General features: G+C 60.5%; 56 protein-coding genes and 1 other RNA gene (1 of these 57 running past the window's edge). 35 read left to right on the top strand and 22 right to left on the bottom strand.

The window, feature by feature from the left end:
• On the bottom strand, nt 1-413 hold the start of the coding sequence (gene acs, locus GSQ82_RS11445; protein WP_158792421.1) for an acetate--CoA ligase. It extends 1,549 nt beyond the left edge of the window; only the first 413 of its 1,962 coding nucleotides appear in the window; its start codon is at nt 411-413; its stop codon lies off the left edge, out of view.
• Between the two features lie 318 nt (nt 414-731).
• Entirely contained in the window at nt 732-1,940 is a 1,209-nt protein-coding gene (locus tag GSQ82_RS11440; protein ID WP_158792420.1) for an OFA family MFS transporter, read from the bottom strand.
• A gap of 588 nt (nt 1,941-2,528) precedes the next feature.
• On the opposite strand from GSQ82_RS11440, the gene GSQ82_RS11435 reads away from it, so the two are divergent.
• The gene (locus GSQ82_RS11435; RefSeq protein WP_158792419.1) at nt 2,529-2,708 is read left to right on the top strand and encodes a hypothetical protein; all 180 of its coding nucleotides are present in this window, start codon (nt 2,529-2,531) and stop codon (nt 2,706-2,708) included.
• Nucleotides 2,709-3,069: 361 nt separating this feature from the next.
• On the opposite strand, the gene GSQ82_RS11430 is transcribed toward GSQ82_RS11435, so the two are convergent.
• Nucleotides 3,070-3,642 carry a DUF421 domain-containing protein gene (locus tag GSQ82_RS11430; protein ID WP_158792418.1) on the bottom strand — a complete coding sequence of 191 codons (573 nt, stop codon included), beginning with the start codon at nt 3,640-3,642 and terminating at the stop codon, nt 3,070-3,072.
• Nucleotides 3,643-3,711: 69 nt separating this feature from the next.
• Nucleotides 3,712-4,689, bottom strand: coding sequence for a UDP-glucose 4-epimerase GalE (gene galE, locus GSQ82_RS11425; protein ID WP_158792417.1), 978 nt, complete (start codon nt 4,687-4,689; stop codon nt 3,712-3,714).
• A 381-nt stretch (nt 4,690-5,070) separates the two neighbouring features.
• On the opposite strand from galE, the gene GSQ82_RS11420 reads away from it, so the two are divergent.
• The 3 genes from GSQ82_RS11420 (at nt 5,071) to GSQ82_RS11410 (ending at nt 8,795) form a co-directional block, all read left to right on the top strand.
• A complete protein-coding gene (locus tag GSQ82_RS11420) occupies nt 5,071-6,171 on the top strand; it encodes an energy transducer TonB (RefSeq protein WP_158792416.1) in 1,101 nt (366 codons plus the stop codon).
• A 90-nt stretch (nt 6,172-6,261) separates the two neighbouring features.
• Nucleotides 6,262-8,136: a hypothetical protein gene (locus GSQ82_RS11415; RefSeq protein ID WP_158792415.1), complete on the top strand. Its 1,875-nt coding sequence runs from the start codon at nt 6,262-6,264 to the stop codon at nt 8,134-8,136.
• Nucleotides 8,137-8,246: 110 nt separating this feature from the next.
• A complete protein-coding gene (locus GSQ82_RS11410) occupies nt 8,247-8,795 on the top strand; it encodes a hypothetical protein (protein WP_158792414.1) in 549 nt (182 codons plus the stop codon).
• An 85-nt stretch (nt 8,796-8,880) separates the two neighbouring features.
• On the opposite strand, the gene GSQ82_RS11405 is transcribed toward GSQ82_RS11410, so the two are convergent.
• From GSQ82_RS11405 to GSQ82_RS11395, 3 genes are all read right to left on the bottom strand, one after another.
• Nucleotides 8,881-9,486, bottom strand: a complete 606-nt coding sequence (locus GSQ82_RS11405) for an outer membrane beta-barrel protein (RefSeq protein WP_158792413.1) — start codon at nt 9,484-9,486, stop codon at nt 8,881-8,883.
• Nucleotides 9,487-9,697: 211 nt separating this feature from the next.
• Nucleotides 9,698-10,156: a hypothetical protein gene (locus tag GSQ82_RS11400; protein WP_158792412.1), complete on the bottom strand. Its 459-nt coding sequence runs from the start codon at nt 10,154-10,156 to the stop codon at nt 9,698-9,700.
• 117 nt (nt 10,157-10,273) lie between these two features.
• Complete coding sequence (locus GSQ82_RS11395) at nt 10,274-11,197, bottom strand: LysR family transcriptional regulator (RefSeq protein ID WP_158792411.1); 924 nt, start codon at nt 11,195-11,197, stop codon at nt 10,274-10,276.
• Nucleotides 11,198-11,316: 119 nt separating this feature from the next.
• Between GSQ82_RS11395 and GSQ82_RS11390 the strand changes: the two genes are divergently transcribed.
• From GSQ82_RS11390 to GSQ82_RS11320, 15 genes are all read left to right on the top strand, one after another.
• Nucleotides 11,317-12,492, top strand: coding sequence for a 2-isopropylmalate synthase (locus tag GSQ82_RS11390; RefSeq protein ID WP_158792410.1), 1,176 nt, complete (start codon nt 11,317-11,319; stop codon nt 12,490-12,492).
• A gap of 103 nt (nt 12,493-12,595) precedes the next feature.
• A complete protein-coding gene (leuB, locus tag GSQ82_RS11385) occupies nt 12,596-13,705 on the top strand; it encodes a 3-isopropylmalate dehydrogenase (RefSeq protein WP_158793631.1) in 1,110 nt (369 codons plus the stop codon).
• 8 nt (nt 13,706-13,713) lie between these two features.
• Complete coding sequence (locus GSQ82_RS11380) at nt 13,714-13,893, top strand: hypothetical protein (RefSeq protein WP_158792409.1); 180 nt, start codon at nt 13,714-13,716, stop codon at nt 13,891-13,893.
• A 5-nt stretch (nt 13,894-13,898) separates the two neighbouring features.
• Complete coding sequence (locus GSQ82_RS11375; protein WP_216847070.1) at nt 13,899-14,603, top strand: hypothetical protein; 705 nt, start codon at nt 13,899-13,901, stop codon at nt 14,601-14,603.
• A complete protein-coding gene (gene leuC / locus GSQ82_RS11370; protein ID WP_158792408.1) occupies nt 14,600-16,072 on the top strand; it encodes a 3-isopropylmalate dehydratase large subunit in 1,473 nt (490 codons plus the stop codon). Before GSQ82_RS11375 ends, leuC begins: the two co-directional genes overlap by 4 nt.
• Nucleotides 16,072-16,707: a 3-isopropylmalate dehydratase small subunit gene (gene leuD, locus GSQ82_RS11365; RefSeq protein WP_158792407.1), complete on the top strand. Its 636-nt coding sequence runs from the start codon at nt 16,072-16,074 to the stop codon at nt 16,705-16,707. The genes leuC and leuD overlap by 1 nt, the downstream gene beginning before the upstream one ends.
• Nucleotides 16,708-16,756: 49 nt before the next feature.
• The gene (ilvD, locus tag GSQ82_RS11360) at nt 16,757-18,454 is read left to right on the top strand and encodes a dihydroxy-acid dehydratase (RefSeq protein WP_158792406.1); all 1,698 of its coding nucleotides are present in this window, start codon (nt 16,757-16,759) and stop codon (nt 18,452-18,454) included.
• A gap of 79 nt (nt 18,455-18,533) precedes the next feature.
• Entirely contained in the window at nt 18,534-20,294 is a 1,761-nt protein-coding gene (gene ilvB / locus GSQ82_RS11355) for a biosynthetic-type acetolactate synthase large subunit (RefSeq protein ID WP_254061585.1), read from the top strand.
• Nucleotides 20,295-20,541: 247 nt separating this feature from the next.
• A complete protein-coding gene (locus tag GSQ82_RS11350; RefSeq protein WP_158792404.1) occupies nt 20,542-21,066 on the top strand; it encodes a hypothetical protein in 525 nt (174 codons plus the stop codon).
• Nucleotides 21,067-21,120: 54 nt separating this feature from the next.
• Nucleotides 21,121-21,705 carry a GNAT family N-acetyltransferase gene (locus GSQ82_RS11345; RefSeq protein ID WP_158792403.1) on the top strand — a complete coding sequence of 195 codons (585 nt, stop codon included), beginning with the start codon at nt 21,121-21,123 and terminating at the stop codon, nt 21,703-21,705.
• Nucleotides 21,687-22,316: an acetolactate synthase small subunit gene (ilvN, locus tag GSQ82_RS11340; RefSeq protein WP_158792402.1), complete on the top strand. Its 630-nt coding sequence runs from the start codon at nt 21,687-21,689 to the stop codon at nt 22,314-22,316. Before GSQ82_RS11345 ends, ilvN begins: the two co-directional genes overlap by 19 nt.
• A gap of 80 nt (nt 22,317-22,396) precedes the next feature.
• Nucleotides 22,397-23,422, top strand: a complete 1,026-nt coding sequence (ilvC, locus tag GSQ82_RS11335) for a ketol-acid reductoisomerase (protein WP_158792401.1) — start codon at nt 22,397-22,399, stop codon at nt 23,420-23,422.
• Between the two features lie 89 nt (nt 23,423-23,511).
• The gene (locus GSQ82_RS11330; RefSeq protein WP_158792400.1) at nt 23,512-24,009 is read left to right on the top strand and encodes a DinB family protein; all 498 of its coding nucleotides are present in this window, start codon (nt 23,512-23,514) and stop codon (nt 24,007-24,009) included.
• Nucleotides 24,010-24,228: 219 nt separating this feature from the next.
• A complete protein-coding gene (locus tag GSQ82_RS11325) occupies nt 24,229-24,708 on the top strand; it encodes a DUF4174 domain-containing protein (protein WP_158792399.1) in 480 nt (159 codons plus the stop codon).
• On the top strand, nt 24,692-26,200 hold the full coding sequence (locus GSQ82_RS11320) for a sensor histidine kinase (protein WP_158792398.1): 1,509 nt from the start codon (nt 24,692-24,694) through the stop codon (nt 26,198-26,200). Before GSQ82_RS11325 ends, GSQ82_RS11320 begins: the two co-directional genes overlap by 17 nt.
• Before the next feature lie 75 nt (nt 26,201-26,275).
• On the opposite strand, the gene GSQ82_RS11315 is transcribed toward GSQ82_RS11320, so the two are convergent.
• The 6 genes from GSQ82_RS11315 to GSQ82_RS11290 form a co-directional block, all read right to left on the bottom strand.
• A complete protein-coding gene (locus tag GSQ82_RS11315) occupies nt 26,276-26,560 on the bottom strand; it encodes a DUF427 domain-containing protein (RefSeq protein WP_158792397.1) in 285 nt (94 codons plus the stop codon).
• A gap of 150 nt (nt 26,561-26,710) precedes the next feature.
• Entirely contained in the window at nt 26,711-27,136 is a 426-nt protein-coding gene (locus GSQ82_RS11310; protein ID WP_158792396.1) for a hypothetical protein, read from the bottom strand.
• A gap of 22 nt (nt 27,137-27,158) precedes the next feature.
• Nucleotides 27,159-30,047 (bottom strand): type I DNA topoisomerase, encoded by a 2,889-nt coding sequence (topA, locus tag GSQ82_RS11305; RefSeq protein ID WP_158792395.1) that lies wholly within the window; start codon nt 30,045-30,047, stop codon nt 27,159-27,161.
• A 272-nt stretch (nt 30,048-30,319) separates the two neighbouring features.
• The gene (dprA, locus tag GSQ82_RS11300; RefSeq protein ID WP_158792394.1) at nt 30,320-31,480 is read right to left on the bottom strand and encodes a DNA-processing protein DprA; all 1,161 of its coding nucleotides are present in this window, start codon (nt 31,478-31,480) and stop codon (nt 30,320-30,322) included.
• 67 nt (nt 31,481-31,547) lie between these two features.
• A complete protein-coding gene (locus GSQ82_RS11295) occupies nt 31,548-32,318 on the bottom strand; it encodes a hypothetical protein (protein ID WP_158792393.1) in 771 nt (256 codons plus the stop codon).
• A gap of 79 nt (nt 32,319-32,397) precedes the next feature.
• Complete coding sequence (locus tag GSQ82_RS11290) at nt 32,398-32,589, bottom strand: DUF3565 domain-containing protein (protein WP_158792392.1); 192 nt, start codon at nt 32,587-32,589, stop codon at nt 32,398-32,400.
• A 65-nt stretch (nt 32,590-32,654) separates the two neighbouring features.
• On the opposite strand from GSQ82_RS11290, the gene GSQ82_RS11285 reads away from it, so the two are divergent.
• Complete coding sequence (locus GSQ82_RS11285) at nt 32,655-33,524, top strand: menaquinone biosynthesis protein (RefSeq protein ID WP_254061584.1); 870 nt, start codon at nt 32,655-32,657, stop codon at nt 33,522-33,524.
• A gap of 82 nt (nt 33,525-33,606) precedes the next feature.
• A complete protein-coding gene (locus GSQ82_RS11280; RefSeq protein WP_158792391.1) occupies nt 33,607-34,317 on the top strand; it encodes a YqaA family protein in 711 nt (236 codons plus the stop codon).
• Between the two features lie 121 nt (nt 34,318-34,438).
• On the opposite strand, the gene GSQ82_RS11275 is transcribed toward GSQ82_RS11280, so the two are convergent.
• The 3 genes from GSQ82_RS11275 to ffs form a co-directional block, all read right to left on the bottom strand.
• Entirely contained in the window at nt 34,439-35,464 is a 1,026-nt protein-coding gene (locus GSQ82_RS11275; RefSeq protein WP_158792390.1) for an MBL fold metallo-hydrolase, read from the bottom strand.
• 92 nt (nt 35,465-35,556) lie between these two features.
• Complete coding sequence (locus tag GSQ82_RS11270) at nt 35,557-36,573, bottom strand: beta-ketoacyl-ACP synthase III (protein WP_158792389.1); 1,017 nt, start codon at nt 36,571-36,573, stop codon at nt 35,557-35,559.
• 461 nt (nt 36,574-37,034) lie between these two features.
• Nucleotides 37,035-37,132: signal recognition particle sRNA small type (gene ffs / locus GSQ82_RS11265), an RNA gene on the bottom strand.
• Between the two features lie 124 nt (nt 37,133-37,256).
• Between ffs and GSQ82_RS11260 the strand changes: the two genes are divergently transcribed.
• Together GSQ82_RS11260 and GSQ82_RS11255 are read left to right on the top strand one after the other, a co-directional pair.
• Nucleotides 37,257-38,747, top strand: coding sequence for a GH1 family beta-glucosidase (locus GSQ82_RS11260; RefSeq protein ID WP_371417193.1), 1,491 nt, complete (start codon nt 37,257-37,259; stop codon nt 38,745-38,747).
• Between the two features lie 414 nt (nt 38,748-39,161).
• Nucleotides 39,162-40,292: an FUSC family protein gene (locus GSQ82_RS11255; protein WP_158792388.1), complete on the top strand. Its 1,131-nt coding sequence runs from the start codon at nt 39,162-39,164 to the stop codon at nt 40,290-40,292.
• Between the two features lie 55 nt (nt 40,293-40,347).
• On the opposite strand, the gene GSQ82_RS11250 is transcribed toward GSQ82_RS11255, so the two are convergent.
• A complete protein-coding gene (locus GSQ82_RS11250; RefSeq protein WP_158792387.1) occupies nt 40,348-41,190 on the bottom strand; it encodes a hypothetical protein in 843 nt (280 codons plus the stop codon).
• 519 nt (nt 41,191-41,709) lie between these two features.
• On the opposite strand from GSQ82_RS11250, the gene rimO reads away from it, so the two are divergent.
• The 8 genes from rimO (at nt 41,710) to GSQ82_RS11210 (ending at nt 48,640) form a co-directional block, all read left to right on the top strand.
• Nucleotides 41,710-43,497 carry a 30S ribosomal protein S12 methylthiotransferase RimO gene (gene rimO / locus GSQ82_RS11245; RefSeq protein ID WP_371417230.1) on the top strand — a complete coding sequence of 596 codons (1,788 nt, stop codon included), beginning with the start codon at nt 41,710-41,712 and terminating at the stop codon, nt 43,495-43,497.
• Between the two features lie 63 nt (nt 43,498-43,560).
• On the top strand, nt 43,561-43,776 hold the full coding sequence (locus GSQ82_RS11240) for a DNA gyrase inhibitor YacG (protein ID WP_158792386.1): 216 nt from the start codon (nt 43,561-43,563) through the stop codon (nt 43,774-43,776).
• Nucleotides 43,776-44,285 (top strand): phosphatidylglycerophosphatase A, encoded by a 510-nt coding sequence (locus tag GSQ82_RS11235; RefSeq protein ID WP_158792385.1) that lies wholly within the window; start codon nt 43,776-43,778, stop codon nt 44,283-44,285. The genes GSQ82_RS11240 and GSQ82_RS11235 overlap by 1 nt, the downstream gene beginning before the upstream one ends.
• Before the next feature lie 66 nt (nt 44,286-44,351).
• A complete protein-coding gene (locus tag GSQ82_RS11230; RefSeq protein ID WP_158792384.1) occupies nt 44,352-45,425 on the top strand; it encodes a gluconolaconase in 1,074 nt (357 codons plus the stop codon).
• A 12-nt stretch (nt 45,426-45,437) separates the two neighbouring features.
• Entirely contained in the window at nt 45,438-45,959 is a 522-nt protein-coding gene (locus GSQ82_RS11225) for a GNAT family N-acetyltransferase (protein WP_158792383.1), read from the top strand.
• A gap of 77 nt (nt 45,960-46,036) precedes the next feature.
• A complete protein-coding gene (locus GSQ82_RS11220) occupies nt 46,037-46,888 on the top strand; it encodes a TatD family hydrolase (protein ID WP_158792382.1) in 852 nt (283 codons plus the stop codon).
• Between the two features lie 102 nt (nt 46,889-46,990).
• Nucleotides 46,991-47,491: a YajQ family cyclic di-GMP-binding protein gene (locus GSQ82_RS11215; RefSeq protein WP_158792381.1), complete on the top strand. Its 501-nt coding sequence runs from the start codon at nt 46,991-46,993 to the stop codon at nt 47,489-47,491.
• Between the two features lie 159 nt (nt 47,492-47,650).
• The gene (locus GSQ82_RS11210; protein ID WP_158792380.1) at nt 47,651-48,640 is read left to right on the top strand and encodes a polyprenyl synthetase family protein; all 990 of its coding nucleotides are present in this window, start codon (nt 47,651-47,653) and stop codon (nt 48,638-48,640) included.
• 15 nt (nt 48,641-48,655) lie between these two features.
• Here GSQ82_RS11210 and GSQ82_RS11205 read toward each other — a convergent pair whose 3' ends face one another.
• The 3 genes from GSQ82_RS11205 to GSQ82_RS11195 are packed head-to-tail and all read right to left on the bottom strand — an operon-like array spanning nt 48,656 to nt 51,505.
• Nucleotides 48,656-49,234, bottom strand: a complete 579-nt coding sequence (locus GSQ82_RS11205; protein WP_158792379.1) for a serine O-acetyltransferase — start codon at nt 49,232-49,234, stop codon at nt 48,656-48,658.
• A 58-nt stretch (nt 49,235-49,292) separates the two neighbouring features.
• A complete protein-coding gene (gene xseB, locus GSQ82_RS11200) occupies nt 49,293-49,541 on the bottom strand; it encodes an exodeoxyribonuclease VII small subunit (RefSeq protein WP_158792378.1) in 249 nt (82 codons plus the stop codon).
• 38 nt (nt 49,542-49,579) lie between these two features.
• On the bottom strand, nt 49,580-51,505 hold the full coding sequence (locus tag GSQ82_RS11195) for a bifunctional homocysteine S-methyltransferase/methylenetetrahydrofolate reductase (RefSeq protein ID WP_158792377.1): 1,926 nt from the start codon (nt 51,503-51,505) through the stop codon (nt 49,580-49,582).
• 180 nt (nt 51,506-51,685) lie between these two features.
• Between GSQ82_RS11195 and GSQ82_RS11190 the strand changes: the two genes are divergently transcribed.
• From GSQ82_RS11190 to GSQ82_RS11175, 4 genes are all read left to right on the top strand, one after another.
• Nucleotides 51,686-53,272, top strand: coding sequence for a hypothetical protein (locus tag GSQ82_RS11190; protein WP_158792376.1), 1,587 nt, complete (start codon nt 51,686-51,688; stop codon nt 53,270-53,272).
• Nucleotides 53,273-53,372: 100 nt separating this feature from the next.
• Complete coding sequence (gene bshB1 / locus GSQ82_RS11185; protein WP_158792375.1) at nt 53,373-54,110, top strand: bacillithiol biosynthesis deacetylase BshB1; 738 nt, start codon at nt 53,373-53,375, stop codon at nt 54,108-54,110.
• A gap of 94 nt (nt 54,111-54,204) precedes the next feature.
• On the top strand, nt 54,205-55,158 hold the full coding sequence (locus GSQ82_RS11180; protein WP_158792374.1) for a ferritin-like domain-containing protein: 954 nt from the start codon (nt 54,205-54,207) through the stop codon (nt 55,156-55,158).
• Between the two features lie 13 nt (nt 55,159-55,171).
• Nucleotides 55,172-56,194 (top strand): ferritin-like domain-containing protein, encoded by a 1,023-nt coding sequence (locus GSQ82_RS11175; RefSeq protein WP_158792373.1) that lies wholly within the window; start codon nt 55,172-55,174, stop codon nt 56,192-56,194.
• A gap of 65 nt (nt 56,195-56,259) precedes the next feature.
• Here the strand turns inward: GSQ82_RS11175 and GSQ82_RS11170 are convergent, their stop codons facing one another.
• Together GSQ82_RS11170 and GSQ82_RS11165 are read right to left on the bottom strand one after the other, a co-directional pair.
• A complete protein-coding gene (locus GSQ82_RS11170) occupies nt 56,260-56,877 on the bottom strand; it encodes a hypothetical protein (RefSeq protein ID WP_158792372.1) in 618 nt (205 codons plus the stop codon).
• Between the two features lie 231 nt (nt 56,878-57,108).
• Nucleotides 57,109-57,671: UDP-3-O-(3-hydroxymyristoyl)glucosamine N-acyltransferase (locus GSQ82_RS11165; protein WP_158792371.1), on the bottom strand; the 563-nt coding region annotated here is incomplete at its 5' end.

The raw sequence follows: 57,671 nt of genomic DNA, 5'->3' as shown, positions 1-57,671 counted from the left end.
CCCAACCCCTTCAGCACATTCGCAAACCGCTGCACCTGCTCATGCAGCTCGCCATACGTCATCCTCCGAACCTCACCCGGCTCGCCCTCCCACAGCAACGCCACCTTGTCCCTCCGCGCGCCCTTCGCATGACGATCCACGCAGTTGTGCGAAAGATTCAGCTTCCCCCCCACAAACCACTTCGCCTGCGCCGCCTCACCCTCCATCACCTTCGTCCACGGCGCAAACCACTCCAGCTCCCCCGCAGCCTCCGCCCAGAACTCCTCCGGCTGCTCCACGCTCCGCCGATACATCGCCTCATACTCCGCCAGACTCTTCACATTGGCCTTCGCCGCAAACTCCGCCGGCGGTGCAAACACCCTGTTCTCCCTCAAACTCGAATCCAGATTCGTATGCTCCTCAACCCTTGCCACGCCAGCCCCCGATCCATTCTTTTCAGCAAAATATCCAGCAAAATGAAGGTACCCTATACAGGTTCGCGCAGCAACCGCGCTGACCGAAGACTCTGTCCTGCCGGACGGGCCGCCTGCTCGGCGAGAGGTCACTTCGTGACTTATATACCCTTTCGCTGGGTGCTCCCGCTGGTCGCAGTCAAGAATAGAATCTTTCCGCCAACCAACGGGCGGCCCACGGCGAAGCCGGTACACAAGTCACGAAGTGACCTCCCCACGAGCAGTGGGCCCGCGCGGCAGCGCACGCCGTTGCATCACTCCCAATCATTTAGCCCGCGCCTACTTCACCGGCGCCGGCGGCCTCACCAGCAGCGGCAGCACCGCCGAGATCAGCATCACCACCGCAATCACATGCAGCCCGCTCGCATACCCTCCGCTCACCTGGCGCATATGCGCGATCAGCAGCGGCCCAAAGGCGCTGGCAAATCCCCACGCCGTCAGCATCAGCCCATAGATCGAACCCACATTCGTGGACCCGAAGTAGTCTGCCGCAAACGCAGGCATGGTGCCGAAGCCGCCGCCGTAGCAGAGCAGGATGATAAAGGCTACCGTCGTCACGCCGCCCACCGTATGCAGGCTGGGCAGAACCCAGAACAACGCGATCTGCGCGACGAACATCACCGCGAAGGTCATCCGCCGCCCCAGCGCATCCGACGCCCACGCCCAGAACACACGCCCCGCGGCGTTCCCGATGCTCACAATCCCGATCATGCCCGCAGCCACAATCGCCGTGATCTTCGCCAGCTCCTGAAACATCGGAGCCTCCTGCGAGATGATCGAAATACCCGCCGACGTATTCAGGAACAGCAGCAGCCACAACGCCCACCACTGCCACGTCTTCAGCGCCTCGCCCAGCGTAAAGGCCTTTGCATTCGACTGCACCTTCTGCTTCGCGTTCGGCGTCCAGCCCTCCGGCTGCCAACCCTCCGGCGGATTCTGCATAAAGAAGCCCGCAGCCACGCAGACGATCAGGAACGCGACTCCTAGGTAAGCGAACGTCTCCAGCACGCCCACACTCTGAATCAGCCGTGTCGCAATCGGAGCCGTCACCAGCGCACCCGCGCCAAATCCGCCCACCGCAATGCCCGTCATCAGGCCGCGACGGTCAGGAAACCACTTCAGCAGCACTGCAACCGGAACAATATACGAAAATCCCAGCCCGATGCCACCGATCACGCCATACGTCAGGTAAAGCCACCACAACCCGTGACTCGAAAAGCTGGCCAGAAACACGCCGCCGCCGTACAACACCCCGCCCGTCATCGCCACCACACGCGGCCCAACCCGCTTCAGCCACAGACCGCCAAAGAACGATGCAAACCCAAGCACCATGATCGCGATCGTAAAGGTCAGCGTCACCTCGGAGATCGTGCTGTGAAACAACTTCGCCAGCGGAATCCGGAACACGCTCCACGCGTACACAGCTCCCAGGGCCATCTGCAACAAAACTCCAGCAAAAGCAATCCACCAGCGTTCAAACTTGTTCATTCTCTCTCCTGTCGTACACCATCGTTGCTTGCCAAATCCTGACCGGCTCTCACCTATCAGACTCGATATTTCATCCCAAAGACTCAGGAGACTTAGACATCCCTTACCTTCGCCTCTTCACAGGCCACCATCCAAGCGCCTTTGAAACATCTCAATCTAGCAGATTCATCAAAAGGTGTGTCACATCCAACCGCCTCGACCTCGGCCACCCAGCCCCATCCCATCCATCGCGAGCCTTGGTTCCCCGCTCTATTTTGTCTCTTTTGCTTGTCATCCCCACAGGCGATCTGCGTCTGTACTCGCCGTTGCCGTTGTTGTTGCCGTTGTTTGTCCCTTCGTTTGTCATCCCGTAGGGATCTGCGGTTGTTCTTGCTCTTGCCGTTGTTTGTCCCTTTGTTTGTCATCCCGTAGGGATCTGCGGTTGCTGTTGTCGTTGCTTTTGCAACCGCCTTTGCTTTTGAGATAGCCCAAGGCTTTAGCCTTGGGGTCCCCAGCCCACCGGAAAAGGGGCTTCAGCCCCTGAGACATGCCTTCCTACCCGCTGCCAACGAATCTGGGGAACACCCAACCGCGATAGACTCATCCATCATGAGCCCGTACCTTCCCACCGCCATCGGCTTCTTTCTCGGCTTCGCCTTTGGCGTCGGCTGCGCCCTCGCCGTCATGTACTCCATCTACATGGGTGGCTACCGCGCCGCCATCCGCGACTCCCAACTCCCCAACCCACCCGAGCGCTACCTTCAAGCCATGCAGAAGCACTCCTCCTGAACCCAAAACTCTGTCAACCCCCAGACTGCTCAAAACCCGCGCCAATCAAGAAGATTCGCCTGGCGTAGGAGTTACCCTCCAACCGCTATACTGGATATAGAGATGAAAAAGAAAGCCCCGGCGACCAGTCCGGGGCTTTCTCCTTTGGAAACAGATATTTAGCCGTAACCCACTTGTTTACAAATATTTAGCGAGAGTGATTTTTGCTAACTTATTGTAATCATTGAACTTTCACAGGGGTACCCCCCAGGGGGTGGGGGACCCCATCAACATGGACAGGAGACCGGACACAGAGCGCAGCGAATCACCAGCAAGTGCACCACAAATCGCCGCGAAGAAACCACGAAGCGCAAGCAGAGACTTACCGTGCCGCCAGCTCCGTACGCATCTCCCGCACCTCACGGGTCAGCAGTTCGATCGCCTCCAGCATCACCGCCCGCTGCGCGTCGTCGCTCATCGACTTGATACCCTCAAGGTAGAAGTTGCCGTTAGGCTCCAGAACGCACTTCTCCACCTCGCTGAAGTCGCTGAACCCCTGCTTATGCAGCACCGAACGCAGCTCGATCTCGGTCAAAGCCTCCTTCTTAGCCGCGTCCCAGTCCACAACGCCATGCCGGATCAGCACCGTCTCGGTGCCCTCCAGCGCGTTGTTCACCTTCGGCAGCCGGTACAGCACACGCGTCAGCGCCCAGTTGATCGTGAGCAGAGAAAGCGCCCCGATCACGCCGCCCGAGACTGAGTTGTCGTCCCCGATCATCGCGTTCTGCACCGTGTTCGAGAGGCTCAGCAGCACCACAAGATCGAACGGATTCAACTGTGCCAGCTCCCGCTTCCCGAACACGCGCAGAAACCCGATCAGGCACAGGTAAACGATCATCGGACGCAGAATCTTCTCCACGATCGGAAGATGCAGATGGAACATACTCTCAATCAAGGTCGTCTCCTCTTCCCCTCAGCCCTGCCTCAAACGAGGCGATCCAAACGGATCGCCTCCTCCGCCCGCTCAGGCCTGCTCGTAACGCCTCTGGTGCCACTCCCACGCGCTCGCCACGATCTGGTCCAGCTCCGCGTACTGCGGCTTCCATCCCAGCTCGTCCTTGATCCTCTCCGAGCTCGCCACCAGCACCGCCGGATCGCCCGGCCTCCGCGGACACTCCTCCACCGCGATAGCCCGCCCCGTCACCCGGCCCACCGACTCGATCACCTCGCGCACCGTGAACCCCTGCCCGTTGCCGATGTTGTAAATCAATTTGCTCCGAGCCTCACTCAACGCCCCAAGCGCAAGCAGATGAGCCTCCGCCAGATCGCGCACATGGATGTAATCCCGCACGCAAGTCCCATCCTTGGTCGGATAATCCTGCCCGAAGATCTTGATCTTCTCTCTCCGTCCCATCGCCACATCGAGGATCAGCGGAATCAGATGCGACTCCGGCTCATGCGCCTCGCCATAACCCTCAATCGCGCCCGCCACATTGAAGTACCGCAGACTCGCATACTTGAACCCGTGAACCAGATTCATCCAACGCAGCATATGCTCCACCAGCAACTTGCTCTCCCCATAAGGATTCGTCGGCTGCAGCTTCGCATCCTCCAGGATCGGAGTCTTCTCCGGCTCGCCGTAACAGGCCGCCGTCGAGCTGAACACCAGCCGGTCATGTCCCGTCGCCAGCATCGCCTCCAGCAGCGTCAGCGTCGACGCCGTATTGTTCCTGAAGTAGATCTCAGGATGCTTCATGCTCTCGCCCGCCTCGATCAGCGCGGCAAAGTGCATTACCCCGTCGAACCGGCCCTCGCTCAGCGTCCTCTCAATCAGACCCCGATCCGCAATATCTCCCTCTACAAACACAGCCTTCTCGGCAACCGCTAACCGCTTGCTATGGCAAAGGTTGTCATACACCGTGACCGAGTGTCCCGCCGCCAGCAAAAGCCGTGTCACCGTTCCACCAATGTAGCCCGCCCCACCCGTTATCAAAATCTTCATCCAATCGCTCCTTAGGTTTCCTTCTTGGATACCACAAAAGTACCAGTGTCAATCACTTACGCTTACGGCAATATACTTGCATAAGTGACGAGTTAAGCACTGTCACAGGCAGACGAGATTCCTCCCCTGTGTACGGCGTCTGCTCCAACCTTTTTATTCCTGGCCTGCGTCTTCTCTAGGACGCAGCGAAATCTGAACTCCTTAGCGATCATAGATCGCACAGTTGTATCGAACCAGTTCAGTCGGGTCTGATTTCAACTGAACGTTGGCACTCCGGCGAAGCACTCGGAGTCACCCTTCCTCCGTACTGATTCTGACAACCACGTCAGTATCAGTCTCACTCTGACGCCTCTTCCATAAGAGGCCCTTTCAAGGATTTTTATGGCCAAGCCGCTTCGCAGTGATGACCCCAACCCGCAGAATATGCAGTTCGCACACTTCGGCGTTCTCAACGACGGCAACCAGAGCAAGGCCTCGCTCTTTACCTCCATCACGCTCAACATCGTCATCGCTCTCTGCGCCATCATCATCGGAGCCGCGGCCAAGAAGACGATCGACAACCGGCACAAACTAACCGAACTGAGCTCTCCGGTACTTCTCGACAAGAAGCCAGATCCGCCGCCGATCAAGATCAAGCCGCCGAAACTTCCTCCGACGCCGCAGATCGCAAAGATCGAGCCGCCGAAGATCAAGCTGCCGGATATCAAAGTTCCCGAGCCGCCCAAACCACCAGAGATCAAGATGGTTCAGCCGATGCCGGTCGTTGCTCCTGCGCCGCCTAAGCTGGTCCAGCCACCGCCTGCGCCAAGGGTCGTCAATCTCGCACAGGCTCAGCCTGCAGCAGTCGTCAATAACGCGCCACACCCAACCGCCGTCGCGCTCGGCTCGCAGACCAACCCCATCGCTCCCTCCAATCGCCCCACCACGAGCGCCATCAACCTGGGCAACAAGGGAATGTCAGGCATGCCAGCATCCAATACCGGCATGGGAGCAGCCTCGAAGGTTGTCAATCTTGGTTCCGGCTCAGCCAGTAGCCAGAACATGAACGGCAAGAATAATGCCTCCGCATCTGTGGTCGGCATCAAGCTTGGTGTCACCGGCGGTACAGGTCCCATGAACGCTCCAGGCCGCTCGCCAGGTATCGTCAATCTCGGTCAGAACGCGCCACCGCCCATGCCGAAGCCCGCCGGACCAACCTCGGGTCCAACCCAAACCGGTCCCAAGGTGCTCTTTAAACCCAAGCCAGAGTACACCGCAGAGGCAATCAAACTGCATATCGAAGGCGTCGTCTCAGTTCGCCTTCGTGTCTCCTCCTCGGGTGCCGTTCAGGTACTCGGCGTCACCAGCGACCTCGGCCACGGACTTGGAGAGTCTGCAATCCGTGCCGTACAGTCTACTCGCTTCCAGCCTGCCACCGACGCCTCTGGCCGTCCGGTCGACTGGGAAGGCGTCGTCAACATCGCATTCCAGCTTGCCGGGTGAAAAAACTTTTTTCCGGTTGTCACCTCATGAACTAGCATCAAGTCCATCATTAAGTTGACTACTCTACGGTCACTGCAGGAGCCGCAAATCATGATTTTCGCGAAACAGTCTACCGCCGGTCTTTTGCTGGCACTCTTCGTCGCTACCACTCTCCCCTCCCATGCTGGAGCAAGCCTCCTGCATTCCGGAAAGAAGAAGAAGGATGAGGACATCTCGGCTGCGCACAAGCCCACTGCGTCGCAGAACGCCCTCATCGACAAGGCTATCGTCCGCGAAAAGGCTGTCATCAAGACGATCCAGCAGCGCACTCCCCTGGTCGAGACCTACATTCAGAACATGAGGCCCGATCCCATCCTAGGCCAGGTTCCGGACTCCGACCAGCACTTCCTGAGCCGCGTCGACTTTAAAAACGTCATCAACGATCAAACCTACGCCGTCAACAAGGAGACCTCTCAGAGCGCCGAGAACGGCGGCAAGATGGGCTTCTTCAAGCACTCCATGGCTGCAATCGGCGGCCTTGGCGGTAGTCTGCGCCTCAACTTCCACGAATCCGGCTTTGTCCAGATGCTGCTCATGGACTCCAATGGGTTCGATCGCCAGCACTATACCTTCGGCTATGTTCGCAATGACTTTCTCGGCAATACTCCCACCGCCGTCTTCGATGTAACCCCCATCGACGGAAAGAAGGCGTATGGCCGCTTCTTCGGCCGCATCTGGATCGAAACCCGCGAAGGCAACGTCGTCCGCTTCAACGGAGACTTTGCCGGTACAGAAGAAGATCAGAAGGAGTTCTATCACTTCGACAGCTGGCGCACCAACGTCCAGCCCGACCTCTGGCTCCCCACCTCCTTCTACGTGGAGGAGAGTGATCCCAAGAGTGTCTCCCGCACCCTCAAGTTCAAGGCAATCAATCACATCTGGGGTTATGTCCTGAAGGCGCCTCCCGCGGAGTCCGAAAACACCTCTATGGATGTTGTCGGCGCCACCGACGTCAGCAATGATGCGCAGGACGTCAGTCCTCTGGGCGCACAGCGTGCCTGGGTACAGCAGGCAGAGGATAACGTCGTCGAGCGCCTCTTTCAGGCCGGTCTTCTGGACGCTCCAAGCGAGTTCGACAAGACGCTTGAAGCGCTGGCCGGAAACATCCTCGCCTACAACAACATCGTCCTCTCAAGGCCGATCCGCTGCCGCACGCTGCTTACCGAGCCGCTCGAATCCCTGGCTATCGGCAACACCATCGTCATCTCCAAGAGCATGCTCGACACCACCGGCGTCGTTACGCAGGATGGTGCTCAGCAGATGGGCAACCTCAACGCGATTCTCGCCTTCCAAATCGCACATATCATCCTCGCTCACCGTCTCGATACTAAGTACGCCTTCAACGATCGCTTGCTGTTCCCGTCCACCTCGGTCTTCAATCGCATTCCGATGCACCACACCGACGCGGACAACATAGCGGCTGCGAAAAAGGCGATGGAGCTCTTGAGCGCCAAAGAACTGGAAGGCGGTCAGCAGTACTTCAGCCTCTATCTCCAACAGCTGCAACAGCGCGTCAAAAACCTGAAGGCCTTGAACGAACCGATGATCGGCGACGGACTGGTCAAAAGCGATGTCGACTCCTCCTTCTGGATGCAGGCCATCATCGCCAAGGGACCAAAGCTCGACATGAAGGACCTGAAGCAACAAGCTGCCATGCCGTTGGCAAGCTTCCTCCGCTTCGATCCCTGGACCGATCAGGTCTTCGTGATGCACTCTGCCTACGAGCCGCTCCTCACCGCAGCCGACAAGATGCCCTTTGAGGTCGAACCGGTCTACCTGAAGCTGACGTACTACAAGGCTCCGGCACCAGAACCCGCAGCAGCTCCGGCAGCAGCCGCTACTCCTCCTGCGGATAATACAGCCGCACCCGCAGCGCAGACACCGGCTGCTACACCACCACCGAACGCAGCTAACCCGCAACAGTAAGCACCAAACCCCTAAAGCGTGGATTCGTTTCTTGTGTGAGACGGTCCACGCTATTTCTTTGCCCAAAAACAGAGGCTTCGGTCTCACATCCGCTCACGAAGGAGGACACATTGTTGAAACGGTATATCGTTCTCGGCTGTTTCACCTGCGCCCTCGGTCTACCAATCCGATCGCGCGGTCAGGCGCTACCCACGAGCTCCCGCACCGGCACCATGCAGCTTGGTTTCGCTGGAACGCGCGTCAGCCCCGATATCGGTCCGACCCATGCCTCCGGCGGGACCATCTATGGAGACTTCGACTTCGTCCACAACATCGGATTAGAAGGCGACATCCATCTCGCCAGTTGGCGCACCCACGACTTTATCGGCGAAGACTCCTATCTTCTAGGCCCACGCTATTCCTTCCACTATCGGCGCGTCGACGTATACGGGAAGGCACTCTTTGGCATCGGTCGACTCTTGTACCAAACCAACGGCAACCAGGGGGGATATGATGCGACCTATAAAATCTACGCCTTTGGCGGAGGGTTAGACATCCACACCATCCGCCATTTGAATGTTCGGCTGATCGACCTCGAAGAGCAGGAATGGCCCGGCTACAATCCTGGAGGCCTTTCGCCATTTGCAACAACGGCCGGCCTCGCCTACGCCTTCCGCTAGTTCCAGGCTTCACGGTCCCAGCCTACCCAGTACGAGAAAAGCCCCAGCGCTAGCTGGGGCATTCTAGTCTTACAAACGCGATTCTTTAGAAGTGATACGCAATACCGATCGACGGCGTCGAGATGAGCTGGTAGCGATTGGTCTTGAAGACATTTCCTGTCTTGTCAAAGTCCGGTGTTTTGCCCACGAAGCCGCGATACCCCGCTCGAATGTCGAAGCTCGGACTCAACTCGTACGCCACGCCACCGCCAAAGAGACCGCCGATGATCGTCTGTTGTTTCACATCCAGATTCGTAGTTCCGGCATCTTTGAAGGGAGAAAAGATCATTGCGCCGGGACCGGCCTCGAGGAACGGATTGTAGCGCTTGAAGTTCAAGCCGAAGACGTACGCTGCGCTAATCTCCTGCTGCAGAGTGTGGATTCCACCCTGCGCCTGCCCAAAGACCTGGTAGTAGTGGGTGTTCTGCGCATAACTGTAGTTCACTTCGAGGCCGCTCCGCGGCGTCAACAGGTATCGATAGCTGGCCAAAAGGCCAATCGTCATGCTCATGTTCTCCTGCACACTGTTTCCGGTGACCTGGGGAGCAAACGGTACGGTAGCGCTTATGCTCGCGTCCTGCCGGCTCTCCTGTGCATAACCGGCTGCTGCAGACAACATCAGCGCACCCAACAACAACATCGTCTTCTTCATTCTTCGCTAGATCCCTTCGAATTCGTCCATGACCGCCGCTTACGCTGTCCCGCAGGCTGCACGTTTACAAAAGATCACAGAGCGCCGTAGTCACTGTCCTTCATTGTAACCGCACGAGCGTCCGAAGGGCCGCTCATCACGCAAGAAGGCCGGAGGATCTGCACCCTCCGGCCTCTTTTTAAACAATTTCTGCTCTCGTTAAGACACATCTCTACTGAGGCGGCGCAGCCGGAGGTGTACCACCACCCTGACCGCCCTGGCGATTCTGCCTGCGCTCCTGCATCTGCGCCAGCAACGCGTCATACTTGGGCTTTTGCTCGTCTGTCAGCACCGCTCGGATCTTGTCCTGCGATGCCTTGTGGATATCCATCATCTTCGCTCGCTTATCGGGCCCCGCAATGGACGTATCGTTACGCACCGCCATTGCCTGAGTACGGCTATCTTCGTCGATCGCCTTCACCTGGGTCACCTGGTCCGGTGTCAGATTGAGCTTCTTGGTGAGCATTTCCACCTGACGCTCCTGCATCCCGCCGCGCCCTCCCTGCGGTGGTCCTGCCTGATCCTGTGTCGGCGCAGTCGTATCCTGCGCCATCAACGGCATCGCACTCAGCGCCAGCGTACAGAGCGCCAAAAGAGTCACTTTCACTATCGGCTTGCGAAAAATAATCATCGGATTCTCACTCTCATGCATTCATTCGCCGGAAGAGCTCCTCCGGTGGTCCATCTACTGCTACAGACGCAGTTTCTCCGTAAAGGTTCCGACTTCGAAGGAAAATTCACAGCCATCCTACACTCCGCGCTCCGGCTGGAAACAGTAGGGATCGCCATGAGCCGCCGCATAATCCTCCACCACCTTCAGAAACGCCAGCGCCGCGTGCGACAGGCTCGCCTGCCTTCGGTACACCAGCCTCAGCTTTCGTTCTGTCTGCAACTCCGGGACATGCACCCGCACCAACGCGCCGCTCTCCAGCTCCGTGCGCACCGTCAGCCCAGGCACCAGCGCCACCCCATTCCCCATCTCAACGAACCTCTTGATTGCCTCCAGTGACGGCAGTTCCACATTCATGCGCAGCGCGGTCTTATGCCGCTTGAACGCCTGGATCACCTTCTGCCGCTGCGGCGACGGAATATTATGCGCAATAAAATCCTGCTCGCCGAGCTGTCGAATCGACACCTTGCCCGCCCCAGCCAGCATATGTCGCGGATTCACCACAAACGCCAGCTCATCCCGGTACACCACCATCGACTTCACCTGCGCATCGTCGGGCCGAAACGACAGCACTCCAAGCTCCACCGAGTGCATCAACACCTCGTCTGAGATCCGGCTCGCCAGCGTACGCTGTACCGCCAGCTTGATTCGCGGATTCTGCCGCCGAAACTCATCGAGCAGCGGCAGCAGGTACAGGCAGGTGTACTCATTCGCCGCCAGGTTCAGCCTGCCCCGATGCAACTCTCGGAGCTCCGTCAGCGCTACCTCGGCATCGCCGCGTAGATTCAACAGTTTAGCGGCGTACTCCCGCAGCACCTCGCCTGCATCCGTCAGCGTGCCATCCCGCGACGACCGTTCAAACAGTACCTCACCCAACTCCCCTTCGAGTTTGGCGATTGCCTGACTGACCGCTGGCTGAGTACGATGAAGCCGTGCCGCAGCCCGCGAAAAACTTCGCTCCTCCGCTACCGCCAGAAACGTCTCCATCTGAACTAAGTCCACTCGTCACCTCACCGGCGTAAAATATTTACAGCGAATGCTGCGATTAGAAATTCTGATACCCCTGCAGACCATCATAAGCATGCATTATGATAGCGTCCAGATCGAGAGAGTGAACCACGATGTCCTCGCCTAATCAAATCGTCTTCTTCGACACCACCCTCCGCGACGGCGAACAGTCTCCCGGATGCACCATGCACCACGACGAAAAACTGCGTATGGCTCACCAGATTTCATCTCTCGGCGTCGATGTCCTCGAAGCCGGTTTCGCCATCGCATCCGACGGCGACTTCAACGCCGTCCAGACCATCGCCCGTCAGGTAAAAGGCACGCGCATCGCCTCCCTCGCCCGCTGCAAGCGCGAGGACATCGAAGCAGCCGCCCGCGCCGTCGAACCCGCGGCCAGCAACCGCATCCACGTCTTCCTCGCCTCCTCCGACCTTCACCTCGAGGCCAAGCTCAAGATCACCCGAGAACAAGCCCTCGACCAGACGGCTGAATCCGTCCGTCTCGCCCGCACCTTCGTCGACGACGTCGAATTCTCCACCGAAGACGGCACCCGTACCGATCCCGGCTTCCTGCTCAAGATGATCACCGTCGCGGTCCAGGCCGGGGCCACCACCATCAACATTCCCGACACCGTCGGCTACTCCACGCCAGCCGAGTACGAGGCCATCTTCCGCACCGTCAAGGCCAGTGTCCCCGGCATCGAGAACGTAATCCTCTCCACCCACTGCCATGATGACCTCGGCATGGCGGTAGCCAACTCACTCGCCGGTATCCAGGGAGGAGCGCGTCAGGTCGAGTGCGCCATCAACGGCATCGGTGAACGTGCAGGCAACGCCGCGCTCGAAGAGATCGCCGCCGCGCTCATGGTGCGTCGCGACCAGTTTCCCTACACCAACAACATCAAGATGGAACAGCTCTATCCCACCAGCCAGATGCTCGCCGAGTTCATTAGCTTCGGTTGCTCGCCCAACAAGGCAGTAGTCGGCGCGAATGCCTTTGCGCATGAGTCCGGCATCCACCAGCACGGCATGATGGCCAACCCGCTCACCTACGAGATCATGACGCCGGCTTCCGTAGGCGTTGCCAATACCAATCTCGTTCTTGGCAAACACAGCGGCCGCCGCGCTCTCGCCGATCGCCTCGAAAAACTCGGCCACACACTCACCCGCGATCAGCTCGACGACGTCTACCATCGCTTCACCGAGCTCGCCGACCGAAAGAAATCGATCTACGACCAGGACCTGCTTGGCCTGCTGCATTCCGACAAGTCTGCCGTAGCCACCCACTAAACTCGCACTCCGTTCTTGGTCCGTCATTCCGACTGGCAGCCGGCTTCGGCTCGCTGCAGCAACAATCACAGGGACTTGAACCCTGAAGATCCAGAGGCACATGATGAAGCTCAAAATTGCAGTCCTCGCCGGCGACGGCATCGGCCCCGAAGTCACCCAACAGGCTACCCAAATCCTTCGCGCCGTTGCCGAACTCGGCGGTCACGACTTCACCTTCGTCCCCGGTCTCATCGGCGGCACTGCCATCACCGAGACCGGCTCCCCGCTCCCCACAGCGACGCTCGACTCCGCGCTTGAATGCGACGCCGTTCTACTTGGAGCTGTGGGTGACAACAAGTTCAATGCGCTACCTCCCGACAAGCGCCCCGAAGCTGGCCTCCTGCAGATTCGTCAAGCCCTGGGAGGCTTCGCAAACCTGCGTCCCTCCATCGCCTACGCCGCTCTCAGCGAGAGCTCCCCCCTGCGCCCCGAGGTCACCAAAGACGTAGACATCCTCTTCGTGCGCGAGCTCCTCGGCGGCCTTTACTTCGGCGCGCCGCGCTGGTGGAACAAGGAGACCAACGAAGCCATCAACACCATGCGCTATACCCGTGACGAGGTCGTCCGCGTCGCGCGCGTCGCCTTCGAACTCGCCGCCAAGCGCCGCCGGAAGGTCACCTCCGTCGACAAGGCGAATGTACTTGAGGTCTCGCAGCTTTGGCGCGCCACCGTAACCGAGGTCGCCAAAGACTATCCGTCAGTCACACTCGAACACCAGCTGGTCGACTCCATGGCGATGCACATCATGAACATCCCCCGCAACTTCGACGTCGTTCTCACCGAGAATCTCTTCGGCGACATCCTCTCCGACGAGGCAGGCGTCATTACCGGCTCCCTGGGCATGCTTCCCTCCGCCACCATCGGCGGTGCCGTCAATCTCTACGAGCCCGTACACGGCAGCGCGCCCGACATCGCAGGCACAGGCAAGGCAAACCCGCTTGGAGCCATCCTCACCGCCGCCATGATTCTCCGCCACTCCGCAAACCTTGAGCAGGACGCAAAGGCCGTAGAGCAAGCCGTCCACAAGATCCTCGACGCCGGCTACCGCACTGCCGACATTGCCCGCGGCCAGCAGCCCGGTCAAACTCCTGTAAGCACGCAGGAGATGGGCAAGCTCGTCCACCAGGCCCTCGCCGAATCCATCGACCGCCGTCAGGCTATGCACGCCGTATGAGCCAGGCTATGAGTCCGCGCACAAAGTACATGCTGATGAACTGCGCCATAGCGGTCACGCTTGTCTACAAGCTCTGGAAGGGCGCACCCATCGCAGTCATCCTCATCGTGGGTGTCGTCATGTTCACTCTCGTCAATGTAGTGATGTACTTCGCAGCAAAGAAGTCAACATCGAGCCCCAACACATAATCTCCGTGATCATTCGTCTCCAACTCGCTGCCGCACTTTTCGCTCTTGCACCTCTGGCGATGCATGCGCAGATCTCTTCGCCTCAGACCAAGAAGGACAAGAAGCAGCCGAAGGAGAACGTCGAGTGGCTCTGGCAGTACAGTCCCCCACCCGCTGACGGTCGCGAAAATCAGCTCGTACTCGATCAACGCTTCCGCCCGTTCCTCGCTCAATACCTGACCACACCACAGACCTTCTGGGGCAATCCCAAGACCGGCTACAAGCCTCTCGACGAGACAGCTCTCGACTTTCTGTCCGTCCCCGAAAAAGTACTGGCCGACGAAAATCGCTACCTCTCTATCTCGGGCTGCGTCTTCCGCTTCTGTCCCTCGCGCGGCCTCCTCTGGGTCGATCTCGGCCTCGCTCATCCACTCATCGTCTTCAGCGCCATCGACTGGATCAAGGACAGCAAGACCCCTAACGAGCCCGGCGCCGAATACACTCTCTGGGTCTTCCCTAACCATCCCATCGACCCCGACCATATTCCCGCGGCCCTGGTCCACACCGTCGCCCGCTGGACCGCCCAGCCACCGATGGGCAGCACCGTCATCCAGCAGATCCGCAACGCCATCCTTGTCGATCCCGACGGAACACCGCACCCGATCGCAGCCGCCGCCATCGGCGCCAACACATTTACCCGGCCACCAACCGAGCAGAAGGCACACCCATGACAACTACATCGACGACAGCATCTCCTAAGACACCAAAGACCCTATTCGAAAAGGTCTGGCACCAGCACCTCGTAGCTGAGCCCGCAGGCGAACCCAGCATCCTCTACATCGACCTGCACCTCGTGCACGAGGTCACCAGCCCTCAGGCATTCGACGGCCTGCGCATGACCGGCCGCAAGCTGCGCAGGCCCGACCGCACCGTCGCTACCGTAGACCACAACGTCCCTACCAGCAGCATCGAGGACCGCCTCCACATCGTCGATCAGATCGCGTCCAAGCAGATCGAGGCGCTGCGCAAAAACTGTGCCGACTTCGGCGTCGAGCTCTTCGATGTGCAATCGCCAAATCAGGGCATCGTCCACATCATCGGCCCCGAGCTCGGCATCACCAAACCCGGCATGACCATCGTCTGCGGCGACTCCCACACCAGCACCCATGGAGCCTTCGGCGCCTTAGCCTTCGGCATCGGAACCAGCGAAGTCGAACACGTGATGGCGACCCAGACCCTCCCGCAGGACAAACCCAAGACCTTCCGCATCAACGTCGAAGGAACGCTTCCCGTCGGCGTCACCGCCAAGGACATCGTCCTCCACATCATCGGCGAGATCGGCACAGCAGGAGCTACGGGTCACGTCATCGAATACGCAGGCTCAGCCATTCGCGCGCTCTCCATGGAGGGCCGCATGACCATCTGCAATATGAGCATCGAAGCCGGAGCCCGCGCCGGCATGATCGCGCCCGACGCCACCACCTTTGCCTATCTCAATGGCCGCCACTTCTCCCCTACGGCCCAGGCATGGGACCAGGCCGTTCAGCACTGGTCCGAACTAGTAACCGACGAAGGAGCAATCTTCGACCGCGAACTCACCATCAACGCCGCCGATATCACTCCTACCGTAAGCTGGGGCACCTCACCCGGCATGGTCACCGGCGTCAAGAGCACGGTGCCCCTCGCCGATCCAACCGCCTCAGAAGCCGATCAAAAGGCCTTCGAGCGTGCTCTCGAGTACATGGGACTACACGCCGGCGAGCCCATCGAACAGATCACGATCGATCGCGCCTTCATCGGCTCCTGTACCAACGCCCGCATCGAAGATCTCCGCGCTGCTGCCTCCGTCGTTCGCGGCTATCACGTCGCTACCACCGTCCGTGCCATGGTCGTCCCGGGCTCGCAGTCCGTCAAAGCGCAGGCAGAAAAGGAAGGCCTAGACAAGGTCTTCACCGAAGCCGGCTTCGACTGGCGAGAACCAGGCTGCAGCATGTGTCTCGGCATGAACCCCGACATCCTTGAACCCGGCGAACGCTGCGCATCGACCAGCAATCGCAACTTCGAAGGCCGCCAGGGCCGCGGTGGCCGCACTCATCTCGTCTCTCCGCAGATGGCCGCCGCAGCGGCGATCACCGGCCACTTCACTGACATCCGCACCTGGCAGTTCAAAGATCAGACTGCACAGAAGGAGGCACGCTAATGCATCCCATCAACATCCTCCACAGCCACGCCGCACCTCTCGACCGTCCCAACGTCGACACCGATCAGATCATCCCCAAGCAGTTCCTCAAACGTATCGAACGAACCGGCTACGGAGACTTTCTCTTCTACGACTGGCGCCGCATCCAGGAGGGCCCCGACGCCGGCCAGCCGCATCCGGACTTCGTTCTCAACAAACATCACCACAAAGACGCGAAGATTCTCATCGCCGGAAAAAACTTCGGCTGCGGCAGTTCCCGTGAGCACGCAGCCTGGGCGCTCACCGACTTCGGCTTCCTCGCCGTCATCGCTCCCAGCTTCGCTGACATCTTTTTCTCGAACGCCGGCAAAAACGGCATGATCCTCGTTCGCCTCTCTGAGTCCGATGTGCAAACCCTGATGGAGCGTTCAGAAAAAAATCCCGTCCACAAGATCAAAATCAACCTCGAAGCCCAGACCGTCACCGACGATGAAGGCTTCAGCGCTCACTTCGACATTGATCCATTCCGCAAATACTGTCTCCTCAACGGCCTCGACGACATCGGCCTCACCCTGCGCCACGAGTCCAAGCTCGACGCCTTCGAAGGCAAACACGATGCAGAGTTCTGGCTCCAGCCCCGACCTGTCACTGCATGATTCACGCCAGCTTGCGACGCGCTAACCAACTCCACTGAAAGGCTGTCCTTTGAGCAACGAGATCAATCCGAAGCGATACTCCATCCCCCTTACCGAAGGCCCATCCCGCGCCGCTGCCCGCTCCTACCTGCGCGGCGTAGGCTTCAGCAAAGAAGATCTGCACAAGCCAATCATCGGCGTCGCCAACACATGGACTGAGATCGGCCCTTGCAACTTCCATCTGCGCGACGTCGCCGCCGCCGTCAAAGAAGGCATTCGCGAAGCAGGCGGGACGCCGATGGAGTTCAACACCGTCACCATCTCCGACGGCATCACCATGGGCACTGAAGGCATGAAGGCCTCGCTCATCTCCCGCGAGGTCATCGCAGACTCCATCGAGCTCGTCGCCCGCGGCAACCTCTTCGACGGCATCGTCTGCATCGCCGGCTGCGATAAGAACATGCCCGGCACCATCATGGCCATGGCCCGTCTCGACATCCCCGGCCTCATGCTCTACGGCGGCAGCATCGCACCCGGTCAACTCGCCCAGCCGGACGGCACCAGCAAAGACATCACCATCCTCAATGTCTTCGAAGGCATGGGCTCCCACGCCGCTGGAAAGATAAGCGACGCGCAGCTTGAGGCCCTCGAAGCCGCAGCCTGCCCAGGCCCCGGAGCCTGCGGTGGTCAGTTCACCGCCAACACCATGGCCATGGCTGGCGAGTTTTTAGGCATCTCTCCCATCGTCTGCACCGGGGTCCCCGCCATGTCCCCTCTCAAAGCCGCCGCCAGCCGCAAAGCCGGTCGCTTCGTCATGGACCTCTGCCGAAACGATCTTCGTCCTTCGAAGATCCTCACACGCAAATCCATCGAAAACGCCATCACCGCCGTATGCGCCTCAGGTGGCAGCACCAACGCTGTACTCCACCTCATCGCCATCGCACGCGAGATGAACATCCCGCTCACGATGGATGACTTCGATCGCATCAGCGAGCACACTCCGTTCATCTGCGATCTCTCTCCAGGCGGAAAGTACGTCGCCAGGGACTATCAGGATGCAGGAGGCTCGCGCGTCCTCGCCAAGCGTCTTCTTGACGCTGGCCTACTCCACGCAGACACAATCACCGTGACCGGCAAGACCCTGGGCGAAGAGGCTGCCGCCGCACAGGAGACTCCGAACCAGCCTGTCATCCGCGAGATGTCGAATCCACTCAAGCCAACCGGCGGCCTCGTCATCATGAAGGGCAACCTCGCCCCCGAGGGTGCAGTCATCAAAGTCGCAGGCCACGAGCGCATCCACCACACCGGCACCGCGCGCGTCTTCGAGTCTGAAGATGCCTGCCACGCCGCCGTCGAAGCCGGAAAGATCAACCCCAAAGACGTCCTCGTCATCCGCTACGAAGGCCCACGCGGAGGCCCCGGCATGCGCGAGATGCTCGCCGTCACCGCCGCCATCAAAGGCATCCCCGAGCTCTCCGAGACCGTAGCCCTCCTCACCGACGGCCGCTTCTCCGGAGCCACACGTGGCCTGATGGCCGGTCACGTCGCCCCCGAAGCCCAACTCGGAGGCCCCATCGCTGCCGTCCACGAAGGCGACACCATCACCTTTGACATCCCCAACCGTAAGCTCACCCTCAACGTCTCTGACGCCGAGATAGCCAAACGCTTGGCCGCATGGAAGGCACCCGAACCCCGCTACAAACGCGGCGTCTTCGCCAAATACGCCAACTCAGTAAGCAGCGCCAGCGAAGGAGCCGTCACAACCTAGAAGCGAGATGGCGAGATCGGTCGCTCTAACAACACACGCATATTTTTTTAGTTTTGATGCAGCGCAATTGGAGGACACATTGGGCGAAACATCTAATACGAACCAACACCCACAACTCACCGGAGCAGAGATCCTCTGGGCCACTCTGGCCGGAGAGGGCGTAGACCGCGTATTCGGCTATCCCGGCGGAGCCATCCTCCCTATCTACGACGCTCTGCGCAAGTTCCCCATCCACCACATCCTCGTCCGCCACGAGCAGGGCGCATCGCACATGGCCGACGGTTACGCTCGCGCCTCCGGCAAGGTCGGCGTCTGCATGGCCACCAGCGGCCCCGGCGCAACAAATCTTGTGACGGGAATCGCCACGGCAATGCTCGACTCCATCCCCATCGTCTGCATCACCGGACAGGTCTCCTCTAAGGTCCTCGGCAGCGATGCGTTTCAAGAGGTCGACATCACCGGCATCACCCTGCCCATCACCAAGCACAACTTCCTCGTCACCCGCGCCGAAGACATCGCCCGCACGGTGCGCGAGGCCTTTCAAGTCGCAGCCTCAGGCCGCCCCGGCCCTGTCCTCATCGACATCACAAAGGACGCCCAGCAAGGCAGCGCGCCCTTCAGCTTCGAGGAAGCAGCTCCCGCCGCCTATCGCCCACACCCCATGCTGCGCGCCGAAAGCTCATCCATCCAGCAGGCCATCGAGCTTATCAAGCAGTCGAAGCGGCCGCTCATCCTCGCCGGCCACGGCATCACTCACTCCGGTGCGGAGGCCCAGGTGCTCGCGTTCGCGGAGCGGCAGCAGATTCCCGTCGGCTGCACGCTGCTCGGTCTCGGCTGCTTCCCTACCAACCATCCGCTCTCGCTTGGCATGATGGGCATGCACGGCGAGTCGTGGGTCAATCATGCGATCCAGCAGGCGGATCTTCTCCTCGCGTTTGGCATGCGCTTCGACGACCGCGTCACCGGCAACCTCGCAAGCTACGCGCCTAATGCGAAGAAGATTCACATCGAGATCGATCCGTCCGAAATCAACAAGAATGTAAAGGCCGACGTCGCTCTCATCGGCGATCTACGCGAGACACTGGAGCTGCTGTTGCCGCTTCTGCCCAAGAGCTCCGATACAGCCTGGCTGCGCGAGATTAATGCGATGAAAGGAGACGCCGCCGTTCGCGACATCATCAATCTGCCTGATAATGGCCATCTTTACGCTGCTCACGTCATCAACGACATCTGGCGCGAAGCCGTCGCAGCTGGTCGTGAAAAAGATACCATCGTCGTTACAGATGTGGGCCAACACCAGATGTGGGAGGCGCAGTACTACAAGCACGACACGCCGCGCTCGCTGATTACCTCGGGTGGGCTCGGAACGATGGGCTTTGCACTGCCTGCGGCGATTGGGGCGAAGGTTGCGTGTCCTGAGAAAGATGTGTGGGTTGTCGCTGGCGATGGGGGGTTTCAGATGACCGCGTCTGAGCTCTCAACTATTGTGCAGGAAGGACTTGCGATCAATATCGCGGTGATCAACAACGGATTCCTGGGCATGGTTCGGCAGTGGCAGGAGGCGTTTTACGACAAGAACTACGCGGCTTCGCCGATCCTGTCGCCGGACTTTGTGATGCTGGCGGCGGCGCATGGTATCGATGGGGCGCATGTCAGCAAGCGGAAGGATGTAACTCCTGCGGTTACGAAGGCGCGGACCAGTGGTAAGGCCTTTCTTATCAACTTCCAGGTGGAGAAAGAGGATGGGGTCTATCCGATGATCGCGCCGGGCGCGGCGCTGCACGAGATGGTGCGTCGGCCTCAGAAGGATCCTTTGCTGGAGACTTCGGAGGACGAGTAGCTGTATTTTTGCAGAAAAAGTTCGGCTGGGGTTTGAGGTTGGAATCTGCATTTTTCCCTTGTTTTTGAGGGGTATTTTGGAAAAATCGGTGCGCAGGACGTGGTTTCTTGCTGGTGAGTTGTGGTGAATTGCGCGGTGAACGTGAACGTTAGACTGCTTGTTTTTTGGGTCTGAAAAGTACGCCACGTTTTTCAACTATTTTTTTCGTTGCTGCACGTTGCTGGATTTATCAGACGTTGAGCCAGAGATGTCGAACCAAAGAGAGAAGGGACGGGACATGATCCATAGCTTCGTAGCTCCTATGTCAGACAGGCTCGGCTTCGTTCTGCGGGGCGTCCTGGTGCTTCTTATGTGCGGACTGGTCTCGGCGGTTGCCGGGGCGCAGTCGCAGCAACCGCAGTCGCAGACGTCGCAGTCCCAGGCACTTACAATCCGGATCATCAATGCCAACACCGGCCATCCGGTGACCGATGAGAGGCTGAACGTCGCACTGCGTGCGGACCAGATCGGCTCTGTCGCTATGCCAACTGATAAGAACGGGATCATCAGCGTGGACTACGGGAAGGCGACCACCATACGCATCCTCTCGAATATGTATGCGGACTGCCGTTCGCGTGGTGAGCTTTATACGAACTACCCCATCGCCTCGATTCTCCAGAAGGGACTCGTCACCGGCAATCTTTGTCCCACTACGGCTACGCCAACGGCTAAGCCGGGCGAACTCGTCCTGTTCGAGATTCCGCGAACTTTTGTTCCAACGATGCGGCCTTGACGCTTCACGGCTTATGGACTTCATCTAGTTCTTTTTATCTTTGAGAATCAAACTTTGACGACTCCTCTCCAACTCGAAACGCCGCGCCTCATCCTTCGCCGATGGCAGGAGCAAGATCGTGCTCCGTTCGCTGCGATGAACGCCAACCCGGTCGTCATGCGGTTCTTCGCCGCCCCGATGACGGGGCAGGAGAGCGACGAGGCGCTGGCGCGATACTGCGCAGCCTTCGAGAGAGACGGGTTTAGCTTCTTCGTTGCGACTCTGCGCGAGACCGGTGCGTTCGCCGGAATCATCGGGATGCAGGTGATGCGCGATGTGGTGCCGAACCTTCCTCAGCCTGCGGTCGAGATCGGCTGGCGGCTGGCGCAGTCCTGCCAGGGCCTGGGGCTGGCGACCGAAGGCGCGACCGCGATCGTCGAATACGCTTTTGGCGAAGTCGGCCTGAGTGAAGTTGTCGCGATCACGGTTATCTCCAATCAAGCTTCGCGGCATGTGATGGAGAAGCTCGGCATGACGCACCGGCCCGAGCTTGACTTCAACCATCCACGCGTTCCTGCAGGCCATCCGAACGAGCGCCATACGCTCTACAGCCTGCGCAATCCAACTCTCTCCGAGGTGCCATGCTCCACACGTTCGTAGCTCTTGTAAGCGACAAGCCCGGCGTTCTTACGCGCGTTGCTTCGCTGTTTCGCCGACTCAACATCAACATCGTCTCGCTGACCGTGGGCGAGAGCGAACGCGCCAGCGTGTCGCGCATGACGATTGTGTGCGAGGCGCCGGAGCATGCGGCCCATCGTATTCGGGCCTCGCTCTACAAGCTTGAGATCACCGTGGATGTGGACGAGGTAGGGCGTAGCGAGGCCGTGATCCGCGAGCTTTGTTTGATCAAGGTTGCGGCGGGGCCTTCGCATCCGCTGGGGCAGAACTCGCGCTCGCAGATCTTTGAACTGGCGAATGTGTTTCGTGCGCGCGTGGTCGACCTTGCGCCGGAGTCGGTGATGCTGGAGATGACCGGCGCGGCGAGCAAGATCGAGGGGTTGATTCAGGTGATCACCGAGAGCGGCTATACGATCCTCGAGGTCTCGCGCACAGGCCGCATGGCGATGCGTCGCGGCCACCACACCAGCCGCGTGCTGAAGGCGCTCGGCACGCCGGATGGCGACGAGCCGTCTACACCCGACTTTGCAGCAAGACCGAAGTCCAACCTTCTCACTAACGAGTTCGAAGACGTGCACGAAGAAGAGGAATAAACGAAGCACGTCTTCCTCAAATCAACATCCACGCTTGTTAAACTTGACCGACATACAACATCAAAAGGAATGAAAGAAAAATGGCAAAGGCATACCACGACGCAGACGCAGACCTCTCTCTTATCCAGGCAAAGAAAGTTGCCATCATCGGCTACGGTTCGCAGGGCCATGCCCATGCGCTTAATCTCAAGGACTCCGGCGTTGAGGTGCGTGTAGGCCTGCGGCCTGAGTCGCCCAATGCGGAGCGTGCGCGCAAGGCTGGGCTTGTTGTTGATACGGTTGCGAACGTCTCGAAGTGGGCGGACGTGATCATGAACCTGACGCCGGACCAGACGGCGGCGAAGGTGTACCACGCGGAGATCGAGCCCAACATCAAGCCCGATGCGACGCTGATGTTCGCGCACGGCTTCAACATTCGCTTCCGCACGATTACGCCTCCTGCGGGCGTCGATGTGTCGCTGGTTGCGCCGAAGGCTCCGGGCCATCGTGTACGCGAGGTCTTTACCGAGGGCGGCGGCGTGCCTGCACTGGTTGCGGTGGAGCAGGACAAGAGCGGACATGCGCTTGCACTGGCGCTGAGCTATGCCAAGGGCATCGGCTGCACACGCGCAGGTGTGTTGGAGACGACGTTTACCGAGGAGACCGAGACCGATCTCTTTGGCGAGCAGGCGGTGCTGTGCGGCGGCACGAGTGCGCTGGTGAAGGCAGGGTTCGAGACGCTGGTGGAGGCTGGGTATCAGCCGGAGCTTGCGTACTTCGAGGTGCTGCATGAACTGAAGCTGATTGTCGATCTGATGTATCGCGGCGGCCTGGAGTACATGCGCCACTCAATCTCGGACACGGCGGAGTGGGGCGACTATGTGGCTGGACCGCGCATTGTGACGCCCGAGGTGAAGAAGGCGATGAAGAGCCTGCTGAACGACATCCAGGACGGAAGCTTCGCGAAGAAGTTTATCGCGGAGAACGAGACGGGACGCCACGAGTTTGCGCGCATTCGCAAGCAGGAGGCTGCGCACCAGATCGAGACGGTTGGCGCAGAGCTGCGCAAGTCGATGCCGTTCCTCGATCCGGTCAAGGTAGTCAACGGCGCTGTCGTCAAAGCGTGATTACTGTTGGTTGATTCGCGATGCAGCCGGATGAGGCCTCGGAGGATTGAGGCTTTGTCCGGGCTGACGTCGCGTGGGAGACATAAGAGATGAGCGATCCTTCGTTGAGTGCAGACGCGCTGCTGGAGTGGAACGATGCGACGGCTTCGATCTGGAGATCGCTCGCCACTTCGCAGCCCGAGATGCTTGGGGTGCCGTGCGATATCTATAACTGCAAAAGCGTCGGGCAGCTTTTACAACATATCGTTGCAGCGGAGCTGCGTTATGCCGAGAGGCTGCAGGGTTTGCAGGCGACCGATTACTCGAAGATTCCTTATGGCAGCGCGAAAGAGATCTTCGCGACTCATGAGCGTGCGCTGGAGATGCTGCGAGGTCTGCTTGCGGATGCAGCGGTCGACTGGGATGAAGAGATTGAGTTTGGGACGCTGACTGCAGGACGTCGGAGGGCAACGCGCAAGGTGGTGTTTCAACACGCGCTGCTGCATGGCGTTCGCCACTATGCGCAGCTGGCTACGCTCGTCCGGCAGCATGGATACAAGACCGCTCCAATGGATTTTCTGATCATGGTGTCGAAGCCGGTCGAATAATCTTCTGGTATCCGTTTGCATCCGCGAACGTCTCACCTACGTAGCTACAGACATAGATCGGAAGCAGATCGACGAAAGATCGAATCTGAAAGATCTGTCCGTCTTTTTTTGCAGGGCTGTAAGGCCGGTGCGTGGAGGAGACAAATTGAAGACAAATTTTTACAGATTTAGTTTCTTCGGTCCGCATCCAACCAATGTCGCATCTATCCAGACAAACTTATGATCCATCTTTCTTTACTCGCTCTTGCCGTTATGCCTGTGCTGCCGCTCTCGTCGGCCCCTGCCGGAAGCACCGTCGCTTCGCTGCGCCACGACTACCGCCCGCTGCTGATCTTTGCCGCGGCGGACAATCCGCTCCTGCATGAGCAGTTGGAGATTCTCGCCCAGCGAACGCAGGATATGCAGGATCGGCAGATACTTGCGGTGCCGGTTCTGCTGCAGGATGAAGAGGAAGCGTTCGCGAAGCAGTGGGGTGAGATTCTTCCGGGGCGGCATCTGGTCGAACTTGCGCAGGGTGAGGCGGCGTCGGCGCGGCGGCGATTCCAGATCGGGCCGGGCGATTTTACGGTTATTCTGGTGGGAAAAGACGGCGGTGAAAAACTTCGATCCCAAACTCCTGTAACAATGGAGAGACTGGCGAAGCTGATTGATTCCATGCCGATGCGGCAGAAGGAGATTCGAGATGGCCACACTGGATAGCTATGAAGTTCCGGCCGAAACGCTGCCTGCGAGCCCGGTAGAGCCGCAGGTTTTGGCGGACGCGCCGGCTGAGCCTACGCCGCTGGCCGAGATCATCGCCGCGCTGCGCAATGTGAATGTGCTCGACGGACTTACGGAAGAGGAGTACACGTGGCTGGCGACGCACGGCCGGGAGCGTGTGGGCGGGGACCGCGCGCTGCTGTTTCGCGAGAACGAGCCGGCGGTGAGTATGAACATCATCCTGCGCGGCGAGGTGCAGGTACGGCGGCGCCACTCCGGGCCGATTGCGCTGTTTATCGGACGGGCGAGCCAGTTGACCGGGATGCTGCCGTTCTCGCGCATGAAGGGCTATGGAGGGGATGGATACGCGATCGGAACGGTGTGGGCGCTGGATATTCCACAGACGCTGTTTCCCGACATGCTGGCGGCGATTCCGTCGATGGCGCAGCGCTGCGTCTCGCTGATGCTGGACAGGGTTCGCGAGATTACGCGCATGGAACAGCAGGCGGAGAAGCTGGCGGCGCTGGGGAAGCTGGCGGCGAATCTCGCGCATGAGCTGAACAACCCGGCCTCGGCAGCGCAGCGGTCGGCTGCAAGCCTGTTTCGCGAACTGCGCGAGTATGGCAATCAGAAGTATCAGCTGGGGAAGCTCTCGCTCACCACGGAGCAGACCGACAACTATATGAAGTGGGTACAGAACGCGCGCGATCGTATTGAGGCGTTCTCGGCCTCCGCGCAGGCGTTGCAGAGCCCGCTGGCCGCCACGGATCGCGAGGCTATCCTGATGCGCTGGCTGACCGACCACAACGTTCCCCAGCCCTGGACCATTGCTCCGGCGCTCTCGGAGACGACACTGGCGATCGATCTGCTGGACGATCTGGCTGCCATTACGAACGCTGAGACCCTGCCGGTGGCGATCGCTACGGTGGCCAGCGCGCTGCGGGTCGAACGCATGGCCGAGACGGTCGTGGACTCGACGGTACGCATCTTCGATCTCATCAGCGCCATCAAGGACTACTCGTATATGGATCAGGCGCCGATTCAGGACGTCGATCTGGCGCAGTCGCTGGAAAACACGCTGGTGATGTTCAACTCGCGGCTGAAGAACGTCTCGGTCGAGCTGGACTTCGATCCCGAGCTACCGCCCGTCAGCGCCTACGGCAGCGAGCTCAACCAGGTCTGGACCTCGTTGATCGAAAACGCCCTGGAGGCCATGCACGACCGCGGCACCCTGCGACTCACCACGCATCTTAGCGGAGAGCTTGCGCTGGTGGAGGTGTGGGACTCTGGCCCGGGCATCGATCCGTCGATCCGGTCGCGCATCTTCGAGCCATTCTTCACCACTAAAGCTCCCGGCCGCGGCCTGGGACTTGGGCTGGATACAGTTCAACGCATCGTCAGCAAGCACTCCGGCTTCGTCACGGTAGAGTCGAAGCCGGGCGCGACCTGTCTCCAGATCCGGCTCCCGCTCGAACGTGCGGAGGCTTACTAAAGCGGCGCACTAAAGCAAAGCGGGAGAGGCAGATAGCCCCTCCCGCTTCAAAATTCTCTAAAGCTGTAGAATCAGCTACTTGATGATCTCTACACCCCGCCAGAAGGCGACGTGATGCTTCACATTTCGTGCCGCCGGCTTCGGATCGGGGTAGTACCAGGCCGCATCCGGATTTTCCTGTCCGTCAACCACGATCGTGTAGTAACGCGCCTGCCCCTTCCATGGGCAACTTGAGGTCGTCGAACTGGATTTAAAAAACTCCCGTTTTACCGACTCCTCGGGGAAGTAGATGTTCCCTTCGACAGTCTCGTATGTTTCGCTCTCTGCCAGTGTCTGGCCATTCCAAACTGCCTTTGCCATAGTCCACTACCCATTTCTTTTCAAAGGTTTACGGCGGGAACAGGGACGTGCGCCGGACCTCGCCATCGAACTTCTGGCCCTGGGACCATTGTCCATTTGTAACAGAAATGATGCATAAGGGAAAGGGCGTGTCCGGTCCCCCTCCCGCCCTTATGCAGCGGTTTTGGTGACCCCAAACGACTTCAGAAACACCTCATACCGAGCCTGCGCTGCCGGATAGGCGGCGATCAGCCGGGCAGTCTGGCCCATGAAGGGGTTTCCGCTCTGCTTCTCCGTCTCGGCGTGGAAGTGGTGAAACTTGGCGTAGAGGAGGATGCCCTCCACGCTCGAGTCCAGGAAGAGGTCTGCGTCGAGCGCGCCGCGCAGAACGAAGGAGGCGGCCATCTCCCAGTAGCTCAACGTCTGCCGCCAGGACGGGTTGTGCTCCGAGCCGGTGTCTCTCGACACTACCCGCAGCTCCTCCACCGTCTTTGGCTGAAAGTCGAATACCAGGAAGCGCCTCGCCTTCCGCAGCGTCTCTTCCCGTCGAATCTCATACAGCTTCAATATCAGTTCCGCATCTGCAGCAGTTGCCATTCTTCGTCCTTATGCCCTTGGTTTAAGCTACGCTCTCGACGACCGCCCGGGTCTTCGCCGGGTCCGGCATCTCTGGAATCGGAACCGGAGCCGGGCCGCCGATCTTCTCCTCGTACGTGCAGGCCGGCGTGGTCGGCTCCTCGTCCGGCGCGCCCTTCTTCTTGCGGCGCTTCGGCAGAGCCTCACGGTTGTTGGGGCAGACCAGGAACGTTCCCTTGTCGTTGGCGACCTCGAGCACGTATGCGCTGTCGCAGTTGGGGCAGGTCTGGTTGACCAGCTTCAGGTTCGAAGCGAAGTCGCACTTCGGATAGTTCACGCAGCCGTAGAACAGGTCGCCGCGCTTGGTCTTGCGCACGGCGATGTCGCCGCCGTCCTTCGGACACTTGACGTCCAGCAGCTCCTGCTTGATGTACTTGCACTTTGGATATCCGCTGCAGCTGATGAACTCGCCGTACTGACCGTTGCGCAGGAGCAGCGGTTTGCCGCACTTGGGGCAGGCCTCTTCGAGCTGCACCGGAGGCTTCTGCTGCACCTTCTGGTTCAGCTTGCGAATCGTCTTGCACGGCGGATCTTCGTTGTAGCCGGGGCAGGCCATGAACGGACCCCACGGCCCATTGCGAAGCACCATCACTCGTCCGCAGTTGTCGCAGAACTCCTCTTCGGCGACCTCGTCGGCTCCGGGAGCGCTCAGGTCGGGCTTGGCGGCGAAGTTCTCCTTGGTGAAATCGCAGCTGAAGGGCTCCGCCGTCACCTTCTTGCCTGCTCGTGCGGCCTCATCGATCGCAGCCGCCAGCTCCTTCACATTCAGGGTCTCTTTCGAGTACTCGGTCACATCTTCGATCATCGCCTTCACGATAATCGGAAACGAGAACGCCGTCGTGATCTTCTTCGTCACGGCCTTTGAGTCCTTCTTCCACGGACCAGCCGCAACCGTCATCGGCTTTACCTTGGTGAAGTTGCTGCAGGAGTAGAAGCTGCCGAACTTGCCCCACTTCAGAATCAGCGGACTGCCGCAGTTGTCGCAGACCTCGTCGGTCTTCTCCTCCATCCGCTTGATGTCTTCCATGTTCTTGCCGGCGACGTTCAACTCCTTCTCGAAGTGATCGTAGAAGCCGTTCAGAAGATCGGTCCATCGTTCCTTGCCGTCTTCGACCGCATCCAGTTCGCCTTCGAGCGTGGCCGTGTACGCTGTGTCGAAGATATACGGGAAGTTCTTCACCAGCAGCTTGGTGACGACCGTTCCAATCTCGGTCGGCACAAACTTGGCCTGGATCTTCTTCACGTAGTCGCGATCCTGAATCGTATTAATGATGGAGGCGTACGTCGAAGGCCGTCCGATTCCCTTCTCTTCAAGGGTCTTCACCAGACTGGCTTCGTTGTAGCGCGGCGGCGGCTGGGTAAACTTCTGCAGCGGGTCCAGCTTCTCCAGACGCAGAGCCTCTCCGTTGTTCAGCTCCGGCAGTCTGCTGTCTGCCTCGCCGTCCTCGCCCTCGGACTCCGCTTCCGCAGGCTTCGCAGCGGCCTCTTCCTTCGCGGCCTTGTCCTTCGCAGCTTGTCTTGCGCGCTTCTCTTCCTCTTCGAACTTCAGATGTCCGTCGAACTTAAGCACGCTGCCGGTCACTCGGAAGTCATAAGCGAGCTTCGCCTGGGCGACGATGTCCACCGTCGTCTGGTCGAAGATCGCGGGCGTCATCTGGCTGGAGACGAAGCGCTGCCAGATGAGTTTGTAGAGCCTGTACTGCTCGTCGCTGAGATACTTCCGGATCGAGTCCGGCGTGAAGCTGACGTTGGTCGGACGAATGGCTTCGTGCGCGTCCTGCGCCTGGGCCTGCTTCTTGCCGACATACTCGTTCGGAGTTGCCGGCAGGTAGTTCGCTCCCAGCTTGCCGATAAATGTGCGCGCATCCGCGATGGCATCGGCGCTGACGCGGGTGGAGTCGGTACGCATGTAGGTGATGAGGCCGACCGTGCCCTCTGCGCCGATCTCCACGCCCTCGTACAGCCGCTGGGCCACGCCCATGGTGCGGCGCACGTTGAAGCCGAGGCGGCCGGAGGCATCCTGTTGCAGCTTGCTGGTGGTGAACGGAGCCTTCGGATTGCTTCTGCGCTCTTTCTTCTCGACCGAGCGTACGCTCCACTTCGCACCCTTCAGTTCGCCGACCACCTCGTCGACCGACTCTTTATCGGGGAGTGCGTTCGAGAGAAACTGCTCCTTGCCCTCTTCATCTTTTCCGTTCGCAACGCGCGACGGTGTGCCGTTCACTCCGACGAAGCGAGCGACAAAGCTCTGCTTGCCCGCGGTGGGCTGAAGCTGTGCGTCGATGGTCCAGTACTCGACCGGGTTGAAGTCGTTGATCTCCTGCTCGCGCTCCACGATCAGACGCAGCGCCACCGTCTGAACGCGTCCCGCCGAGAGGCCGCGCCGCACCTTATCCCACAGCAGCGGAGAGACCTGGTAGCCCACCAGCCGGTCCAGCACACGGCGGGTCTGTTGCGCATCCACAAGGTTCTCGTCCACATCGCGTGCATGGGCAAAGGCCGCCTGCACCGCTTTCTTGGTGATCTCATTAAAGGTGACGCGCCGAATCCTCGACTTGTCCTTCACCACCGGCAGAAGCTGCATCGAGAGGTGCGCAGCAATCGCCTCGCCTTCGCGGTCCGGGTCGGGCGCGAGATAAACCATGTCGGCCTTTGCTGCGAGCTTCTTCAGTCGGTCTACTACCTTTTCTTTGCCCGGCGACACGATCAGCGTCGGCTCGAACGTGCGCCGCTTCAGCTCCACGCCGATGTCGTTCTTTGGCAGGTCCATGATGTGGCCGATTGAGGCCTCCACGATGTAGTCGCTGCCGAGATATTTATTGATCGTCTTCGCCTTCGCAGGCGATTCGACGATCACAAGTGATTTGCCCATTCGTTCCCTTCATACCCGGAACGCAACGCCGAGGCGAAACGTTCCATCTTCTTCCTTGTTCCCTTGCGAACCTAACACGGTTTCCGCAAACGCGTCATCCCGTTACAATTCCTCAACTGACGAAGGCCGGTGGAAAAAGTCATCCGCCGACTTATTGTTTCTGCGCTCAAAGACGCACCATCACAAGACCGTCAAAGCCTATGACAGCTTGCACTTAGCTTGTTTTTTGCTAGCTTTGCCGCGACGCAGGAATCGCGCTTCGGCGGTGCGGCCTAAAATGCCCGCACATAATTTTTGCCGGGCAACTGCCTTACCCGCCCCGCAAGCTCCAGTTCAAACAGCGCCGTGAAGATCTCCGCAGACCCCAACTCAGCCTCCAGCTGCTCGATCAACTCGTCCAGCTGCGTGGATTCGTCGTGCCTCAGCCGGTCGAAGACGATCCGTTCCTGCGCTGGCATCGGCGTCTCATTAAAGAGAGATGCAGTGCCACCCGCCTTCGATTCACCGGGGCTCGACGTGGCCTCCAACTCGTCCTCCAGTTGCAGCCGTATCTGGGACGGCAGATCTTCCCAGATATCCTCCCACGTTGCGGTCAGCTTGGCACCCTGCTTTATCAGCGTGTTAGGCCCCCAGGCGTTCTTGTTCGTGACGTTTCCGGGAACGGCGTAGACGTCGCGATTCTGCTCCATCGCGCACCGTGCCGTAATTCTTGTGCCGCTGTACTCGGCCGCCTCGATCACCAGCACGCCGACGCTCATTCCGCTCAAGATGCGGTTGCGAATGGGAAAGTTCTGCGGCGCGGGGAACGTTCCCAGCGGATATTCGCTGACGATCGTCCCGCCACTTGCCACTATGCTCTCCGCCAGCTTCTTGTTCTCCTTGGGATAGATGACGTCGATCCCCGTTCCCCAGACCGCGACGGTCTTGCCTCCGGCGTCGATCGCTCCCTTGTGCGCCGCTGTGTCGACGCCACGTGCCATTCCGCTCAGAATGACGAGCCGCCGGTTCGCCAGATCGCGCGAGAGCAGCTCCGCCATGCCCGCGCCGTAGGGCGAAGGACTCCGCGTCCCCACAACCGCTATTCCCGGCCTCGCCAGCAGCTCTACATCTCCGCGAATCCACAGCACCGTCGGCGGGTCATAGATCTCTCGCAGCCGCTCCGGGTACGCCTCGTCCTCGGGCGTCAGAATCTGTCCGCCGGCCTCCGACGTCCTGCGCATCTCGTCGACGGCAGCCGTTCGAGCCTTGCCCTCGAAGACGAACTGCGCCGACTTCGCCGGCATTCCCAACCCCTCAAGCTCCGTCAGCGAAGCCTCGAATAGCCGCTCCGCCGCGCCCAGCCGTCCCGTCGCCTTCCAGATCCGCGTCGGCCCCATGCCCGGCGTCAGCGTCAACGCCATCCACGCCAGCCTAGCCTGCTCCTCTTGTCCCATTGCTCTGCTTTGTTGCGACAAGCCTGCCCACCTTCCCCATCATCGTCCAGCTTACTGTCTCGCAGCCTCAAGCACGTTGCCTGGCGAACCGCTCCGTCAGAATAAAACCTATTCCGCTCATCGCCAATGCAACAAACAGGCTAGTCACCTCATCGCCACTCTGGATCGCATGCATCACCCGCGGACCGTGCAGGATAATCACCCACAGCAGAAACATCACGCCCAGCAGCAACGACGCCAGCCGGGCCATCATCTTCGTCGTCATCGCCAGCGCCGCAGCAACAAACGCCGCACCGGTAGAGTACGCCCAAAACAGTCGAGCGGGAATCCACGCAGGAATCAGCGTCGCGACAAATTGCGCATACATGAAGTGCTGCACCGCGAAGACCACCAGCGACACCGCAATGCAAAAGACTCCAACCTTGGCGTTTAAATCAACGATCCGATTCCATCGCGGCGACGAACTTAGCCCCTCAGGCGAAAGTTCCGCAAGAACCGCGGCTCCTCCTGATATCGCGAGAACCTCGAACAACGTCGTCCACTGCCCCGGATCGCGAGGATGGGCGATCAGCAAAGGCAGATGAAAGAACAGAATCCGCAACGACAAGCCGGCGTCCAGAAGCACAGCCACATGCCGCGCAGCCCCTCCAACGAACAGACCCACCGCGACTGCAATCAATACAATCGCTGCCAGCCACGCTACACCAACGGATGCGGGGTACCACGGCGCACCAGGAATTGGCCCCTTCTGTCCGGTTGCGAAGAGAATATATTGAAGACCAAACGCCGCAATCGCGATGGCAAACAGAGTACGGCCAAGGTTCAGTACTGAACTCATGCTCTACTCCCCCCTTCAGTGTGTGTCACATTCAGAGACGGGCTACCGCTTGCATCGTACCGGCAATTTCTGTTTCTTATTATTTTTCTTCTTCGCAGCGTTTGCACTCCATCGCCGTTCCAATCCGTTCGGCTCTTCCCTCCTCCGTCGTCACCCACTCGCGCACCGTCCACGGCGGATCGTGCCGCACATGCTGTCCGTGCCCACACTCCAGCCGCGCCACCCAGTGGCTCTCCTCGTCCTGATAAAAACCCACCACGGCCCTCTGCATCGCACGCCCTCCCCGCACATCCAATAAACTAGAACATAGACATCTACAAACAACAGAAGCTTCGATTGACTTTTTTGACAAACCCCACCTCCATGCTCCGCGTCGCTGCCATCAACTTCCTCAATCCCGCACCTCTCATGTGGGACTTCGAGCACCCACCCCTTGCCGCGGATCTCGCCTCGCGCTACACGCTGCACTACACCCAACCATCGCTCTGCGCCGCCGAGCTCCTCGCCGCACGCGCCGACCTTGGCCTCATCCCCATCGCCGCACTTACGCCGGAGTTAGCCATCGTCCCCGGCTGCACCATCGCATCGCTCGACGAGGTGCGCTCCATCCAGCTCATCCTCAAGAAAAATCACACCCTGGCCTCGGTAAAGACTGTCTCCGCCGACACTGCCTCGCGCAGCTCTCTCGCCTACACCGACATTCTCTTCCGCAGGTTCGCCAATAACCGCCCCACCTTCCTGCCCGCCGCAGCCGACCCCATCGCCATGCTGCAACAGGCCGACGCCGCCATCCTCATCGGCGACCCGGCTCTGTTGGCTATCGAAGCCCGCGAGCAGATCGAGTCCGCCGTCGGCCCCTGCACCTGGCTCGACCTCGCGCACGAGTGGCGCACCCGTACCAATCTGCCCTGGGTCGCCGCGGTATGGGCCGTCCGACCCGAGGCACTTGGCTCTCCCCGCATCACCGCCGCTCAACTCGTGGAAGACCTGGAAGCCTCGCGCAATCACGGCCTGCTCCACATCGAACAGCTCGTCGAAGAGTGGACGCCGCGCATCGCCATTCCGCCCTCCACCATCCGCCACTACCTCGCCTCCAACATCCACTACGTCCTCAACACCGACTGCGTCCGCGCCATCGAACTCTTCCGCCAGTACGCCGCCGAAGCCGACGTTCTTCCCCCGCTCCCCCAGCTTCGTTTCCTCTAACGGCGCCTGCTATACTCGCCGCTCCACCAATCTTCTGCGCAATTCACGCGACTTCCCACAGCCCAAACGCGTCTTATCCTCTATGAAACCTCTTGCAACTGCCATCATCGCGACGAGACACCTCGCAGCAGTTGCACAGCAAGCCACGCACGCAGGCCGATCCCGCAGCCCGCTGCTTCATCTCCTCTTCAGCTTCGGACTCTTCGGCGTCTTCCTCGTCTCCATCGTAGACAGCTCCTTCGTTCCGCTGCCTCTGCCCGGCATCACCGACATCATGATCATTGTGCTGGCCGCGCAGCACAATAGCTGGATCCTGCTCGTCCTCTTCGCCACCGCAGGCTCCGCACTCGGTGGATACTTCAGCTATCAGGTAGGCCAATCCGGCGGTATCGCCTTCCTTGAGAAGCGCATCCCCCCACGCATCTTCAAGCGCATCCGCGACTGGATGGGAAACCACGCCATCCTCTCCGTCGCCCTGCCTGCGATTCTTCCTCCGCCCATGCCGCTCAGCCCGTTCGTTCTCGCGGCCGGCGCGCTCAGGATGTCGCGCAGAAAGTTCCTCACCACCTTCACCATCAGCCGCGCCGCACGCCACGCCATCGCCGCATGGCTGGGCATCCACTACGGTCGGCACATCCTGCACCTGTGGAACAACCTGTCCGCCAAGTACGCGACACCTGTGCTCATCGTGCTGTGGACGCTCATCCTCGTAAGCTGCGGCATCGCCTTCTGGAAGCTCTACAAGACATCGCGCACCGTCGTCGCGCACCCTCAAGGCATCGCTTCGAAGTAAACCTGAAAGACTCTGTCCTGCCGGACGGGCCCACTGCTCGTGGGGAGGTCACTTCGTGACGCGTATACCTTGACTTTGCAGGATCATCCTCTGAGGGCCTTCCGCTGGTCGGCAAAGATCATCAGTTTGAAACGATTGCTCTGCGCGTACGCAGGCGTCGCCGAACATACCGAATCAGCGCGATCACCAGCGCAATCAGCACCACCACGACCGCTATACCAATGGCAATCAGCACGCGCATAGAGTTCATCATCAGGAATGGACCGCTCTGTGCGTAGAAGCCATTGAAGCTCGCAACCGCCGCGGGCAGAGCAAGCAGATCGTCCTTCGTCATCGGCAGCGCGTGCTCGTTGGGATGATAGGTAGATTCCCACGCATACGTCTCTCCACGCGCATCGAGTTCAACATGGCCGCCTAAGACCGCTGTCACCGGACGATCCTTCACAAACGCGGCGACACGACGCGCACTCTGCAGATCTGCTGCGGCATCGTCGATCAGGAGCCGCGCAGGCATCAGAAAATCGCCAGAGAAGAACAGCCCGGTCTTGCGGTCGTAGAACGACACATGCGTCTCGTTGTGGCCGGGCGTCGGAATCACATCGACGATTCGATCTCCAAGATCGATCTGGGCCTGCCCGTTCGGCCAATCGGTAAAGTTGTAGAACCGCTTCACGCTGTCAAGATCGAACCCAACCACCTGCACACCGGGCAACTGCGCGAACTGACCGTCGCCCTCGCGATGATCAAGGTGCCGATGCGTATGAACCACAAGCAACGGCAGCTTCGCCGATCCATTCGACGGAAGCAGGCCCATCACCGTCGTCGCCAGCGGCATGTGGTCCGCGTCAGCGACATCTCCGGTGTCGATCAGCATCGCCCTCGTCGATCCGACCAGGAGATACATAAACGGCGCTTCGAAAGTAACGCAAAGACTCTCCCGCAAGATGAACGTCTGCGCGTTATAGTAATGTACTTCGAGTGAAGAGTGCGGGCTCGTCTTGCAGTTACTTGCGCCCTCGCTCCAGTGCATATCCGTCGATCCGGAAGCCAGAGCGTTAGCTGCACTCTGCGCCCGGACCGGCAACGGTGCTAACGCCGGTCCGGCGATGCCGACGACAACCAGAACGGAGAGAAGAAGCGATCTCATCCTAACCTCACGTCTTCAACCAGCACACATCAATGCATACAACAGGACACTGCCGAGCGGCCGAAGTTTCGCAGAGGAACGATAAACTTCCGCTAAAACTCCCAGCGCAGCAGCGTCGCCCCTACCGTGAATCCTGCGCCCACACTGGCCAGCAGCACCAGGTCGCCCTTCTTCAATCTCTTCTCTTCAAGCGCCGTCTGCATCGCCATCGGAATCGTCGCCGCCGTCGTATTGCCGAAGCGGTCGATGTTGATGATGACCGACTCCTCGGGCATTCCCAGCCGCTCCGCAGTCGACAGAATGATCCGCTTGTTCGCCTGATGCGGAATGAAGCAGCCGAGGTCCTTGCCCTCCACGCCATTGCGCGTCAGCACAATCTCTGCGGCCTCAGCCATCTTGCGCACTGCGAACTTATACACGGCCTGTCCGTCCTGATGGACGTAGTGCATCTTCTGCGCCACCGTCTCCGCAGTCGGCGGATGCAGGCTTCCACCGCCCGGCATATTCAACGCCGACGCACCCGAACCGTCGATCTCGTGCCAGTAGTCAACCAGTCCGACCTCGCCCTCTTCGCACGGCTCCAGCAGCACCGCCCCCGCACCGTCTCCGAATATTACGCACGTCGTCCGGTCGGTGTAGTCGATGATCGAGCTCATCACGTCCGCTCCAATCACCATCACCTTCTTGTGCATCCCGCTCTCCACCAGCTTCGCGCCCACCTGCAGCGCATACGGAAACCCCGAGCAGGCCGCCGACAGATCGAATCCCCACGCACCCTTTACCCCAAGCTTGTCCTGCACCAGGCAGGCCGTAGCCGGGAAGAACATATCCGGCGTCACCGTCGCAACGATGATCACCTCCAGCTCGCTCGCCTCGATGCCCCGCAACGCGAGGCACTTCTTCGCTGCCTCCACCGCCAGATCGCTCGTCGCCACACCCGACTCTACGATGTGACGTTCACGAATCCCTGTCCGTTCCGTAATCCACTGGTCGTTGGTCGCGACCATCTTTTCGAGATCTGCATTGGTCAACAACCGCGGCGGCACATACGTCCCTACCGAACTGATCTTTGCGCGCACACGCATCTGCGGCTTCAACGTCAAACTCAAACTCTCACCTCGTACTTATTCACACAAAATAGGGGAAACATTACAAATGAACCATCGTTCACCTGCCGGAGACCATTCTCTCTGAGATGCGCCTGCATGTCACCTACACATTGACGAATCGCAGGCCCAAAAAGACACCTCATCCAGGCTCGCTTCCTGTGTCCTCTATCAAATGGAGATAAAAAAGGAGAAAAGAAGAAAAACAGATGGGAGGAGAACAGAGCAGGTCCACTCGCCAGCTACGGAGCGCCGCAAAGATTTTCAGACGTATGCTGGAAGACTTTAGGAAATGCGAGAGATCGATCAAGAAGAAGGATCTGGCAAGAAAAAGAAAGTACACCGAGCGATCTACTGCGCCATTGCGGAAACTGCGGCCAAAGTAGATGGAAGAAAGATAATGCACCGAGCAATCTACTGCGCCATTGCGAGAGGCTGCGGCGAAAGTAAATGAAAGAAAGAAAGTGCACCGGGCGACCTACTGCGCCCGTAATGACCCGTTACCGTTGCTTCCTTCCGGACCTGGCGGGGTTGGCGGGATTACGTCGCGTAGGACCCGGCACAGAACTCAGTTTACCATCATCCAGCCCCCCTCGCCCAGCCGCCGGAGCCTTCGCCAAAATCCCCTCTGCCAACTTCTTTTACGCCTGCACTGGAAATCTTTCCACAGAAGCAGCTACACTTCCTTGACTTCAGAAATCGAGGAACTCCCTGTGCTAAATCGCTTCACCCGCCGCACCTTCGCCCGCCTCGCCGGGTCCGCGTTCCTTGCCCCCACCGCGCTCTCGACCCTCGCACCCTCCGCCTCCGCCCAGACCGCTCCTACCGCACCCGCAGCGCGATCGTTCCCCCAAGGCTTTCTGTGGGGCTCCGCCACCGCCTCCTATCAGGTCGAAGGAGCCGTGCACGAAGAGGGCCGCGGCGTCTCCATCTGGGACACCTTCTCCCACACCCCCGGCAAGACCAACAACGGCGACACCGGCGACGTAGCCGACGACCACTTCCATCGCTACAAGGAAGACGTCCAGCTCATGAAGAATCTCGGCCTCCAGACCTACCGCTTCTCCATCGCCTGGCCGCGCGTCTTTCCGCAGGGCACCGGCACGCCAAATCCCAAGGGACTCGACTTCTACAACCGCATGCTCGACGAGCTTCTCGCCGCTGGCATCCAGCCCTTCTGTACCCTCTATCACTGGGATCTCCCCCAGGCCCTCGAAGACAAGGGCGGCTGGCAGTCCCGCGACACCGCCGAGGCCTTCGCCCAGTACGCAGGCTACGTCGCCGAACACCTCTCCGACCGCGTCAAGCACTTCATGACCATGAACGAGATCAGCTCCTTCGTCGATATCGGCTATCGCGACGGACGCCACGCTCCCGGCCTCAAGCTTCCACCCGCCGGCGTCAACCAGGTAAGGCATCACGCCATCCTCGGCCACGGTCTCGCCGTGCAGGCCATCCGAGCCCACGCCAAACCCGGCACCAAAGTCGGCCTCGCGGAGAACATCAACGCCTGCGTCCCCGTCATCGAAACACCCGAGCACATCGCCGCCGCAGCCAAGGCCATACGCGAGACCAACGCCGGCTACCTCAACGCCATCATGGAAGGCCGCTACACCGATGCCTTCCTCGCCCACCACGGTGCCGCCGCTCCCAAGTTCACCGCCGCCGAGATGAAGTCCATCGGCTCACCCGTCGACTTCGTCGGCATCAATATCTACACACCAACCTTCGTCCGCGCCGACGACTCCCCCGCCGGTTTCGCCGTCATTCCGTCGCCGAAGTCCTACCCGCACATGATGAGCCCATGGCTGCACGTCGGCCCCGAAGCTCTCTACTGGGGACCGAAGCTCGCCGCGCAGGCGTGGGGCATCAAGGAGATCTACATCACCGAAAACGGAGCCTCCTCCACCGACGTCCTCACCCCCGACGGCCACGTCTACGACTCCGATCGCATCATGTATCTGCGCAACTACCTCACCCAGCTCCATCGCGGCGTCAGCGAAGGTGTTCCCGTGCGCGGATACTTCTGCTGGTCCCTGATGGACAACTACGAGTGGGCCGACGGCTACGCCTACCGCTTCGGCATCCACTACGTCGACTTCGCCACCCAGAAGCGTACTCCCAAGATGAGCGCCCACTTCTACCGCGAAGTCATCTCCCGCAACGGCCTCGCCTAAACCATCCTAAAAAATCCGAACTAGAAAGAAGACCCACGATCTCACCCGAGACGTGGGTCTTCTTCACTTCGCAGCGCGCATGAGACGATCAAGCGCCGCGACACATCCATCGACCAACGCTAAGCCGCCGACTTCTCAACCGGAGTCGACGGCTTCTCTGACAGTTTCGTCTCCCGCAGCAGAAGATCGTGACGATCAGCCCAGCCCAAGTTAATTCAAAATAGCGCGATTACTCTCCCATCTTTCCCTCTGTAGAATCGTCAATCACGACAGCATATTCCGGCGAGCAGACCGTGACCCACAGCGTGATCGACTTCATGAATCCTCTTCTTCACGACTCACCGCTCCCGCAGTCGATTGATCTCTTCTAATCCAAAGCGTTCCAACACGCTCCACCGCATCACACGAGTACAGATGGCAACCCAGTCGAACCCGCTCGCACCCTCCATCACACCACCGCACTTCCTCGCCGACCTCTACACCTTCAAATGGTCGGAGTTCAGCCTGCGTCTTCCCCTGGTCAGCGCCTCCGCCGTAGCGCTCTGCCTCTTCACCGGCATCCTTCTCGGCCACCCCGGCGGAGCCCTCGTCGCCGGCGGCGGCGCCCTCACCATCGGCTTCGGAGCCAACCAGCGCATCGCAGACTCCAGGCTGCTTCCGATGATCGCCGCCATCTTCGCCATGTCCACCGCAACCCTGGTCGGCACACTCGCCGGTCACAGCGGCTACGCCCTCCTGCTCGCTGCCGCTCTCTCCGCATTTATCTACGGCGTCCTCACCGCGCGCCACGCCGGACTCTCCTGGGTCGGCCAGCAAGCCTCTGTCGCCCTCCTCGTCGCCTCCGCCTTTCCCACCGGGCCGCTTCTCGCATTCACACGAGCGGGCCTCATCGTCCTCGGCGGAGTCGTGCAGATCCTCATCACCTCACTCGGCCTCAGCCTCATGCCCGACCTTCGCAAAGATCTGCTCCGCATCCCCACCTCGCTCTACCAGGGCGTCCAACAGCAGCATCACGAGCTGCTCGACCGCCTCCGCGAACTTCCGCAATCTCTGCCCGCACTCTCGCACTCCGCCACCCTCGGCTACTGCCTTCGCCTTGTCATCACCATCTCCGTCGCCACGGAGGTCTACCACCGCATCGGCATCCAGTCCGGCTACTGGATCCCCATGACCGCCCTGCTCGTCCAAAAGCCAGCCTTCTTCGAGACCCTCACCCGAGCCTCCGCGCGCATCCTCGGCACGCTGCTCGGCGCATGGCTCTGCAGCCTCCTCATCGCTCACCTCACACCGCAACCGCTCGTGCTCGCCGCCTGCACCACACTCTTCGCCTTCGCGTCGTTCGCCACCAACTCCGTCAACTACGGCCTCTTCACCGCCTGCCTCACCTCCTACATCGTCTTCCTGCTCTCCCTCAACCAGATCCCCGGCCCCGTCATCGCCCATCGTCGCGCATGGTGCACCATCCTCGGCGGCCTTATCGCCCTCGTCATCCACCTCGATGCCCTGCGCCGCCATCGCAGCACTGCGCCGAACACGCCAAAGTAGCCAACGACAGTGACTTCAAGCGAGCCACTTCAAGCAAGCCAGGAGACACAGCAGATCATCGAGCTGGAGATTCAGTGGCAGGAAGTATGCGCGACGTCACCTCGCGCTTATGGTAGTTGCGATAGGTAGCCCGAAACGACCAGGCCGTCTGATGAAAGCTGTTGCCAGTAGTATTCAACATGCTGATTGCGGATGGCATCTGAAAGGTCTCGCCGCCAAGCAGAACGGGTGCGTAGTCGATCGTAAGCGTACGGCTGCCGACAACTCGCGGTGTATATCCATCCCCATCGATGATGGTGTGGCGTGGTGTGATGATCTCCAGATGCTTGAGCTGCATGGATGCTGGATCGATAAGGGCCTGCCCTCTGCTCTTCTCTTGTAGAAAGCAGTCTGCGGAGTTCTTGGTAGTCAGGACAGTGCTGAACCGGACGATGTAGGGATCGTTCGGATGCTTGCCGTTGACGCGGCGCAACGTGTAACTCATGCAGGCCGTCTGATTCAAAGAGACAACCGCCAGACCGCCCTCGAACAATCCGCTCAGCATGGTGGGAGCGTCAACATCCTGCGATGTGGCAGGCCTTCCGTTGACCGTCTTGACCTCACGTGACTCCACGAAAGCCGTCATGTGGCCGGGTTGGACTTTGCGGCTAAGTTGAAAAACTGAGTCAGTGACTGTGCTGACATCTCGCTGGTTTGGTTCCATCTGCAACGAAACAACATGCTCATCACAGAACAGGCTCGGCAGACGAGTGTCATAGCGATTCAGGTTCGATTCCAGCCCCTTGAGAACTTCGTCCAGGTTGGATGTCTTCGTCTGCTGCGCACAGAGCGCCGAGGAAGGTACAAGTGCAACAACAGCAGCAAGAAATACGGTAAAAAACGGTGTCACCAAACCCATGGATAACCATCATACGAGGCCTCACTCAGCCCACGCCCCTTCGAAGCCGTTAGCGGGCAGAAGGCTTCAATACGTTCGTGTTCGATGACAGACCTCTGGCGTGTGAGAACAACGCCCACAAACTAAATATGTCAAGCCCTGCCCGCACCTATCCAGCTTGAAATGAGATAGATGCGCCTTGCGCAGAAGTTACCTCCCGCGAGCTATCATGGAAGTAGAGATTAAAAATCAGGCGAGAACCCCGGTCACCATCCGGGGTTTTGCTTTTAACTGAGGATTCAATACGTAAGCCAAGCAGATTGAAGACTTTGGCAGAGAGATCTGCACTTTATGGGACTTTTCCTTTGATTCCAAGAAGAAGTCCAAACCTAACTTGAAAAGAATGAAGACTTTGACAGAAAAACTACGGGGTGGGGAGTGTCCGACTCCAACCACATCAACCCACATAACCAGCCGCGGCCAGACCGCACCGGAGGGTCAAACTTGGTAGAATGGAACTCTGTGACTCCCCCTGCGACAATCGACACTATCGGTGTGCCCGAAGCCCCCGCGTCCCAGCACGCCAGGCCCAGGCCCAAGATAGGCTTCGTCTCCCTCGGCTGCCCCAAAAACCTCGTCGACTCAGAGGTCATGATGGGACTTCTCCACCACGGCGGAGCCGAGCTGACCCCCCGTGCCGAAGACGCCGAGATCATCGTCATCAACACCTGCAGCTTCATCGACTCGGCCAAGCAGGAGTCCGTCAACACCATCCTCGAGATGGTCCAGCACAAGCAGCAGTTCGGCGGAAAGGCCCAGCGCATCGTCGTCGCCGGCTGCCTCGTCGAACGCTACCGCGACGAGATCCAGAAGAACATCCCGGAAGTGGACGCAGTCGTAGGCACGGGCGAACTCGAAGCCATCCTCGCCGCCGCCGGCCTCACCCCCAGCGGCCACGCGCACAACGACTCGCCCTTCAACATCCTCCCGCAGGGCACGCCCGAAGCCACCATCCACACCCACCCCATCGGCATGGCCCAGACCGACGGCGAAGTCGCCCAGCTCGAATCGGACAGCGCACAACAGCTCATAGGCCGCGCCCAAAGCGCCGTCAGCCAGCACTCCCGCCCGCTCGCCGACCCGGAGCACGACCGCGAGATCGCCCCGCAGCTCCGCATCGTCCAGTCCCTCGCCGAGACCGGCACCACCCACGGCGACGAGCCCCTGAACCATAGCGGCGAACACATCGCCCACCTGCCAATTGGCATCGACCCCGGCAACACCTCCCGCCCCGAAGGTGACCTCCGCCAGCAGCAGGGCCGCTTCTCCCGCGAGTCCTGGGACGGAGCCACCGCCGCCCTGCCCGAGTACCTCTACAACGACGCCACCCCGCGCATCCTCACCACCCCTCGCGCTTCGGCCTACATCAAAATCGCCGAAGGCTGCGACCATCCCTGCAGCTTCTGCATCATCCCTCAGCTACGCGGCAAGTTCCGCTCCCGCCGCATGTCGTCGATCATCGCCGAGGCCGAAAACCTCATCAAGCAGGGCGTCCGCGAGATCACCCTCATCGGCCAGGACACCACCTGCTACGGCGAAGACCTCGGCTTCACCGACGGCCTCGCCACGCTCCTCGACGCCCTCGCGGTACTTCCCGGCCTTCGCTGGCTGCGCTTCCTCTATACCTACCCGAACAAGGTCACCACGCGCCTGCTCGAGACGATGGCGAAGCACGACACCATCTCCAAATACCTCGACGTTCCCCTCCAGCACGCCAGCACCAGTGTCCTGAAAACGATGAAGCGCGGCGGCAACGCCCAGATCTTCCTCGACCTCATCACCAAGGCCCGCCGCATCGTCCCCGGCATCGTCATCCGCACGTCCTTCATCGTCGGCTTCCCCGGCGAGACCGAGGCCGACTACAAGGAACTTGAAGCCTTCATCACCGCCGCAAAGATCGACTGGCTCGGCGTCTTCACCTACTCCGACGAAGAGGGCGCAGCCGCCTTCAACCTCGCCGATGACACCAAGGTGCCCAACCGCACCATCCAGGCCCGCCGCCGCAAGCTGATGAAGCTCCAGCAGAAGATCAGCACCAAATCCAAAGCCGAGTGGGTAGGCCGCGAGATCGACCTCCTCGTCGAAGGCGAGTCCGAAGAGACCGAGCTTCTCTGGGAGGGTCGCACCTCGCTCCACGCACCCGAGATCGACGGCAAGGTCTTCATCAACGACTTCGGCCCCCACGAAACCCTCGTCCCCGGTACCTTCTACCGCGCCGAGATCACCGAGTCCCACGACTACGACGTCGTCGCCCGCATCCTCGAGTAGCCGTCAACTCTTCGCGGTGAAGACTACAAGTTCATCGCGTAAAAATTTACAATCGATACTGCCATGTCCAAAGCTCTCTTCTGCCCCACATGCCGCAAAGTCGTTCTCGCCACCGACGAGTACTTCCCCTTCTGCACCGACCGCTGCCGCCTCCTCGATCTCGGCAAGTGGGCCAGCGGAGACTACAAGATCTCCTCGCCCATTCAGGATCCTGATCTGCTGGAAGAACTCGCCCGCTCCAACAAACACAATCGTCAGAACGACGACGACGTAAACTAGTGGCCAACTCCAACATCCAGCTCCACGCACCTTCCGAGAAGAAGACCCTCTGGGCCTGGGCCGTCGGAACCTTCTTCGGAGCAGGCCTGCTGAAGCCCGGTCCCGGAACCTACGGCAGCGTCTCCGCGGTCCTGCTCTGGTACGCCGCAGCTCACCTCCTTCACCCGGCGCCCGCCGCGCTCGCCATCGGCACCGCCATCGCAGCCGTCCTGGTCACCCTCATCGGCATCCCCGCCGCCACCATCGTCGCCAACGAGTCCGGCCTCGAAGACCCCGGCCACGTCGTCATCGACGAAGTCGCCGGCCAGCTCATCGCCCTCATCGCCATCCCCATCGACTGGCCGCACGCCGGCATCTCGCTTCTCCTCTTCCGTATCTTCGACATCCTCAAGCCCCCACCCATCCGCCAGCTCGAGCGCCTCCACGGCGGCACCGGCATCATGCTCGACGACGTGGCCGCCGGCATCTTCGCCCTCGCTGCCGCCCAACTCATCCACCTCGTCTTCTAGCCTCACGCAGCGATTCGACCTCCTCAGTTGCGCTCACCTCCGTGCCCGGCTACGCTAAACCCAGCTATGACCTCCCTTCGCTCTCTGCTCACCACCGAAAAGCCAGACTCCCCCGTCCCACATCTCGACCGGATCACTCCCGCTGCCTCCATGCCCGGCGGCGAGGTAGACGTCCACGGCTCGCACCTGGAGCCCCACGGCGACCGCATCCCCCGCGCCTCCATCGGCGACATCTCCGCACCCATCATCCTCACCCGACCCACCCGCGCCACCATCCGCGTTCCTGAAGGCACCATCTCCGGCGACCTCATCCTGCATCGCAACGGAGCCGACAGCAATCCGCTCCCTCTTCGCGTCGCAGTCCCCATGGCAGAAAATCTCCACCCCGTCTCCAACCCCGCAGTCGACGCCGACGGCAACGTCTACGCCACCGTCTCCGGCTCCCGCGGCCAGGCCGTCCCCGTCTCCATCTTCCAGATCCAGCGCGACTTTCAGATCCGCCCCTTCGTTCGCGAACTCCTCAACGCCACTGGCCTCTCCTTCGCCCCCGACGGCTATCTCTACGCCAGCTCCCGCGCCGAGGGTACGGTCTACCGTATCTCTCCGGAGGGCGCAGTCTCCACCTACGCCGAGGGCATGGGCATCGCTACCGGCATCGCCTTCGACCGCGACGGCAACCTCTACGTCGGCGACCGCTCCGGCACCATCTTCAAGATCGCGCAGGGTGAAGCTCCAGGCATCAGCGGAGAGATCTTCGTCTACGCCACGCTCGAACCCAGCATCGCCGCCTATCACCTCGCCTTCAACGACGCAGGCATCCTCTTCGTCACCGGTCCCACCACCTCCTCCAGCCAGTCCATCCACGCCATCGACCGCGACGGCAACACCACCGTCTTCTTCCGTGGCCTGGGCCGCGCTCAGGGGATGGCCTTCGACGTCGACGACAATCTCTACGTTGCTGCCAGTCTCCACGGCCAGCGCGGCATCGTCCGCATCGACCGCCATCACCAGGCCACGCTCGCCGTCTCCGGCAACGACCTCGTCGGCCTCGCCTTTCTGGAAGACGGCTGCGCCGCCCTTGCCACCCGCAGCGCGCTGTATCACGTCGCGCTGGACATCGAAGGCCGTAAGCTCTTCTAACAGTCCCATCGCATGATCGTCCTCAAACCCATCACACCCGACCGCGCACTCATCTTCAAAGCAGTTCGGCTTCGAGCTTTGCAAGATACACCCAGCGCCTTTGGAAGCACCTACTCCAAAGAGTCGCAACTCACAGACGACGCGTGGATTGAACGCTCTGCAAACTGGAGCAACGACAGATCCACAGGCTATCTTGCATTCGATGAAGAGCAAAATGAAGAGGAGCGGGCAGACGCTTACTGCGGTATCGCCGCGTCCTACCTGAATGAGCAGAACCCGCAGAAGGCCCATCTGATCTCCATGTGGGTCGCACCCGATCACCGGCAATCAGGCGTCGGCAAGATACTCATCGACGCCATCGAACGATGGGCGACTCACCGCGGAGCCCACACTCTTCTACTCACAGTCACCAGCAGCAACCACCCGGCAATCGCCTTCTACACACGCCTTGGATTCTCGATGACAGGAAACACCGAGCCTTATCCCAACGACCCCGCCCTCATCGAATACGAGATGTCCAAACCGACTCCATAGCCTGCAACCGCCGTTGTCTTCGCTCGCGGTTCAATGCGTGCCAAACGCCTTTCCCTGTACCCTTAGAGTGAACCCTTATGCCTCTGATCGACTCCCACGCCCACCTGGACTTTTATACCGAAACCTCAACCGAACGCACAGAGGTGCTTCGCCGCGCATACGCCGCCGGAGTAGAAACTGTGCTTGCCATCGGCATCGGCGAAGGCCCATCGCAGATGCACCTCGCGCTCGATATCGCCAACAGCTCCAGCGGCTCCGATCTGCCGCGAATCTTCGCCAGTGCAGGCATTCACCCGGAACAAGCGCACAACGCCTCTCCCGAAGCGCTGGACAGGCTCGCTGTTCTTGCGTCCGACCCAAAGTGCATCGCCATCGGCGAGATCGGCCTCGACTACTACCATCTCGAAAATCCTGACATCCCCACGCAGCAGCAAGCGTTCGTCGCTCAAATGAAGGTCGCCGCCGCCGCGCGCAAGCCCATCCTGATTCACTGCCGCACCAGCGAGTTGGCAACGCCGCAGGCCAAGGAAAAGTACGGCACCGCCGACGCGTGGGAGGACCTTCTCGCGCTCATTCAAGAACACTGGACGCCTCACCACCTCGGCGGCATCATGCACTGCTTCTCCGGCAGCGTGGAGCAGGCGCAACGATCGGTCGCCGCGGGCTTTCATCTCTCCTTCGCGGGCAATCTGACCTACCCGAAAGCCCAAAGCATCCGCGACGCCGCCGTCGCCGCACCCTCCGACCGCATCCTCATCGAGACCGACTGCCCGTTCCTCGCGCCCATCCCCCATCGCGGACAACGCAACGAGCCCGCACTTGTGGCCTACACCGCAGCAGCCCTGGCGACCCTTCGCGGCATCTCACCGGAAGAGCTCGCTGCCCTGACAACGGCAAACTTCAGGAATCTCTTTCCCGCAGCGCGTTGATCCGATCATCGGCCCCACAGATCCTCGCCCCACAAATCATTGACCTTACATACGACGCGGCCGCCTGACATAATAGACAACGACAGGTACAAGGAAAAACATATGGCATCCGATAACAGCTTCGATGTAGTCAGCAAAGTGGAACTCCAGGAAGTAAAGAACGCCATCGATCAGGCGACCAAAGAGGTCAACGCGCGCTTCGACCTGAAGAGTTCGAAGTCCAAGATTGAACTCGAAGGCACCGAGACCATCCAGCTCGCCAGCCAGGACGATTACACCCTCAAGGCGGTCATCGAGATTCTTTCGCAGAAGCTAGTAAAGCGCGGCGTCTCGCTCAAGAACCTCGAGTTCGAGAAGATCGAGCCCGCATCCAACTCCAGCGTCCGGCAGAAGATCAAGCTGGTCCAGGGCATCCCGTCGGAGAAGGCGAAGATCATCGTTGCCGCGATCAAGGACTCGAAGAAGAAGGCGCAGGCCAGCATCCAGGGCGACACCGTCCGCGTGGTAAGCAAAGACCGCGACGTCCTGCAGGAGGTCATGGCGCTGCTTCGTGGCAAGGACATCGGCGTCGAGCTTCAGTTCACCAACTTCCGGTCGAGCTAGCACAACTTCCACGGCAAAGGCACGGCAGGGGTCGGAACTTCGCCACCCTGCCAGCCGTTTCCTTGCCCCAATCAACATTCCCTATCATTTTTTCAAGATGTTCCATTTTTTCGAGATGAACCTGAAGCCGAATCCACATCCTGATACTCTGATTTATAAGTGAGCACGCTCTCCATCGCGACCGCAGCCGAGGTCTTCGACCTTCTCCGTGACGACCTGGCCGCCATCGAGCAGGACTTCTCCCGCCAATCGGACTCGAAGGTCGAGGTCATCACCGACATCGCGCGCTACCTGATCGCCGGTGGCGGCAAACGCATCCGGCCTCTTCTGCTTCTGCTCTCAGCCAAGGCGCTGGGCTGCACCAGCGAGAGCCGCATCCGCCTTGGCGCAGTCGTCGAGATGCTCCACACCGCCACCCTCGTACACGACGACATCATCGACGAAGCCGACACCCGCCGCGGACGGCCCTCCTCCAACACCACCTGGGGCAACGCCAAGTGCGTCCTGGCCGGCGACTGGCTCTACATGCAGTCCTTCTCCACGGCTCTCGAAGAACGCAACTTCCGCGTCCTCGAACTGTTGATCTCGCTCACACAGCAGATGGTCGAAGGCGAGCTATTGCAGATCCAGAAGCTCGGCCACCTCATCAACGAAGAGGAGTACTTCGACCTCATCTTCCGCAAGACCGCCTGCCTGTTCAAGGTCTCCATGCAGCTTGGAGCCGCAATCACCCACGCCGGGGAAGAGATGGAATCCCAGCTCGGCGAGTACGGTCGCAACCTCGGCCTCGCGTTCCAGATCGTCGACGACGTCCTGGACCTCACCGCGGCAGAAGACATTCTCGGCAAGCCGGTCGCCAGCGATCTGCGCGAGGGCAAGGCCACGCTAGCCGTAATCCATGCCTTGGAGCGCGGAACCGGAGCCGACCGCGAGGCCATTCGCACTGTTCTGGCCGACCGCAGCTTCGCCCGCGTCTCGCACCCGGAGATCCTCGAGATCCTCCACCGCCACGGCTCCATCGACTACGCCATGGACACAGCCTGCGCCTACGCCGAGGCCGCCCGACTCACCATCGCCGACCTGCCCGACTCCGACGCCAAGCGCGCCCTGCTCTGGGTTCCCGGCTTCGTCACCACCCGCGACCGCTAGGCCGAGCGAAAGCATTCAGCCCGCTCTCTCGTCCTCCATCACCCTGTTCACATATCCCGCCGAACCCGTCTCCGCCACCACCTTGCCCGGATTCCCCAGCACCACCGCATTCGCCGGCACATCGAAGTTCACATAGGCCCCGGGCGCAATCAGCGCCTCCTGCCCAATCGTCACCTTACCCACGATAATCGCGTTCGCTCCAACCCACACGCGATCTTCAAGCGTCGGCGCCCCCACACGCGACCCCCTGCTAGCCGCACCGATCGTCACCCCCTGCGCCACATTCACATTGTTCCCCAACACCGCGAAGGGGCTGATCACAACGCCCCCAAAGTGCCCCAGATAAAATCCCCGCCCCAGGCTCATCGTCGGCGATATATCAAACCCATACCTGAATCGATAGTGATTCAAAAGAATTCGATTGTAGATATATCCGAAGATCCCAATCGACCTCTTCCTCTGACCATAGAACGCAACCTTGCGAAGGTAGTAGGTAAACCGAAAACCCGGATCATGCACATACGCGGAGAGAAACGAACGCAGATCCGCCTTACCTTTGTATCGGTAGAGATCCGCCCGCACGATCTGCCACAACCCAGACTCCAACTCGCCAGCCTCCCACGCTCAGATCAATCCTGATACGACGCAACGCCTACTCCTCGTCCTCTTCCGCCTCTGCGTCCTCGTCGACATCCAGCTCAGCCACACCCATCTGGCCGCGCCCACGCTCCACCAGCACCTGAATCCTGCCCTCCGCCGTCTCCAGCTCCTTCTTGCACGCCTCCGACAGCTTCACGCCCTCTTCAAACAGCCGCACCGAATCGTCAAGCGAAAGCTCTCCCCGCTCCAGCCGCTCCACCACTGACTCCAGAGCCGTCAACCGCTCCTCAAAGCTCGCCATACCCTCTCCCCTCCCTGCAACCACCTCGCCGCGCCAGCCTAAGCCAGCCCCAGCACCTCGGCCGCAACCGCATACTTGCCAAACGGTGCGCTTACCTGCACACCCTGCACCATCGGCCTCGCCTCCGCCAGCATCTCCCGGGCAATCGTCACGCCGACAGCCCGCGCAGCCTCGGGCGATGTCGCCGCCGCCATCCGCGCCATGATCTCATCGGGCATACTCACCCGCAGATCGTTCTTCATGAACTCCGCATTCCGCAGGCTGGTCAACGGCCATATCCCCGCGATCACCGGGATGCGGAAACCTTCGATCCTGCGCAGAAACTCCCGCAGCACGCGCAGGTCGAAGACCGGCTGCGTTATCGCGAACTCCGCGCCCGCCTCCACTTTATACGCGAACCGCCGCACCTCCTGCTCAATGTCCGGCACGCCCGGATTCGCCGCCACCGAGATGGTGAACCCGGTCGATCCGCCGATGGAGTTCTTGCCGATATCCAATCCATAGTTCAGATTGTGGACCACATTCACCAGCCCAATCGCGTCCACGTCGAACACTGCCGTCGCGTTCGGATAGTTCCCCAGCTTCGGCGGATCTCCCGTCAGGCAAAGAATATTCTTCAGCCCAATCGACGAAGCTCCCAGCAGATCGCTCTGGATGCTCAACACATTTCTATCCCGGCAGGTGTAGTGCAGAATCGTCTCGATTCCGACGTGCTGCTGAATCTGCACACACAGGCTCTGCGCACTCATCCTGGCGCTGGCTCGCGGAGAGTCCGGCACGTTGATCGCATCCACGCCCAGCCGATGCAGCAGAGCCGCACCATCCAGTTCCTTGCTGCAGTCGATCCCCTTCGGCGGAACGATCTCCACCATCGTCACGAACTCACCCGCCGCGATCATGCCGCCGATCTTCGAGCGATCCTTCAACGCCGGCGGCTCAACCTTACTCAACTCAGCCGTCGCGCTCCTGTTCGAACCCGCGCGCTCCATCGCCTGCGCGCCGCCGTCCATCGCCTCCAGCGAACGCAGCGAACTCTTCATCGCCCGCGTATAACTCGGCGTCGTTCCGCAGCATCCTCCCACGATGCTCGCGCCCGCCTTCACCAGCTTCCGCGTAAAACTGGCCATATACTCCGGCGACGTCAGATAGATCGTCCGCCCTTCCACCGCGCGCGGAATACCCGCATTCGGCATGGCCGCCAGCGGCAGCGTCGTCACCGGACGCATCCGTTCAATCACGCTCAGCACAGTCGCCGGTCCCGAGCTGCAGTTGCAGCCCACCGCATTCGCGCCCCACTCCGTCAGCTTCACCGCAGCCGTCTCCGCTGGGGAACCGTCAAGGCAGTTCCCATCCTCATCGACGGTCATCATCACCACCACGCGAACCCCCGGAGCCTCCGCCTGCGCCGCCAGAATCGCCTGCTCCGCCTCCGCCAGCGAGGTCATCGTCTCGACGATCAGCAGGTCCACCCCCACGCCCGGCCCACCCTCCGTCAGCGCTCGAATCTGCTCCGCGAACGCCTCCCGCGCGTCCTCCAGCCCTACCTTGCCCAGCGGCTCCAGCCTCACTCCAAGCGGCCCAATCGCACCCGCGACAAACGCCTCGCTGGCCTGCTTCTCGCGGATCTGGTTCACACTCTCCCGCGCCAGCTTCACCCCCGCAAGATTGATCTCGCGGACTTTATCCTGAAGACCGTGCATCTCCAGCCGAAACCGGTTCCCGCCGAACGTATTGGTCTCGATGACCTCCGCACCCGCCTGCAGATACTCCGCATGGATCTCCCGCACCAGCTCCGGCTGCGACAGGTTCAGCTCGTCGTAGCAGCGGTTGATGAACACCCCGCGCGCGTAGAGCATCGTGCCCATCGCGCCGTCGCAAAGTACCGTATTCCCCTCAAACAGCCTGTCTACAACTTCATACCCGCCGACGGAACACTCTTCAGTGCCGTCAAAACCTTCTGCCATGATCGTCTCCGCCTGCTCCTACCATCCTAAGCCACCGCCCGGAGCCTCACCAACTTAGCAATCTACGCCTATATCCGTCTGCTACCAAAGCCTTGTGGCATGCGTCCTTTGTTATACTCGGCAGATAGCCGTGGCCGCAGAACCATACCGCATCGTTCAGGTTGGAGTCAGTTAAAGTTGATGAATCGAAGTGTTTTCACGAAGTCTCTCCGTGCCCAGATCTTTTGCGGCCTCCTGATCGCTTGTGCGACCGCAGCTCTCACCTCGTGCCACAGCGACGACTTCCTCGCCTATAAGTTCCCCACGAATCCCTTTGCAAACCGGCCAGTTCCGCCTAGCCTTCTCGCAAATCGCGTCATGGTCGGAGTCACGGTCAACGGAACCAGCAGCGGCAGCCTCCAGATCCTCGACGCGCTCCGCGACCTCCGCAACAACATCGAGAACACCAAGCCCTCGTTCTCCATCAGCGGCTACTCCTCTGCCTATCCCAATCTCATCCTGAACTTTCCGGCCGAGATCACCGGCTACGTCTACTCCGCGGCCCTGGGCGACATCCAGATCATCAACTACGGTAAGGAGACGGTCAGCGGCGCAGCAACCAAGTTTCCCGCCCTCTCCACCTCGCTCGCCATTCCTCCCACCTTTGCCCATCTCTACTCCGCCGAAGAGAGCACAGGCCAGCTTGTCATCGCCGACAACACCACCGGCGGCGTCTACCCACTCAACCTGCCGAACGTCTACTCCGTCTCCGTCAATCCGGGAGACACCGTCGTGCTCGCCATGGTGCGCAACTCCAACACCGTCTACCGCGTCGTCAAGCTGAACCTCAACACGGGTTCCACCTCCGGGACCTCCTACCCCACTTCCACGGCCGCCATCGCCGCCATTGGAGCCGTCGACTGTCAGCCGTTCAACAACCCCGTCTACTGCGTCGTCCCCGTCAACCCCGGCACCGCAGCCAACGCGTTCGACCGGCCGCAGGGCGCTTACTTCTCGCTCGACGGCAACTACGCCTACGTGCTCAACTGCGGCGCAGAGTGCGGCGGCAAGACCTCCAGCGTGACCTTCCTCCAGCAGGGCGTCCTGGAGTACAACAAGATTCCAACCTCGGTTCCCGACGCCAGCGCCTTCGTCGTCCAGGTCCCGGTTGCGGGCGGCGTCACCGATGCGCTATCCGATGGCACCACGCTCTACGTCTCGGGCCAGCAGCAGCAGACGGACGGCCTCTTCGCCGGTAACCTCTCCACCATCAACCTGGCCACCGCTCTCACCAGCCCATCCACCGCGGTCACCGCGCAGGTCTCCATCTCCGACGGCACCCACACCAAGATGCTCTTCGGCGACGACAACACCCTCTGGATCGGCTCACAGCTCTGCGCCACCGGCGAACGCGCCAAACTCGCAGCGCAAGAGGTCGCAGCCGGCCAGAACACCGACCAGGCCGCCAACTACAACTGCCTCACCCGCGTCACTCTGCCCTCGGGCTCCGCCGGACTCAGTGTCTCCATCGTTCCGGCCGTCACGCAGAGCACCTCCGCACCCGTCGTCGTGCCCTTCCCCAACACCAATCAGAACCAGTATTACTACGGCGACCTCACCGGCCTCTGCTGGGTCGAAGGCCTGCACAAGGTCTACACTGCCTACGGTGGGCAGGTTCACGCCTTCAACACCGCAGACGGCTCCGAGATCAATAACAAGAACATCACCGTTCAGGGAACAGCTCTCGACGTCGCCTATCTCGACGCCATCACCGACGCCGCAGACTAACAGAGGACAGCAAGCCTGGAGTCGGAACGGAGTTCATCTCCACTCCAGGCTGTTCCTGCATCGCCTGTTTCGCCTAAGCCACACGTTCCAAGCCCTGCCTATGCCCAACGCCCCCAGCACTGCGATCGATATCCTCGCCATCGCCGCGCACCGTGACGACGTCGAGCAGACCTGCGGCGGCACCCTCCTGGCCATGCACGCACGCGGATGGCGCACCGGCATCCTCGATCTCACCCAGGGCGAGTCCGGCACTCGTGGCACCGCCGCCGACCGCGAAGCCGAAGCCACAGCCGCAGCCCGCATCCTCAACGTCGCCCACCGCGAGGCGCTCGACCTCCCCGACGGCAACGTAGAAAACACCCTCCCCAACCGCCTCAAGCTCGCCGCTGTCTTACGTCGCCTGCGCCCGCGCGTGGTCATCCTCCCCTACTGGCAGGGACGCCATCCTGACCACTACACCTCCGCCACCCTCGGCTACGAGGCCTGTTTCGTCAGCGGCCTCGCCAAGGTCGTCACCCCCGGCGAGCCCAACCCGCCCCACCGTCCCTACAAGATCCTCTACGCCAGCCTCTACGCCGACGTTCGCCCCACCTTCGTCGTCGACATCACCCCCTACGCCGAGCAGCGCCTCCAGTCCCTTCTCGCCTACCGGTCGCAGTACGGCGCCCAAACCCAGGGCACAGGCCTCTTCGTCCCCGAAGACGAGATCCGCGAGCGCACCCTTGCCTCCGCCCGCCACTACGGTCTCCTGGCCGGGGTCCGCTACGCCGAACCTTTTGTTCAAAAAGAGGTCGGTCTTGTTGACGACATCATGGTTCTTCCTGTCCAGTCAATCTGACGAAAATATTTAGCTGACTCCAATCCAGTTGCCGTCTACCCTCGTCATCGAAGTGATGGTGCAGCCAGTTATGTGCACTGAGGAGAGGCATATCGTGGAAAAAAGACTGAATGATCTTATAGACAAGGCCCTATCCCGCCGGAAGTTCATGGCTGGAGCCGGGACGGCTGCTGCGGCCGCACTGGTCGTAGGTTGCAACAACGGCACTACCGCCCCCACCCCTACACCCACTCCCACCCCCGCGCCACTCGACATCCCCGACAACGACATTCTGAACTTCGCCCTCAATCTCGAGTATCTCGAGGCCGAGTTCTACCTTTATGCCGCCACTGGATCCGGTCTCTCCTCGGCCGACGCGCTCACCGGCGCTGGCACCACCATCTTCCCCACCGGCTACACCCCCGCGGCAGTTCCCTGGGGCGCGCCCAACGCGCTGCTCAGCGAGTTCGCCAACGAGCTTGCCCAGACCGAGCTCGACCACGTCCGCTTCCTTCAGGCAGCCATCACCAGTAACAGTGGAACCCCGGTTCCGCGCCCTGCGCTCGACTTCAGCTTCTTCGGTCCTCTGGCCACCGCCGCTGGAATCACCAACCCCAGCCCCTTCAATCCCTTCACCAGCGCTGCCGCCTTCCTCATCGGTGGATTTATCTTCGAGGACGTAGGAGTCACCGCATACGCCGGTGCTGCTCCTCTGATCACGAACACGAACATCCTCTCCGCAGGGGCTGGCCTTCAGGCCACCGAAGCCTACCATGCCGCAAGCATCCGCGCCCTGATCGTCGCAGCCGACGCCGCCGCAAGCAGCATGACCTATACCACGATTGCCAACCAGGTCTCCGCACTCCGCGCCACCCTCGGCGGAGGAAATGAAACCGCGCTCAGCAGCATGAGCATCGTCGCCGCCAACGCATCCAACGCCGTCGGATTCTCCCGCACCACCGACCAGGTGCTGCATATCGTCTACGGCACCGGTGGCACAGCGGGCGTCGCAAAAGGCGGCTTCTTTCCCAATGGCATGAACGGCAACATCACAGTAACGGCTTCCTAAGGACGGAGACATCATGGCAACTCTAGAAACTCAACTGCTCGACGAAACAATCGTAAATACCCGCCGGAAGATGCTCACCCTCGGAGGCGCAGCTCTAGCCGCTTCCTTCTTTGGTGCCGCCTCTAAAAAGGCTCAGGCGCAGTCCGCCATCACCGACTTCGACATCCTGAACTTTGCCCTCAACCTCGAGTACCTCGAAGCCCAGTTCTACAACCTTGCCGTCTACGGCGTCACCATCGACAAACTCCCGACCCCGATCCCGGTCGCCGTCAACGGAGGCACCGCCGGAACCGTCACCCTCAGCCCGACCTTCTCAGCAGTGCCCTTCTCAAACGCGCTGGTCAAGGCATACGCCACCGAGACCGCAGCGGAAGAAGGCAAGCACGTCACCTTCCTCCAGACCGCCCTCACCACCAACGCCGTATCGATGCCCAACATCGACCTCTTCAACTCGTTCAACACCCTCGCCATGGCCGCGAACCTGGGTGCCACCTTCAACCCATTCCTGGACGATGCTCACTTCCTCATCGGTGCCTACATCTTCGAGGACGTAGGTGTCTCCGCCTACCACGGCGCAGCAGGCCTGATCTCCGACAAGAAGAACATCCTGCCCGCAGCCGTCGGCATACACGCGGTCGAGGCCTATCACGCTGGCCTCATCCGCACCACCATCAACAATCTCGACGCAGTCGGCCTCTCGGGCCTACCCGCAGGAACCCTCGTCTCATACACCCAGGCGATCTCGGCGGCTCGGTCTGCGCTCGCAAATCCCGATCCTACGAATCCCATCACCGTTCCCTTCACCACCTTCACCGGCAGCACCGCCGACGACATCGGAGTAGGCACCACCATGGTTGCCCTCAACGGCTCATCGGCAAGCTTCACCGCAACCACCGTCGCCGACACCGATGTCCACGCCCTGGGCTGGGGACGCACCACCTCCCAGATCCTCGCCATCGTCACCGGTACGACACCCACCGCCACCACCCACCAGGGAGTCTTCTTTCCCTCTGGTCTCAACGGCAACATCGTCTAATCAACCTCACACGAGCAAACAAAAAGGCCGCCGGCGATTCAGCCGACGGCCTTTTTCTTCTCTCCCTAAACAACCACCCCAGACCGAAGCCTCGCCCTCACAAATTCCACTACCTCATCGGTCACATACACCGGAGGCCGCATTGCCAGCACCGGCGTACCCTCCACCAGCTTCAACGAAATCCCCTTCCATGCGGGCCTGCCCAGCTCACCCTCCGCCACCAGCACCGCATCCGCGCGGTCCAGAAAGTACTTCGCCGACTCCTTGAAGTCCTCCGTCTCCGGGTCCAGCACACTCAAATAAAGATCCGGCCGAAGAAACCGCATAATGCTGTTCGACTCGATCACCGCATTCTCCGCCCGCGCCAGTTCCTTGCGAATCCTCGGCATCGCCTCAGACAGATCACCCTGCCGCGTCCTCACCCAGAATGACCGCGCCGCACCCGCCGCCAGGTAGCGTGCCGAGTCCGTCCCCGTCGCCCCATCCCGTTCTTCACTCACCGCCACTGTATGCTCCGCTGTCTCGCAGTCGCACGGCTCCCCATTGGCCGAACACATCCCGTGGCCAAACTGTGTCACCTTGAACGCGGTCCAGTGCATCTCCGGCAGCGCCGCGATCAATCCGGCCACCACGCTCGTCTTACCGATATTCCTCGTATGCCCGCCGACCACGACAATCGCCATCTTGCACCTTCTTAAAATCTACGCCTTACAACGCATGTCCTGCCAGACGGGCCGCTTACTCAGCGTGAGGTCACTTCGTGACGCGTATACCTTGTCGTGGCGCTACGAGCACCCTACTCCTCCCGCTGGTCGGAATCCAAAGCCGACCAACGGGAGGCCCACCCGAAGGGATACATAAGTCACGAAGTGACCTTCCCACGAGCAGTGGGCCCGTCCGGCAGGACAAAGTCTTTACCTCTTCTTCAACCGCGCCAAATCCTTCAGATACTCCTTCAAAGGCCGCGCCGGCCTACCCCAGAACACCTCCCCCGCCCCTCGCATCTTCTTCCCACTCAGCACCCCAGCTCCACCCCCCAGAATCACCCCCGCACCAACCGTCGCATGTTCCCCGATCCCCACCTGCCCTCCCAAAATCGCCCCATCCTCCACCACGCTCGACCCCGAAATCCCCGTCTGCGCTGCAATAATCACGCTCTTTCCAATCACGCAGTTATGCCCAATGTGCACCAGGTTATCGATCTTCGTCCCACGCCCAATCCTCGTTTCCCCCAACGCCCCGCGATCGATCGTCGTATTCGCGCCAATCTCCACATCGTCATCCACCACCAGCCGCCCCTGCTGCGGAAAGAGCAGATACTCGCCCGTCTCCGCACTCCGCGCATACCCAAACCCCGTCGACCCCAGCACCGCACCCGCCTGAACCACCACCCGATCCCCCAGCACCGTCCCCGGATAAACCGTCACCCGCGCCTGCAGATTGCAATCCCTCCCCACCACCACCCCATCGCCCACCA

Origin of the sequence: Granulicella sp. L60, from assembly GCF_009765825.1 — a bacterium.
Taxonomy (GTDB): Bacteria; Acidobacteriota; Terriglobia; order Terriglobales; family Acidobacteriaceae; genus Edaphobacter.
This window is presented reverse-complemented; position numbering and strand designations above follow the sequence as displayed.

Excerpts from the sequence above, each read along its gene's own strand:
- leuD (WP_158792407.1), top strand. The coding sequence starts at position 16,072 with ATGCATCCCATCAACATCCTCCACAGCCACGCCGCACCTCTCGACCGT.
- GSQ82_RS11295 (WP_158792393.1), bottom strand. The coding sequence starts at position 32,318 with ATGAGTTCAGTACTGAACCTTGGCCGTACTCTGTTTGCCATCGCGATT.
- topA (WP_158792395.1), bottom strand. The coding sequence starts at position 30,047 with ATGGGCAAATCACTTGTGATCGTCGAATCGCCTGCGAAGGCGAAGACG.
- GSQ82_RS11240 (WP_158792386.1), top strand. The coding sequence starts at position 43,561 with ATGTCCAAAGCTCTCTTCTGCCCCACATGCCGCAAAGTCGTTCTCGCC.
- GSQ82_RS11190 (WP_158792376.1), top strand. The coding sequence starts at position 51,686 with ATGAATCGAAGTGTTTTCACGAAGTCTCTCCGTGCCCAGATCTTTTGC.
- GSQ82_RS11435 (WP_158792419.1), top strand. The coding sequence starts at position 2,529 with ATGAGCCCGTACCTTCCCACCGCCATCGGCTTCTTTCTCGGCTTCGCC.
- GSQ82_RS11390 (WP_158792410.1), top strand. The coding sequence starts at position 11,317 with ATGTCCTCGCCTAATCAAATCGTCTTCTTCGACACCACCCTCCGCGAC.
- GSQ82_RS11380 (WP_158792409.1), top strand. The coding sequence starts at position 13,714 with ATGAGTCCGCGCACAAAGTACATGCTGATGAACTGCGCCATAGCGGTC.
- bshB1 (WP_158792375.1), top strand. The coding sequence starts at position 53,373 with ATGCCCAACGCCCCCAGCACTGCGATCGATATCCTCGCCATCGCCGCG.
- ilvC (WP_158792401.1), top strand. The coding sequence starts at position 22,397 with ATGGCAAAGGCATACCACGACGCAGACGCAGACCTCTCTCTTATCCAG.
- GSQ82_RS11315 (WP_158792397.1), bottom strand. The coding sequence starts at position 26,560 with ATGGCAAAGGCAGTTTGGAATGGCCAGACACTGGCAGAGAGCGAAACA.
- GSQ82_RS11220 (WP_158792382.1), top strand. The coding sequence starts at position 46,037 with ATGCCTCTGATCGACTCCCACGCCCACCTGGACTTTTATACCGAAACC.
- GSQ82_RS11230 (WP_158792384.1), top strand. The coding sequence starts at position 44,352 with ATGACCTCCCTTCGCTCTCTGCTCACCACCGAAAAGCCAGACTCCCCC.
- GSQ82_RS11420 (WP_158792416.1), top strand. The coding sequence starts at position 5,071 with ATGGCCAAGCCGCTTCGCAGTGATGACCCCAACCCGCAGAATATGCAG.
- leuB (WP_158793631.1), top strand. The coding sequence starts at position 12,596 with ATGAAGCTCAAAATTGCAGTCCTCGCCGGCGACGGCATCGGCCCCGAA.
- GSQ82_RS11250 (WP_158792387.1), bottom strand. The coding sequence starts at position 41,190 with ATGGGTTTGGTGACACCGTTTTTTACCGTATTTCTTGCTGCTGTTGTT.
- GSQ82_RS11330 (WP_158792400.1), top strand. The coding sequence starts at position 23,512 with ATGAGCGATCCTTCGTTGAGTGCAGACGCGCTGCTGGAGTGGAACGAT.
- GSQ82_RS11320 (WP_158792398.1), top strand. The coding sequence starts at position 24,692 with ATGGCCACACTGGATAGCTATGAAGTTCCGGCCGAAACGCTGCCTGCG.
- GSQ82_RS11325 (WP_158792399.1), top strand. The coding sequence starts at position 24,229 with ATGATCCATCTTTCTTTACTCGCTCTTGCCGTTATGCCTGTGCTGCCG.
- GSQ82_RS11440 (WP_158792420.1), bottom strand. The coding sequence starts at position 1,940 with ATGAACAAGTTTGAACGCTGGTGGATTGCTTTTGCTGGAGTTTTGTTG.
- xseB (WP_158792378.1), bottom strand. The coding sequence starts at position 49,541 with ATGGCGAGCTTTGAGGAGCGGTTGACGGCTCTGGAGTCAGTGGTGGAG.
- GSQ82_RS11195 (WP_158792377.1), bottom strand. The coding sequence starts at position 51,505 with ATGGCAGAAGGTTTTGACGGCACTGAAGAGTGTTCCGTCGGCGGGTAT.
- GSQ82_RS11405 (WP_158792413.1), bottom strand. The coding sequence starts at position 9,486 with ATGAAGAAGACGATGTTGTTGTTGGGTGCGCTGATGTTGTCTGCAGCA.
- GSQ82_RS11275 (WP_158792390.1), bottom strand. The coding sequence starts at position 35,464 with ATGAGATCGCTTCTTCTCTCCGTTCTGGTTGTCGTCGGCATCGCCGGA.
- GSQ82_RS11175 (WP_158792373.1), top strand. The coding sequence starts at position 55,172 with ATGGCAACTCTAGAAACTCAACTGCTCGACGAAACAATCGTAAATACC.
- GSQ82_RS11225 (WP_158792383.1), top strand. The coding sequence starts at position 45,438 with ATGATCGTCCTCAAACCCATCACACCCGACCGCGCACTCATCTTCAAA.
- galE (WP_158792417.1), bottom strand. The coding sequence starts at position 4,689 with ATGAAGATTTTGATAACGGGTGGGGCGGGCTACATTGGTGGAACGGTG.
- leuC (WP_158792408.1), top strand. The coding sequence starts at position 14,600 with ATGACAACTACATCGACGACAGCATCTCCTAAGACACCAAAGACCCTA.
- GSQ82_RS11170 (WP_158792372.1), bottom strand. The coding sequence starts at position 56,877 with ATGGCGATTGTCGTGGTCGGCGGGCATACGAGGAATATCGGTAAGACG.
- ilvN (WP_158792402.1), top strand. The coding sequence starts at position 21,687 with ATGCTCCACACGTTCGTAGCTCTTGTAAGCGACAAGCCCGGCGTTCTT.
- GSQ82_RS11280 (WP_158792391.1), top strand. The coding sequence starts at position 33,607 with ATGAAACCTCTTGCAACTGCCATCATCGCGACGAGACACCTCGCAGCA.
- GSQ82_RS11290 (WP_158792392.1), bottom strand. The coding sequence starts at position 32,589 with ATGCAGAGGGCCGTGGTGGGTTTTTATCAGGACGAGGAGAGCCACTGG.
- GSQ82_RS11400 (WP_158792412.1), bottom strand. The coding sequence starts at position 10,156 with ATGATTATTTTTCGCAAGCCGATAGTGAAAGTGACTCTTTTGGCGCTC.
- GSQ82_RS11255 (WP_158792388.1), top strand. The coding sequence starts at position 39,162 with ATGGCAACCCAGTCGAACCCGCTCGCACCCTCCATCACACCACCGCAC.
- GSQ82_RS11415 (WP_158792415.1), top strand. The coding sequence starts at position 6,262 with ATGATTTTCGCGAAACAGTCTACCGCCGGTCTTTTGCTGGCACTCTTC.
- GSQ82_RS11215 (WP_158792381.1), top strand. The coding sequence starts at position 46,991 with ATGGCATCCGATAACAGCTTCGATGTAGTCAGCAAAGTGGAACTCCAG.
- GSQ82_RS11350 (WP_158792404.1), top strand. The coding sequence starts at position 20,542 with ATGTCGAACCAAAGAGAGAAGGGACGGGACATGATCCATAGCTTCGTA.
- dprA (WP_158792394.1), bottom strand. The coding sequence starts at position 31,480 with ATGGGACAAGAGGAGCAGGCTAGGCTGGCGTGGATGGCGTTGACGCTG.
- GSQ82_RS11310 (WP_158792396.1), bottom strand. The coding sequence starts at position 27,136 with ATGGCAACTGCTGCAGATGCGGAACTGATATTGAAGCTGTATGAGATT.